Here is a 57,671-nt window from a genome sequence, read left to right as displayed (position 1 = left end):
GGCTGCCAAATACCCCTGACCGACCCCTGGGAGTTGATGATTGATGGATATTCGTAAAGTCAAAAAATTGATCGAGCTGCTGGAAGAATCCGGCATCGACGAATTGGAAATCCGTGAAGGCGAAGAGTCCGTAAGGATCAGCCGTCACAGCAAGACTCCAGCACAGCAGTATTACGCGCCAGCCCCGATGCCTGCGCCAGCCGCAGCACCGGTTGCCGCGCCCGCTGCAGCCGCAGCCCCGGAAGCGCCGTCGGCACCCAAGCTCAACGGCACCGTGGTCCGCTCGCCCATGGTCGGTACCTTCTACCGCACCCCGGCACCAACGTCCCCTGCGTTCGTCGAAGTGGGCCAGACCGTCAAGAAAGGCGACACGATCTGTATCGTCGAAGCCATGAAAATGATGAACCACATCGAAGCTGAAGTAAGCGGTGTGATCGAATCCATCCTGGTAGAAAACGGTCAGCCGGTTGAGTACGACCAGCCGCTGTTCACCATCGTTTGAACCGGGGAGAGCCTGCGATGTTGGAAAAAGTGCTGATCGCCAACCGCGGCGAAATTGCCTTGCGCATCTTGCGTGCCTGTAAAGAACTGGGCATCAAGACCGTCGCGGTACATTCAACGGCAGACCGTGAGCTGATGCACCTGGGCCTGGCAGACGAAACCGTCTGCATCGGACCTGCACCGGCCAACCTGTCTTATCTGAACATTCCGGCCATCATTTCGGCAGCGGAATTGACCGGCGCCACGGCTATTCACCCAGGCTATGGTTTCCTCGCGGAAAACGCCGATTTCGCGGAACAGGTCGAAAAATCCGGTTTTGCCTTCATCGGCCCGAAAGCAGACACCATTCGCCTGATGGGCGACAAGGTCTCTGCCAAGGACGCCATGAAGCGCGCCAACGTGCCGACCGTCCCAGGCTCGGACGGCCCGCTGCCGGAAGACGAAGAAACGGCACTGCGCATCGGCCGTGAAGTCGGCTACCCGGTGATCATCAAGGCCGCCGGTGGCGGTGGTGGTCGCGGCATGCGCGTGGTTCACAAGGAAGAAGACCTGATCGAAGCCGCCAAGCAGACCCGCGCCGAAGCGGCTGCCTGGTTCAGCAACCCGATGGTGTACCTGGAGAAATACCTGACCAACCCACGCCACGTGGAAGTCCAGGTCATTTCCGACGGTCAGGGTCAGGCGATACACCTGGGCGACCGTGACTGCTCACTGCAACGACGTCACCAGAAGGTGCTTGAAGAGGCGCCGGCACCGTTCATTGATGAAGACGCACGTACCGCCGTGTTCGCCGCCTGCGTCAAGGCGTGCGTTGACATCGGTTACCGCGGCGCTGGCACGTTCGAGTTTCTGTACGAGAACGGCGCGTTTTACTTCATCGAAATGAACACCCGTGTTCAGGTGGAGCATCCGGTGTCGGAAATGGTCACCGGTATCGATATCGTCAAGGAGATGCTCAGCATCGCCGCTGGCAACAAGCTGTCGTTTACCCAGGATGACGTGGTCATTCATGGTCACGCGCTGGAATGCCGGATCAACGCCGAAGACCCGAAAACGTTCATGCCGAGCCCAGGCAAGGTCAAGCATTTCCATGCACCGGGCGGCAACGGCGTTCGCGTCGATTCGCACCTGTACAGCGGTTATTCGGTTCCGCCGAACTACGACTCGCTGATCGGCAAGCTGATCACCTGGGGCAAGGATCGCGACGAAGCCATGGCACGCATGCGTAATGCCCTGGACGAAATCGTGGTCGACGGGATCAAGACCAACATCCCGCTGCACCGTGATCTGACCCGCGATGATGAGTTCTGCAAAGGCGGTGTCAACATCCACTACCTGGAACACAAGCTGGCCGAAGAGAAACACTGATTCGACAGTTGATGCGCCAGATCAACAAAGCCGCTTTCGAGCGGCTTTGTTGTGTGTGAGGTTTGTCGATCATGTAGGAGCGCGCTTGCCCGCGAAGAGGCCGATACGGCAGATACATCTTTGGGGTCATGCATTTTTCGCGGGCAAGCGCGCTCCTACAGGGCATGCAACCGCTTTGTTGTTTTTGGGGAAACCCGTAAACTTGCCGGTCTATCGTGGCTTCACGCCACCTGTCATTTTTTCGATTCGAAGGTAATCCGCCATGCCTTGGCTGCAAGTCCGTCTCGCCATCAGCCCAGAACAAGCCGAAACCTACGAAGACGCCTTTCTTGAAGTCGGCGCCGTGTCCGTGACCTTCATGGACGCTGAAGATCAGCCGATCTTCGAGCCTGAACTCAACACCACCCCACTCTGGTCACACACCCACCTGCTCGCGCTGTTCGAAGCGGACACCAACGCCGATCAAGTCCTGGCTCACCTGAAGTTGCTGACCGGTGCCGAACTGCCCGAACACATGCACGAAGTCATCGAAGACCAGGACTGGGAACGCAGCTGGATGGACAACTTCCAGCCGATGCGTTTCGGTCAGCGCCTGTGGATTGTGCCGAGCTGGCACGCAGCGCCGGAGCCGGACGCGGTCAACCTGTTGCTCGATCCGGGCCTCGCCTTTGGCACCGGCACTCACCCCACCACCGCCCTGTGCCTGGAATGGCTCGACGGCCAGGACCTCACCGACTGCAATGTGCTGGATTTCGGTTGCGGCTCGGGCATTCTCGCCATCGCCGCCCTGTTACTGGGCGCCAGACAGGCGGTCGGGACCGACATTGACGTGCAGGCGCTTGAGGCCTCACGGGACAACGCCGGTCGCAACAACATCGCACCCGAGCGCTTTCCGCTGTACCTTCCGCAAGACCTGCCGCCCGAACAAGCTGACGTATTGGTGGCTAACATCCTCGCGGGGCCACTGGTCTCACTGGCGCCGCAGCTGGCGACATTGGTCAAACCCGGTGGCCGTCTGGCGCTGTCCGGTATCCTCGCCGAGCAAGGCGAAGAGGTTGCCGCTGCTTATGCCGAGCGTTTCGACCTCGACCCGATCGCCAATCGTGATGGCTGGGTGCGCATCAGCGGTCGCCGTCGCTGACCGCACGCACCGCCGTCAACCACCTTAAGGCGCTCGCTTGAACCCCCGGATACCCGCATGACCGACAGCTTCGTCACTCAGTGCCCACATTGCCAGACCAGTTTCCGCGTCAGTCACGCCCAATTGAGCGTGGCCCGTGGAGCGGTGCGTTGCGGCGCCTGCCTGCAGGTCTTCAACGCCGCCAAGCAACTGTTGGCGCAACGCGCGGCGGGTAGCCAGGTCGCCACGCCTGAAGTCATTGAGCAAGCGCCACTGCCAGAGACGGCACCGACACCGGTTGCCGAACCGCACCTGCCGGCTGTTAAACCCCAGGCACGGCAGCTGGATCTGGACAACCTCGATCTGGACGATCTTGACGTCGAACTGGCACGCCTCGAACAGCGGGAAATCCAGTTGCCGCCGTCCTTCGGCCGGACCGGCACTACCCACGATGTGGAGCGGGTCGAATCCATGAGCGCCCGTCGCGGCGACGCCGACACCGCGCATGAGAGCTGGAACGAGGCCCTGACCAACGACGACGTGGACCAGCTCCCCGAGCTCCACGCCCAGGTCATCGACGAGCGCGACCCTACCGCGCTGCATGAAAGCCCGTTCGAGCCTGACGACGAACAGCACGCTACCCATGACAACCGCACGGAACCCTCCTTTTCCCGACACACCGACGACTTCGACGACGAGTTGCACACCCGCCCTGCTTTTGCGGACCGCGATGTCGACACTCGCCAGGCGCTGAACGATCGTGATGAAGCCGAATCGCCGACCCCGCGGAAAAATCGCAACCGTAACGAACCGGCGCTGCGCGATGAAGCCCTCCTGGACCTGATGGACGATCCGCTGCAACTGGATTGGCAAAAGCCCAGGCCGCGCTGGGGATTACGCTTGTTGTGGATGCTGCTGGTCCTGATCGCCGCGGGCGCGCTGGCTGGGCAATATGTCTATTACCACTTCGACGAGCTGGCCCGACAGGACAAGTACCGCCCGGTGTTTCAGGCGCTGTGCCCGCAAGTCGGGTGCAAGGTGCCGGCGAAGGTCGACATCAAGCTGCTCAAGAGCAGCAACCTCGTGGTACGCAACCACCCCGAGTTCCAGGGTGCGCTGGTGGTGGACGCGATCATTTACAACCGCGCCTCGTTTGCTCAACCGTTCCCGTTGCTGGAGTTGAAGTTCTCGGACGCCAGCGGTCAAGTCATTGCCAACCGTCGGTTCAAGCCGGCTGAATACTTGAGCGGTGAACTGGCGGGCAAGGACGAAATGCCCCCGCAGACCCCTATTCACATCGCACTGGACGTTCTCAATCCGAACACCAAAGCGGTGAACTACGGGTTGAGCTTCCTCTCGCCCGAGTGAAGCGGCCGCCCGTCCGGGTAGCATTTTGCGCACTGCAATGCAGCACGCCGTTGTCGGAAAGTCGACGGCAGTTTCATGACGATGCATGCCGCTGTCGACCTGTTCGCGACCAGATATCAACTGTTCAGATTTTATCCAATTCAGCCTTTATCCAGTCATCGAGAGCGGGTATCATGCCCACCCTTTTTCATACTCTGGGTCCCGGCTGAATCAGCTCTTGAAGCATTTTTCAGACCAGACCTCGTGATTCGGCCCCACAACAGGCACACCCTATGTCGGCGGTACGCATCGGTCCATATACATTGCAAAACGGCTTGATCCTTGCCCCGATGGCAGGCGTCACCGACCAGCCCTTTCGCCAGCTTTGCCGCCAACTCGGCGCCGGCCTGGTGGTTTCGGAAATGGTCACCAGTGACATGAGCCTGTGGAACAGTCGTAAATCGCGACTGCGCATGATTCACGAAGGCGATCCCGAGCCGCGCTCGGTACAGATCGCTGGTGGCGACCCGCAGATGCTTGCGAATGCGGCACGGGCAAACGTCGAGCTTGGCGCACAGATCATCGATATCAATATGGGTTGCCCGGCAAAGAAGGTCTGCAACAAGGCCGCCGGCTCCGCGCTGTTGAAAGACGAACAACTGGTGACCGAAATCCTGCAGGCCGTGGTGGGCGCAGTCGATGTACCGGTCACCTTGAAGATCCGGACCGGTTGGGACCGGGCCAACAAGAATGGCCTGACCGTCGCCAGAATTGCAGAACAAGCCGGTATCGCGGCCCTGGCGGTTCATGGCCGCACACGAGCCGACCTGTACACCGGTGAAGCCGAGTACGACACCATTGCTGCCATCAAGCATTCCGTGTCGATTCCGGTGTTCGCCAATGGCGACATCGATTCACCCGAAAAAGCCCGGTACGTGCTTCAGGCCACCGGCGCCGATGGGCTGTTGATTGGTCGGGCCGCTCAAGGGCGACCATGGATTTTCCGTGAGATAGAACACTACCTGCGCACCGGGGAAAAACTTCCTGCGCTGCAACTCAGTGAAGTGGAACGCATTCTGCTAGAGCATCTGGCTGCGCTTCATACGTTCTATGGCGATGTGCTGGGCGTGCGGATTGCGCGCAAGCATGTCGGCTGGTATCTCGCAACCTTGCCGGGCGCCAGGGAGTTTCGCGCCCAGTTCAATCGTTTGGACGATACCCAGGCACAGTGCGCCAACGTTCGGGAGTTCTTCCTTGAGCGAGAAAAAAGCCCGGATGCAGGGCACGAACAAGAGGTGGCCGCATGACGATGATGACTGAGACTTTAGTGAGTGGAACGACACCCGTGAGCGACAACGTAAATTTGAAACAGCACCTCAACACGCCGAGCGAAGAGGGTCAAACCCTGCGCGGCAGCGTTGAGAAGGCGCTGCACAATTATTTCGCTCACCTTGAAGGTGCCGACGTCACTGACGTCTACAACCTGGTGCTCTCGGAAGTCGAAGCCCCCTTGCTCGAGTGCGTGATGAACTACGTCAAGGGCAACCAGACCAAGGCCTCCGAGCTGCTCGGATTGAACCGCGGCACCTTGCGCAAGAAACTCAAGCAGTACGATCTGCTGTAAGCATTCACTACAGAAAAACGACCTCACTCCACTGCGGTCGTTTTTTTTGCCGATTCTTTTGATGGAAGTAGAGATGACCGACCAGACCACCCGCCTGCCGATCCGCCGCGCCCTGATCAGCGTTTCCGACAAGACCGGGATCCTTGAATTCGCCCGTGAACTTGAAGCCCTCGGCGTCGAGATCCTCTCCACCGGCGGCACGTTCAAGCTGCTCAAGGACAACGGCGTCGCGGCGGTTGAAGTTGCGGACTACACAGGCTTCGCCGAAATGATGGACGGGCGGGTCAAGACGCTGCACCCGAAAATCCACGGCGGCATCCTCGGCCGTCGCGGCATCGACGATGCGATCATGAGCGAGCACGGCATCAAGCCGATCGACCTAGTTGCCGTCAATCTCTACCCTTTCGAAGCGACCGTTTCCAAGCCCGGCTGCGACCTGCCGACCGCGATTGAAAACATTGATATCGGCGGCCCGACCATGGTCCGTTCCGCTGCAAAAAACCACAAAGACGTGGCCATCGTGGTCAACGCCGGCGATTACAGCCAGGTGCTTGAAAGCCTGAAAGCCGGCGGCCTGACCTACGCCCAGCGCTTTGACCTCATGCTCAAGGCGTTCGAGCACACCGCCGCCTACGACGGCATGATCGCCAACTACCTGGGCAGCATTGACCAGACCGCCGAGACCCTCTCCACCTCCGGCCGCAGCGCGTTCCCGCGCACGTTCAACAGCCAGTTCGTCAAGGCCCAGGAAATGCGCTACGGCGAGAACCCGCACCAGAGCGCGGCGTTCTACGTTGAAGCCCACCCGGCCGAGGTCGGCATTGCCACCGCCAGGCAGCTGCAAGGCAAGGAACTGTCGTTCAACAATGTGGCCGACACCGATGCTGCGCTCGAATGCGTGAAGAGCTTCGTCAAGCCGGCCTGCGTGATCGTCAAGCACGCCAACCCGTGCGGCGTGGCCGTTGCGCTGGATGCTGAAGGCGGCATTCGTCAGGCCTATGAACTGGCGTACGCCACGGACAGCGAATCGGCATTTGGCGGCATCATCGCCTTCAACCGCGAGCTGGATGCTGAAACCGCGAAAGCCATCGTCGAGCGTCAGTTCGTCGAAGTCATCATCGCGCCGAGCGTCAGCGCCGAAGCCCAGGCGGTAATCGCCACCAAAACCAACGTACGTCTGCTGACCACCGGCCAGTGGGCCGCCGAGCGTGGCGCCGCGTGGGACTACAAACGTGTCAACGGTGGCCTGCTGGTGCAGAGCCGTGACATCGGCATGATCTCCGCCGACGACCTGAAGATCGTGACCCAGCGCGCACCGAGCGAGCAGGAAGTCCACGACCTGATCTTCGCCTGGAAAGTGGCCAAATTCGTCAAATCCAACGCCATCGTCTACGCCCGCAATCGCCAGACCATCGGCGTCGGCGCAGGCCAGATGAGCCGCGTGAACTCGGCGCGCATCGCCGCGATCAAGGCAGAGTACGCAGGCTTGGCGGTACAGGGTGCCGTGATGGCATCGGACGCCTTCTTCCCGTTCCGTGATGGCATCGACAACGCGGCGAAAGTCGGCATCACCGCCGTGATCCAGCCGGGTGGCTCGATGCGCGATGCAGAAGTGATCGCTGCCGCCGACGAAGCCGGGATTGCCATGGTCTTCACCGGGATGCGCCATTTCCGGCATTGAGTACACGGTCCCCTGTAGGAGCGAGCTTGTTCGCGAGACGACATTCCTGTGTGCGCACGGCCAGCGCTTCGCCAACAAGTTGGCTCCTACAGAACAGGGTCGCTAACCAACCCTACACAGAATTAGCGTCATCGAGGTTTTTGAAATGAATGTTTTGATCATCGGCAGCGGCGGCCGCGAACACGCGCTGGCCTGGAAGGTTGCGCAGGACCCACGCGTGCAGAAGGTGTTCGTTGCGCCGGGTAACGCAGGTTCGGCCACGGAAGCGAAGTGCGAGAACGTCGACATTGACGTGCTGGCACTGGAGCAACTGGCTGATTTCGCCGAGAAGAACGTCTCGCTGACCATCGTCGGCCCGGAAGTGCCGCTGGTCGCGGGGGTGGTTGATCTGTTCCGCGCCCGTGGCCTGGACTGCTTTGGTCCTACTGCCGCGGCTGCGCAACTGGAAGGTTCGAAAGCCTTCACCAAGGATTTCCTCGCGCGTCACAAGATCCCGACCGCCGATTACCAGAACTTCACCGAGATCGAGCCGGCATTGGCGTACCTGCGCGAAAAAGGCGCACCGATCGTGATCAAGGCCGACGGCCTGGCAGCGGGCAAAGGCGTGATCGTCGCCATGACCCTGACCGAAGCCGAAGACGCCGTGCGTGACATGCTCGCCGGCAATGCCTTCGGTGATGCCGGGTCTCGCGTGGTCATCGAAGAATTCCTCGATGGCGAAGAAGCCAGCTTCATCGTCATGGTCGACGGCAAGAACGTACTGCCGATGGCCACCAGCCAGGATCACAAGCGCGTCGGCGACGGCGACAGCGGCCCGAACACCGGCGGCATGGGTGCTTATTCCCCGGCGCCGGTGGTGACCGCCGAAGTGCATCAGCGGGTCATGGACCTGGTCATATGGCCGACCGTCCGAGGCATGGCCGATGAAGGCAACATTTACACCGGCTTCCTCTATGCTGGTCTCATGATCGACAAGGCCGGCCATCCGAAGGTGATCGAGTTCAACTGCCGCTTCGGCGACCCGGAAACCCAACCGGTGATGCTGCGCCTGCAATCGAGCCTCGTGTTGCTGGTGGAAGCGGCGCTGGCGCAGGCACTGGATAAAATCGAAGCGCAGTGGGATCCGCGTCCAAGCTTGGGCATTGTCCTGGCAGCAGGCGGATACCCCGGCGACTACGCCAAAGGCGCGGTCATCGGCGGCCTGGACGCAGCGGCTGCCTTGCCGGGCAAAGTGTTTCACGCGGGTACCGCGCTCAAGGACGGTCAGGTCGTGACCTCTGGCGGTCGGGTGTTGTGCGCTACCGCATTAGGCGACAGCGTGGGCGATGCGCAAAAACAGGCGTACGCATTGGCTGCGAAGATTGACTGGACGGATTGTTTCTATCGTACCGACATTGGCTACCGCGCCATTGCCCGTGAAAACGGTGGAAGTCTGGAGTAAATCCTGCTCTGGCAGGCACTCAGCGGACAGTGCCTGCCAGGTCCTCCAGTGCCGCCATGAGTTAAATAGCTTCATTCACGAAGGGATTTCGCCGTGCACTGGCTCAGGATTGCCACAGGATTGATCGTCACATTGCTGACCTTGCTCTGCACGCCCCTGGCGTCGGCGCAGGTCAGCGCCGGCTGGTCGACGTTGATCGATGACCAGGCCAATCTGCAACTGAGCGATGTGCGCGCCCCCCATTACGAAACCCAATTCAGCCCGATCCAGCTCGATCAGATTCGCGCCGTCAATCGCGGGTCGGCGTTGTGGCTGCATTATCAACTGCCCCCCAGTGATCACGAGCAATTGCTGCGCATTTTCGCGCCGGACCTGGCGACCGTTGACATGTACGTGCTCGACGGCCAGCAGCTGATTGGTCACTCACGCACCGGAAACGAAGTGCCCAGAACGGCCCAACCCTTGCCGTCCGTTGATTTCCTGCTGCCGATACCGCAAAACGACCGCCCGGTCGACATCTTCCTGCGCCTGAAATCCGAGCGGGAATTGCGCCCCAACATCACCCTGCAACCGGCGATTGTTGCGGCCGCCGACGAGCGTCGACCGCTGCTGCTCGGCTTGTTCTTCGGCTTGCTGGCCATGTTGATCCTGCAGAACATCACCCGCTTTGTTCAGAACCGCTCACCCAGCAGCCTGTGGCTCGCGGCCTGCGAAGGCTTCCTTGGCTTGAGCGCCATGTTGCTGCTCAACCTCCAGGCGCCGTGGATCACACATTGGCACTTGGCGCAGACCCCGAGCGCCCATATCGCACTGTTGGCCGCAGCCGCAACCGGGCTGCTGTTCGCCCACGGTTTCTTCGTGCAACGCGGCGTCAAAACGCTTAACCGGCTGTTGATGACCGCACTGCTGATCGTAGGGTTCGGCGGGCTGCTGGTTCTGTTTGTCGACACCCTGCCGCTCAACGTGCTGACCTTCATGCTGGTGGCCGGCACGACGCTGACCATCACGCTGGTGTCTATTTATCACCTGCAGAAAGGCTATCGCCCGGCGCGGCCCTTTGTCATCGCGATGATTGCCTTCAACCTCGGCTGCCTGGTGGTGCTCCCCGCCTTGCTCTGGCTGACGACCATCCCGGCGCAAGCCTTGATCATCGGATTGCTCGCCATATTCTGCGTAAGCGGCCTGTTGATGAGCATCGCCATCAGCGAACGCCACCGCAGCATTACCGAGGACAATTTCAGCGTCAGCCGTGAGCTGGCGGCGAGCACGGCGGAGATCAACGCCAAGGCCGAATTCCTGGCAAAAATCAGCCACGAGATACGCACCCCCATGAACGGCGTGCTGGGCATGACCGAGCTGCTGCTGGGCACACCGCTGTCGGTCAAGCAACGCGACTATGTGCAAACCATCCACAGCGCCGGCAATGAACTGCTCACGCTGATCAACGAAATCCTGGACATCTCCAAGCTCGAATCCGGGCAGATCGAGCTGGACGATGTGCAGTTCGACCTCAACGCGATGATCGAAGACTGCCTGAGTATTTTCCGCGCCAAGGCCGAGCAACAGAACGTCGAGCTGATCAGCTTCATCCAGCCGCAAGTGCCCCGAGTGATCAGCGGCGATCCCACGCGCCTGCGTCAAACACTGCTGAGCCTGCTGGAAAACGCGCTGAAAAAGACCGACGAAGGCGAGATCCTGTTGGTGGTGGCGCTGGATTCCCGAGGCGGCAAACCGCGGCTGCGCATCGCCGTGCAGGACAGCGGCTCACCGCTGACGCCCAAAGAGCGCGACGCATTGCTGCAAGCAGAGCTGCACAGCAAGAACTTCCTGGCGGCGAGCAAAGTAGGTGGCCACCTTGGTCTGGTGATCGCCCGGCAGCTGATCCTGCTGATGAACGGCGAGTTCGGCATTCAAAGCGGCAGCAGTCAGGGCAGCACCTTGTGGTTGAGCCTGCCGTTGGACCCCGACCGCCTTGAACAACCGGTGGTGGATCTGGACGGCCCGCTCAAGGGCGCGCGGGTTTTGGTGGTCGATGATAACGACACCTGCCGCAAGGTCCTGGTCCAGCAGTGCAGCGCCTGGGGCCTGAATGTCAGCGCCGTGCCATCGGGCAAGGAAGCGCTGGCGTTGCTGCGCACCAAGGCCCACTTGCGCGATTATTTCGACATCGTGCTGCTCGACCAGAACATGCCCGGCATGACCGGCATGCAACTGGCGGCCAAGATCAAGGAAGACCCGAGCCTGAACAACGACATCCTGCTGATCATGTTGACCGGCATCAGCAACGCGCCAAGCAAGATCATCGCGCGCAATGCCGGGATCAAGCGCATCCTCGCCAAGCCGGTGGCCGGTTATACCCTCAAGACGACCCTCGCCGACGAACTCAATCAACGCAACAAAGGGCAGACGCCTTACCTTCCGACCACCCTCCCGAATGCCGAAATCAATGTGCCCAGTGATTTCCGCATTCTGGTGGCCGAGGACAACAGCATTTCCACCAAAGTGATTCGCGGGATGCTGGGCAAGCTCAATCTGCAGCCGGACACCGCCAGTAATGGCGAGGAAGCGCTGCGGGCGATGAAGGCGCAACGCTATGACCTGGTGCTGATGGATTGTGAAATGCCAATCCTCGATGGCTTCTCCGCGACCCAGCAGCTACGCGCCTGGGAGGTAGGGAATCAGCGGATTCGCACGCCCGTAGTGGCACTGACGGCGCACATCCTCACCGAGCACAAGGACCGCGCCCGGCAATCCGGCATGGACGGGCACATGTCCAAACCGGTCGAGCTGTCGCAGTTGCGCGAACTGGTGGCGCATTGGGTGGCGCAGCGCGCCATCAGTCAGGCGAACACCGACGCGGCTGAGCGGGATCGCTACCAAAAGATTTGACCGGTTGGCACCCCTATCCGCGTTTAGATCAAAAAGGAGTGAATCGCCTGGCGGCTGCTCTCGCCTATTTGACTGGCGTCCTTCTCGCGGTACTTCGCGTAAGTGTCCCGATCAAATCGATAGGCCCCCCCGGTAATCCGCAGGACCATCTCTCGGCGGGAATGGCTCCAGAAATCAAAATCACGTGTCTCCACCTCGCCGGCGATATGAACCCCACACACCAGCAGCGTGACGGTTTTGCCTGAACTCGCGAAGCAAGGCACCACCTGAAACCCGGCGGTGACGCTTTGCTGGCTGTCGCTTTCGAAAAACTGGTTTCCCAGGCGTTGAAACTCCGAAGCCTTCAGCGACGCCACGGCCTGTTGAGCGAGCAATAAAGACCCGGCCGCGTTGATGACGCCGAAGCTGATGTCTTCCAGTTCCGCTGCACTGTTGATCACGGCAGGCTGATGAATGATTGAACTGGATTTCATGCAACCGCGTTGCTCGAGGGCTTTGCCGTAGCGGTAGGCCCAATAGGCGAAATGTTCATCGCGGCTGACGTGCCCCGCCACCCGTTCAGCCCGTAACAGGCACGTGAAAATATCGTCCCGATCCTGCCGGCTGATCTCTGTCGATAACGACACCAGGCTGTTGCCGACAATCGCCCCGGTTGCGCTCATGGGTTCACCCCTTCTGGCTCGCCCTGCCCGAAAAGATGAGCGACCAGTGAACTGCGGCGGTCCTGAAGCTTTTCGTCGATAGTCCTGCGGTACAGCGAATAGACCATGTCCTGCAGCCGTAGCGCACGGAACGTCAGCTCGATATTGCCCAGCACGTCACTGGCGTCCATCGGGTCGAACAGAAATCCCGACGTAAGCGGCTGACGTCGCGTGAAGCTCAGGGAGACCAGATACAACGTCGCCGTCGGGGCGAGGAATCCCAATTGCAGGACAACCGGGGTCGCGTCGGGCGCGAGCGGCGACGGTGGTGAACGCACCACAGCAGGCTCGGTCACCATCGACTGAGCAACGGCCGATACCTGGCAGGCGAACAGGTCGAAACCGTGCTGGTCAGCATCGGCCGTGTAACACTCATGCGCCACAGTCCGGGCTTCGGCGAAGGCCGCTGCGGGCATGAAAAGTGGCAGCACCTGCGCCATCCACCCCCATACGGTCTCGGGAGTGCCACGTGGCGCAGGCTGATTGAAAGTTTCTACGGATTGCATCACCCAACCGAAGTGGGTCATGGCGTTGAGCTGGACCTCTTTCCACTGTTTTGTTGCGCTGAAACGGTCATGTTTTTTAGTGGCTGCCAGCTGGGTATACAACGTGGAGTCCAAGACATCTTTTTTCAATTGAGCTGCAACGCCTTGCGCGAAGAACAACATGCAGCCTGCATTAACAATGACATTACTCATTGGGCTCACTCTATTTCCGATCGATAAAAAAATGGAGGCGACAGGCGCCTCCATTCACTATCAGATATCAAACTCTTCAATCGCGGACTGGCCTTTAGTGCCCAACTTCCTCAGAACCAACTCACGGTTACGGGCATAAATACGTGTATTCAGAATCAGCTGATCTTCGCCGCGAAAGGTGGTGACCTCAGCGCTGTTATATTCCCAGAACAACACGTTGGTGACGTTGGATCTGGCGGTAAAGTTGACGGCGCCCAAGGCCACGATGACCGAGCCGTTGGCCGCTTCGGTGCAGGCGCCGATGCGGAAGCTCGCCCCGTTATGGGATCGGGTCTGACGGTCGAACAGGCGCAATGGCTTCTCCTTGGCTTTCAGCGCCTTGACCGCATCGCCTGCCACTTTGAGCATCGCCACCGAGGCGGGCCCCGGCATCGCGGCGCTGGCAATCACCGACCCGAGGATTTCCAGACCTGCCTGATCCATGGAAAAACGGGTGTTGGCGGCCTTGTACCTGCTGAAGCTCCAACTGCTGGAGAACCAGCCAACAATGGCCAGGACCTCGTTGAACTTGCCGTACCACAGCTGGCTTTGAGTTTCAGGGTTGAACGCCTTGTTTGCCACGAGCGAGGCAAGCAGGAAAGAATCCATGATGTCTTCCCGGTTCTGCGTGGTCACCGAATCGGTGAACGCCAGGAGACTGCCGCCTACTACCGCAGCTTTAGGCACAGGGGGGATGTCCGAAGGATCCAGCAGGACTTTGTTCATGGGAGCACTAGGGGCGCTCAAGAAATGGCTGCAGTCGGCCAGTTCGCAGTCAGCGATGTATTGATGGCGGGCATGTTCATTCAGGGTTGTCATGTTCACTTGAATTAATCCTTTAAAGTTTTGGCGTCCATCGTGGACAGAAACGAGGTTAGCGAACTTTCTGAAAAGTGGTAACAGTGGCGCAACCTTACAACTGGCAACATCCCGGCAACCGCACACTTTTTTAAGTTAAATCCGATTACATATTTATCGACGCGCACACTTCACGCCCCGTAAACACACGGGGCACGAACAGGGGAAAAGTGTTTCAGAGAAACGAACTACACACGCAGTCGTTGGACCAATCAGATTTCTTCGGCCAGCAGCGGGGAAAACCCTGAAGCATCGGCAGGATTCCCTGCCGAGCCCAGGCATTTTCCTACTGCCAATGGAAAGACTTCCACACGCGGGTCCTAGCTCGCAGGCTTTTCGCCGTACCAGCGTGGCGTGTAGACCCAGCGCCCGCCGTCAGCCCGGTCGAAGACGGCTGTCATCGAGGAGCCGATCAGCACCATGGTGCGCATGTCCACGTGTTCCGGGGCCAGCTCAGCCAGGGTGGTGATGCGCAGGGTCTGGCCCGGACGTCCGATGTCCCGCCCCAGCGTCACCACCGTTTCCGGGCCCCGATGCTGGCGGACGATCTCCAGCGCACGGCCCAGTTGCCAGGGACGCGACCGGGAAATGGGGTTGTAGAACGCCAACGCCAGGTCGGCCTGACAGGCCAGGTCCAGGCGCTTTTCGATGATGTCCCAGGGTTTGAGGTTGTCCGACAGCGACATCACGCAGAAGTCATGCCCCAAGGGTGCACCAGCCTGGGCCGCCGTCGCCAGCGAGGCCGAGACCCCGGGCAGGATTTCCAGGTCCACGGCGTGCCAGGCGGCATTGTCCGACTCGTGCAGCGCTTCCAGCACCGCCGACGCCATGGCGAACACGCCGGGGTCGCCCGACGACACCACCACCACCGAGCGACCTTGCGCTGCCAGCTCGAACGCATGCCGCGCGCGCTGCATTTCTTCACGGTTGTCAGTGCAATGCAGCACCTGATCCGCGCGAAACGGCCCGGCCATGCGCACATAGGTCTCATAGCCCAGCACGTCGGTGGCCCGCGCCAGCTCGTTTTTAACCGCTGGAATCATGAAATCGGTTGCGCCGGGGCCAAGGCCAATCACGGCAAGCCGCCCTCGCCCGCGCCCGATCTGCTGGACATCCAGCGGCGCTGGAGCCACGGCAACGGCGAAACCGCCAGCCGCAGTGATCGCTGCCGACGGCAACACGCTGTGCACCAGAGTGCCGAGGTTCGACGACAGCGCCGTGAACCGTAACGGTACGCCCAACTCAGCCGCCGCAGCGTGCAGCGCCGGGCTGGCCATCTCGGCCTCGCTGGCCAACAGGCACGCGAGCGATTGCACGGCGATGCGCGCCTCGTGCAACGCAGAACGCACAGCCTTGGCCAACTCGGGCACAGCGGCGCTGACCGCCACCAACACATTGCGCGGGTAGATCTGCAATTCATGGGGGGACGGCGCGCGTTCAGCGTAATCCACATGGATCGCCAGCTGCGCGTCATCGTCTTCGGGCAGTTGCGCCTGATCGAGCCAGGGCGCGGCGCCTTCTATACGCACGCTTTCGCCGGACAAAAGATCGGAGACAAAGCGCTTGCCCAGCTCCAGATCGCCCAGCGCATAGCCCGCGGGCGGATTGAGCAGGCAGGTGCCGAAACGTAACTCGCCGCTGGTGGTGATCGCTGAAACGACGTCCAGGGCGGCGGCAATCTCGCGGGCCATGACGTTGACCCCGCCCAGCCCGCCGAGCAAGGGCACCACCGCGCTGCCATCTTCAGCCACCGCGAGCACGGGCGGCTCGGCGCCCTTTTCCAGCAGCAGTGGCGCCAGGGTGCGAATGACAATGCCCGCCGCACACAAGGCAATGATCGGCGTGTCCTGCTGATAAAGCTGACGCAACAACGCACCGAATTCGCTGTAGCGGCGGTCGACCCCGTCGACGCGACCGGCCAGTCCATGAATCAACGCGTCGGGGTACAGCAACTGGATACGCCGAGCCGTCGCCAGCGCGCCCTTGCCCAGAATGACGATGGCCGGGGCCTTCAAGGTGGAAGCGCTCATCAGCCCTGCCACCTTTCGCCCGGCACAATGATCAGCGAGAAGTAAGGTGACGACATCGGATCAACCTCGGCCAGCGGCACGATCTTCTGATTGGCCATGGTGGCCCGCTCGACATACAGCGCCCGCTCGGCCAGACCGGTTTCCATCAGCACCTGACGCACTTTCGGCAGGTTACGCCCCAGCTTCATGATCACGGCCGCATCGGCGTCGATCAGCTTGCGTTTCAATTCTTCCGCCGACAGCACGCCCGACAGCACCGACAGGCTCTGATTGCGATACACCAGCGGCGCGCCCAGCACCGAAGCGCCGCCCAGCATCGAGCACACGCCCGGTATGACCTGAGCTTCGTAACGTTCGGCCAGACGATCGTGCAGGTACATGTAGGACCCATAGAACATCGGGTCGCCTTCACAGATCACCGCCACATCCCGTCCAACGTCCAGGTGTGCGGCCAGGTCTGCGCTGCAGGTGTCATAGAAGTCGCTGATCACTCGCTCGTAGGACATCGGCGCGGGCAGCGCCTCGGTGGTCACCGGGTAGATCAGCGGCATCAGCGTCTGCGCGTCCTGCAAATACCCTTCGATGATGCCGAAGGCATTGCCCTTCTTGCCCTTGGCCACGAAGTACGCCACCACCGGGGATTCGCGCAGCAAACGCAGGGCTTTGACGGTGATCAGTTCCGGATCACCGGGGCCAACGCCCAGACCGATCAAACGACCGCGAGGCTGCATCATTCGACCTCCGTGGCCAAGGCGTTGACCGCAGCCGCTGCCATGGCGCTGCCGCCACGACGGCCTTGCATGATCACGTACGGCACGCCCCGACTGTCAGCGGCGAGCATGTCCTTGGACTCGGCGGCACCCACGAAGCCCACCGGAAAACCCAGGATCAGCGCAGGCTTCGGCGCGCCGGCATCGAGCATTTCCAGCAGGTAAAACAGCGCGGTCGGCGCGTTGCCAATCACCACAACGCTGCCTTCCAGATGGGGGCGCCACAGCTCCAGAGCGGCGGCGGACCGGGTGTTGCCCAGTTCGCGCGCCAAGTCCGGGACAGTGCTGTCGCGCAACGTGCAGATCACCTGATTGTTGGCGGGCAACCGCGTGCGGGTCACGCCTTCGGAGACCATTCGCGCATCGCACAGAATCGGCGCACCGGCGGCCAGAGCATCGCGCCCGGCCTTGCCCGCGCCCGGCGAGAACCGCAGGCCCTCGATGGCATCGACCATGCCGCAGGCATGAATCACCCGCACCGCGAGCTTTTCCAGGTCGGCCGGGATCGTGTCGAGTCTGGCTTCGGCACGAATGATCGCGAAGGAGTTGCGATAAATCTCCTGGCCGTCGCGGATGTAATCAATCATCGGTGTTGCTCCGTGAGTTGGCGTTCAACCGCGCGCCAACTGCTTCAATAGTGAGGTCACGCCCACGCAACTCGCCGAAACCCGGCTCATCTGCGTGGCGAAAATAAAGGTCGTAGCGGCCGTCGGACACGGCGAGCAAGGTCACCGGGGCGACGTGGGCTGCCGCGCAGGAACGGCCGCAGCCGGACAAGTGAACCGAGTGGCCTGACTGCAGCAGGGCCGCCAGTGTCAGGGCGTCTGCCTTGGTGTCCGCCAGGCCTTTCACGCAGGCGGCAGAGCCGGTGCAGGCGATCATTTGTGCCAGCGGTTGATCGGCGTTGACGATCAAACCGGCCTCCTGCAGGCCGGCAAGCGCCTGTTCGGCATCAGCGAGCGCGACATTGCGCAGCATCAGGCTTTGCCATGGCGTCATCGTCAGCGTGCCATCGCCGTGTTGCTGCGCCACATGCGCGGCGTGGGACAGCATCGACGGTGTCAGTCGCCCTAAAGGCACTGCCGCGCCCACCGAAACCCACCCCTTTTCGGCCTGTGGATAAAGACCGAGGTGGCCATCGGCCTCAATCGGCTGCCGGTGCCAGGTGGTTATTTTTTGATCGCCCAACAGTGAGTCTTTAACGCGCTGGGGCAGACCTTGAAGAAACGCGGCGGTGGTCATGTCCGCCAGCAGGTGACGCATGCGGGTCTGCTCGGGACGCGCCACCGCCAGGAACCGCTCAAGCGCCGCGATCACCAGTTCATGTGCACGGTCCAGCGGCACCGCGCCCATCGGAGAATCATGGGCCGGGCACCCTGCCAGGCCGAACGCCAGCAGCGTCTGGCCCTCGACCTGCATCGCCGACAGCCACAGATCATGGGGATGTTCGAGCATCACCAGGCCTTCGCCGCCGTCCAGCGACAGCGCGAACTTGGGCGACAAGTCATGAAACCCCGGATGGTTTTCCAGCGAATCGAGGATTTGCCGGGCCAGCGGGCGGGCGTCCACCAGCTGCTGCGGATCGACGCCTGCAGTGGGGCTGAGCATCAGGTTGCGCACGTCGTCACTGGCCGGGTTGCTCGGACCCAAACCGGCATCGAGCAACGTGGCGATCAAGCCCACGTGGTCGGCGCCGATGCCACGAATCTGCAGGTTGCCCCGATTGGTCGCTTCGATCACGCCGCTGGCATAGCGTTCAGCCGCCTGCGCCACCGCCCTGGCCTGCGCTACGCTGATCACGCCGCCGGCCAGCTTGATCCGACAGATCCCGCCATCCAGCGCCGGGACGATACGCAGCAACCCCGGACAGGCCGAGGGGCGTAAGGGCGCGGACAGCGGGCGAGCGGGAAGCGGCTCGGACAATGGATCACCTGATGACGGTTGGGGGGACATGGGACGAAACACTTGTGCCATGGGCGCGGTATTATGCCTGCTTTGTCCGCAGGCATGAAAAGCCGGTCTGTCGGAAGTTCGATTGAGGAAAATGCATGTCGCCGTGGCTGACAGTCGTAGGAATCGGTGAAGACGGCTACAAGGGGCTGGGAAAGAACGCACGTCACGCGCTGTTGAAAGCGCAGCAGGTGTTCGGCAGCTCACGTCAGCTGGGGTTGTTGCCGCCGTGCATTCAGGCGGTGCGGCGCCAGTGGCCGAGTCCTTTTTCGTTGAGCCCGGTGCTTGAGCAGCGCGGCTCATTGATCTGCGTGCTGGCCAGCGGCGACCCGATGCTGTTCGGCGTGGGCGTGAGCCTGGCACGCCAGGTGCCGTTCGATGAAATGCTCGTGCATCCGGCGCCCTCCTCGTTTTCACTGGCGGCGGCGCGCCTGGGCTGGGCGTTGCAGGACGTGGTTACGCTGTCGGTGGTCGCCCGTCCGTTGGCGGCATTGAACGCGCATGTTCACCACGGCCTACGGCTGTTGGTGTTGAGCAACGACGGCAGCAGCCCGGCCGCGATTGCCGGCTTGCTGCGCGAGCGCGGGTTTGGACCGAGCACCCTGACCGTGCTGGAGCATTTGGGCGGCGACGCCGAGCGGCGTGTCGAAGGGATTGCCAGCGAGTGGCGCAACCCCGAGATCGCGGCCCTGAATCTGGTGGCCATCGACTGCCGCGCCGACCCCACTGTGCTGCGGCTTTCGACCCTGGCCGGCCTGCCGGATGAAGCCTTCGAGCATGACGGCCAACTGACCAAACGTGACGTGCGCGCCATGACCCTGGCCCGACTGGCGCCCAAGCCTGGCGAATTGCTGTGGGATGTCGGCGCCGGTTGCGGCTCTATCGGCATCGAGTGGATGCGCGCGCACCCGACCTGTCGGGCGCTGGCCATCGAGGCCGATGAGGGCCGCCAGCAACTGATCGAATTCAACCGTGATGCCTTGGGTGTACCGGGTCTGCAACTGGTGCGCGGCGTTGCGCCCCAGGCACTGGCGGATCTGGAGCAACCGGACGCCATCTTCATCGGCGGCGGCGTGACCCGGCCCGGCGTGCTGGACACCTGCTGGCAGCAGCTGCGCTCGGGCGGGCGTCTGATCGCCAACGCGGTGACCCTGCAAAGCGAGGCCGCGCTGGTCAACTGGCGCGAACAACACGGCGGGGAGCTGACCCGCATTCATCTGGCCCACGCCAAACCGCTGGGCGAGTTCGACACCTGGCGTCAGGCGTTACCGATCACGCTGCTGGAAACGGTCAAGCCCTGATGCGCGAAGAAACCGCCGAGCAACCCGCGCCGCTGCGCAGTGGCTTGACCACCGGCAGTTGCGTCACGGCAACAAGCCTGGCGGCGGCGCGGTTGTTGCTCGGCGGCGAGGTCAACGACGCCGTGCAGATCGTCCTGCCCAAGGGCAAGCAGGTGCAGATGCGCCTGGAGTTCTGCCGTGTGTTCGAAGAGGGCGCCGAAGCCGGGACAATCAAGGACGCGGGCGATGACCCCGATGTCACCCACGGCGCACTGGTGTTTACCCGCATCAGGCTGATGGCCGAAACCGGCGTGAAATTCCTGGCAGGTCCGGGCGTAGGCACAGTTACCCGTCCGGGCCTGGTATTGGGCGTCGGCGAACCTGCCATCAACCCCGTGCCGCGAAAGATGATCATCGAGCACCTCGCCGGGCTGGCGGAAGAGTTCGGTTATCACGGCGGTTTCGAAGTGACCGCCTGCGTTGAGAACGGCGGCGAGCTGGCGCTCAAGACCATGAACCCCCGGTTGGGCATTCTCGGCGGGCTGTCGATTCTGGGCACCAGCGGCATCGTCCGGCCGTTTTCCTGTGCCGCGTACATCGCCTCGATACATCAGGGCATCGACGTCGCCAAAACCAACGGTTATCTGCACATCGCCGCCTGCACCGGCAACGCCAGCGAAGACACCATGCGCGCGGTGTACGGCATTCCGGATATCGCATTGATCGAGATGGGCGACTTCGTCGGGGCGGTGCTCAAGCACCTGCGCAAAGTCCCGGTGGACAAGCTCAGCCTGTGCGGCGGCTTCGGCAAGATCAGCAAACTGGCGGCCGGCCACATGGACCTGCACAGCCGGCATTCGAGCATCAATCTGCCGCAACTGGCGCGGTGGGCGGCCGAGGTGGGGGCCGATGGCGCGCTGCAAGACGCCATTCGCGGGGCCAACACCAGTCAGCAGGCGTTGGCCATGGCGGCGGAACGAGGGATCGCCCTGGGTGACGCGGTATGCCAGCACGCCCTGGCATTCGCCCGCAGTGTGGTGCCGGCGCAGGTTCAGGTGGAGGTGTTCGCCATCGACCGCCAGGGCGGGATTGTTGGCCGCGCCGGAGTGGTGGCATGAAGCGAATACTGCTACTAGGCGGCGTGACCGAAGCGCTAACGATGGCCCGGCAACTGGGGCCGGAGCACATCTACAGCCTGGCTGGCGTCGGTCGTGTGCCAACCGATCTGGCGTGCCAGGTGCGGGTCGGCGGTTATGGCGGCGCCGAGGGGCTGGCGCAGTTCATCCGCGACGAAGGCATCGATTTGCTGGTGGAAGCGACTCACCCTTATGCCGCGCAGATGAGCCAGAACGCGGCAACCGCCGCACAGCTGACGGGCGTGCCGTGCTGGGCCTTGCGCCGCGCGGTCTGGCAGGCGGGTCCGGGGGATGACTGGCGCGAGGTCGCGGATTGGGACGACTTGATCGCGGCCCTCGCGCCGTTCAAGCGGCCGTTGTTTACCCTGGGCCGCGAGCCGTTGCAGCATTTGCACGAGATTCCGGCGCATCAGTTCTGGACGTTACGGGCGCTGGACGATTACCCCGGCAACGCGCGTTGCCAAGTGATCGGCGCACGGGGGCCCTTTCGGCTGCAGGATGAGCGTGACCTGTTTTCCCGCAACCACATCGATGTGCTGATCAGCAAAAACAGCGGCAGCGGCGCGACCGAACCCAAGCTGGACGTAGCGCGCGAGCGCGGGGTGCCGGTGTTGGTGCTGAAGCGGCCGGATTTGCCGGCGGTGGATCGGGCGTTTTATTCGGTTCAGGAGCTGATGGACGCGCTGCAACAGGCCTGACCCAGCCCTGTTTGATCGCTCCCACGCGGAGCGAGGAAGCGATCAAATCGGGGGCGACGCCAACAGGTGATCCACGAATAACCCCGCCGCCATGGATAACCCTGCACGGTTACGCACGCAAAGCGCCAACTCGCGGCTGGCCCATTCCTCATCCAGCGCGACCACCCGCGCGCCGTCCATCTTGTAAATCCCGACGCTGCCTTCCGGCATGATGCCGATGCCTACACCGGCCTGAACCATCAGGCACAGGGCGTCGTAGCTTGAGACTTCCATGCGGATTTTCAGTGAGCGACCGAGGTCGTTGGCGGCTTTGATCAGCTGAAAGTTCAGGTGGGTGCCGCTTCTGAGCGCGACAAAGGCGTGGTCCAGGGTGTCCGCGAAGGTAATCTGCTGGCGGTCAGCCAATGGGTGCCCATTGGGTACGACCAGTACCAGCCGGTCCGTACGAAACGGGAACACCTCAATGTCGGCGCCATGGGGCAGCCGTGTGAAAATGCCGACGTCCGCGCGGTTTTCAGCCACCGCTTTAGTGATGCCCAGGCTTTGTTCTTCTTCGAGCACGACGTTGATCAGCGGATAGTGATCCATGAACGACTTGATCAACGCGGGCATGAACTGGGTGACGGCGGAGATGTTCGCCAGCACATGAACGGAGCCGCGACGACCGTGGGAATAGTCGCGCATCTGCACCACGATTTCGTTCAGGTTATTCAGCGCGCTGCGGGCCATGAACAACAGCGACAGGCCTGCATCGGTAGCGCTGATGCCCTTGTTGGTGCGGGTCAGCAGTTTGGCGTCCAGAAGTTCTTCGAGTTCACTGAGCCGCTTGCTGACCGCCGCCGCCGCGATGTGCTCGCGCTTGGCCGCGGCTGCAATGGTGCCTTCTTCGATGACGCTGACGAACAGGCGCAGTGAAACAGGATCGAGCTTCATGGGGGTACCGGGCGTACTGGCCTGATTGGGCCGCCATGATACCTGTTGTTTGCTGGATCGGATTTTGGGTCTGCCGCTCAAATACTCATCTTGTAAGCGCTGACGAGCCTATGCGAGGTTGCGATGCGTATACCTACACACCGCAATCGCGGCTTCACTCGGGCTCGTCAGCGCCTGCAAAAGCAGTCAACCCCGCGTGCGATCAATCGAGAAACCGGCCCAGGTCTGGCTCACCGGCATCAGCTCCAGGCTGTTGATGTTGACGTGGGCCGGGGTGTTCATGATCCAGAAAATGGTCTCGGCGATGTCTTGCGGCTGGATCGGCTCGGCGCCGGCGTAGGTCGCGTCGTATTTGGACTTGTCGCCGGCAAAACGCACCAGCGAAAACTCGCTCTCGCACAGGCCTGGCTCAAGGTTAGTCACGCGAACGCCAGTGCCCACCAGGTCGTTGCGCAGGTTCAGCGAGAACTGACCGACAAACGCTTTAGTGCCGCCGTACACATTGCCGCCCGGGTACGGGTAGTTGCCGGCCACCGAACCGAGGTTGACGATGCTGGCGCCGCGGCCATGGGCAATCAATCGGGACAGCAACAGACGCGTGGTGTAGACCAGGCCTTTGACGTTGGTGTCGATCATGGTGTCCCAGTCGTCCAGATCGCATTTCGGTGCAGGGTCGATGCCCAGCGCCAGGCCCGCGTTGTTGATCAGGCCACGCAGGGTGGCGAACTCTTCCGGCAGGCTGTCGATCGCGGTCTCCATGGCGGCACGGTCGCGCACGTCCAGCACCATCGTGTGCACCTTCGTCTGCTTGGACAATTCAGCGCTAAGGGCACTCAGGCGGTCTTCACGACGGCCCGTCAACACCAGTGACCAGCCCGCCTCGGCAAAACGACGCGCGCAGGCTTCGCCAAATCCGGACGTGGCGCCGGTAATGAACACGGTAGAAGTCATCTCGTTGTCTCCTGAATAAAGGCTGGGCGGTGTGCGATACGCGTTCGATCAATGCATGGCGCAGTCATCGGACCGCAATCGCGTGTAGGAAAGTTCCGGAGAATGCCCGCGCAACGGGTTCAGGGGCAAGCGATCGACGAAAACCCGCTGCCAGGTGCTCGCAGCTGTATAAAAAACGCACAATCATGGCCAAGCCTTATGCCCTCAGGGCCGCAGGCACTTTTGCCCACGTTATCCACAGTCAGACCCACAATCTCTGGGGGCAACTCGATCAAGCCCAAGCCACGCCATACGGGCGTTACAAAGCGATCACGCGGCCGTCTTTGCTTGACCTGGTGTGTCAGATCTGTACTTGAATCCTGCGCAGTTTGGCCGGTTGGACAGTTTACGGTGCGCCACCCTAGAGATTGCGCTCGCTACAGCGGTCTTTCCAACGGTTGCACACAGAGTTATCCACAGGATCCGACCCCACTGGACCTGTATAAAAAACCAGATCGCGACACGTTGACAAACACCCTGAAAATACCGCCGGAAACCGCTGATCATAATTTGACCACACCGCTGCAAGCCCCGCCGCGCAAGGCCTTCAGCCAAGTACACCCAACTTATTCACAGCCGGTTCCACAGTAAAACTGAACAAGTCAAAACCGTGACAAAACAACCATTTGCAGCGGCTTTATGTCGCGCTTTAGCACCACTTCAAAAATGTTTTCCACAATTCCAAGACAAGACGCCCCGAGTGAAAAATCACCCGGGGCGCCGGTGTTGCAATCAAGGGTTGCGACGATCAATGACCGCCCAGGTAAGCGTTCCTCACTTCATCGTTGGTCAGCAGCTCCTGGCCGGTGCCTGTCAGACGAATCTCGCCGTTGACCATCACGTAGGCACGGTCTGACAGCTTGAGGGCGTGGTTGGCGTTCTGTTCGACGAGGAAGATCGTCATGCCGCTTTTGGCCAATTCGCGCAGGGTCGCGAAGATCTGCTTCACGATGATCGGCGCAAGCCCCAGGCTCGGCTCGTCCAGCAGCAACAGCTTGGGGCGACTCATCAGGGCGCGGGCAATGGCCAGCATCTGCTGCTCACCGCCGGACATGGTCATCGCCCGCTGATTGCGTCGCTCCTTGAGCCGCGGGAACAGGTCGAACATGCGCTGCATGTCTTCGCTGGCGAATTTGTCGCCAATCGGAATGGTGCCCATCAGCAGGTTTTCTTCCACTGACATGTCGGGGAAGACCCGCCGCCCTTCCGGCGACTGCGCAATACCATTGGACGCGATGTAGTGCGACGACTTCTGAGTAATGTCGACGCCCTGGTAGATGATCTGCCCGCTGGCGGCGCGGGGCTGGCCGAAGATCGACATCAGCAGCGTCGATTTACCCGCACCGTTGGAGCCGATCAAGCTGACGGTTTCGCCCTCATCGATGTGCAGCGACACTTTCTTGAGGGCCTGGATCGGCCCGTAGTACACGTCGATCTCTTTCAGTTCGAGGATCGGCTTACTCATACCAATTCCTCTTCATCAGCGCCCAGGTACGCGGCGATCACTTTCGGGTCATTGCGGATCTGTTCCGGCCCGCCCATGGCGATCACGTTGCCGTGATCGAGCACCACGATGTCGTCGGAAATCCCCATGACCATGCCCATGTCGTGCTCGATCAGCACGATGGTCATGTCGTGTTCGTCGCGCAGCAAACGGATCATGCCGCTCAGCGCTTCGGTTTCCTGCGGGTTGAGGCCGGCAGCCGGTTCGTCCAGGCAGATCACCTGTGGCCGGGTGCACATGGCGCGCGCGATTTCCAGGCGGCGTTGCTGACCGTAGGACAATTCCCCGGCCAGACGGTTGGCGCAGTCCACCAGATCAACCACCTCCAGCCAGTAGAACGCCGTGCTCATGGCATCTTCTTCGGCCTTGCGATAGCCCTTGGTGTTGAGGATGCCGGCCAGCATATTGCGGTTGACCCACATGTGCTGGGCCACGAGCAGGTTCTCGATGACCGACATTTCCTTGAACAGGCGAATGTTCTGGAACGTGCGCGCCAGCCCCGCCCTATTCACCAGGTGCGTACCGCCGAACATCTTGTAGTAGACCCGACTGGCGAAGCTGCGCGGGGACACGAAGTCCGTCACCTGAAACGGCTCGCCCAACAGTTTGATCACGTTGGTGGTGGTGCCACGGGTGTGCAGATTGATGCGCCCGCCGGTGGCTTTGTAAAAACCGGTCAGGCAGTTAAAGACCGTGGTCTTGCCGGCGCCATTGGGCCCGATCAAGGCGAAGATCGAGTTGCGACGGACTTTCAGGCTGACGTCACTCAGGGCCTTGATGCCTCCGAAGTGCATCGCCAGTTTCTCTACGGACAGAACGATCTCTTCGCTCATTGCGCGCCCTCCGCTTTAACCAGCACGCCTTTGCGCGGACGCACGCCGGTGCGGCTGATGCGGATCAGGCCACGTGGGCGCCAGATCATCATCAGGACCATCAGGATGCCGAACAGCAGCACGCGGTATTCGGCGAAGCTGCGCAGCAGCTCAGGGGCGACGGTCAACACGAACGCGGCGATCACCACGCCGACCGTCGAGCCCATGCCGCCCAGCACGACGATGGCGAGGATCAACGCCGATTCAAAAAAGGTGAACGACGTTGGGTTGATGAAGCCCTGATAACTGGCGAAGAACACCCCGGCCAGACCGGCAGTCGACGCGCCGATAGTGAACGCAGAAAGCTTGACCAGCACATGGTTCAGGCCCATGGAACGGCAGGCGATTTCATCTTCGCGCAGGGCTTCCCAGGCGCGGCCGACCGGCATGCGGGTCAGGCGGTGCTTGATGTACAGCACGGCCAGCACCACCAAAAACAGCACGGCGTAGATGAAGATGAACTTGAGGTCCGGGTTGTAGGTGAAGCCGAAGTATTCATGGATCGGGATGCCGCCGTCTTTGGCGCGACGGCCGAACTCCAGACCGAAAATCGTCGGCGCAGGCACCGCGACGCCATTGGGGCCACCGGTGAAATCCAGCCAGTTGTTGAGCACCAGACGGATGATCTCCCCGAAGCCCAGGGTCACGATGGCCAGATAGTCGCCGTGCATGCGCAGGACCGGAAAGCCGAGGATGCAGCCGGCCAGCGCAGCGGCAATCGCCGCCAAGGGCAACGCCGACCAGAAACCCAGCCCCAGATACTGATAGCCCAGCGCCAGACCGTAGGCGCCGATGGCGTAGAACGCCACGTAACCCAGGTCGAGCAGCCCGGCCAGACCGACCACGATGTTCAGGCCCAGGCCCAGCAACACGTAGATCAGCCCGAGGATCACCACGGTCAGCACGTACTTGTCGGCAAACACCGGGAACACGATGGCGATGACGATCATGATCGGGATGATGTAGCGCAGGCGCGACTTGTAGTCAGGCGCCAGCACATGCACGCCGGAGCCTGAGCTTTCAAAGCTCTGCGCAATGGCCACGCCTTTGGGCGTCTGCATGAACAGGCTCAGAACCAGACGCCCGACCATCACTACGCCGACGAGCACGGCCACGCGAGTGGGTTGCAGGTTAAAGCCGTAGCCGTCCAGGACGACGCCGACGATAGGGCCGAACACGATCAGCGCCAGCAGCCCGGCGATGACGGCGTCGATGAGGCTTTGTTTGATGTCGATGGGTTTGATAGGTGCGGACATACTTATACCTTCGCCACGAGTGGGCGACCCAGCAGGCCTTGAGGACGGAAAATCAGGATCACCACCAGCAGGCCGAAACTGAACACGTCTTTGTAGTCGGAATTGACCAGCCCGGAAAATTGCGACTCGGCCACGCCCAGAATCAGGCCGCCCAGCATGGCGCCTGGCAACGAACCGATCCCGCCCAGCACCGCAGCGGTGAAGGCCTTGATGCCAATCACGAAGCCTGCGAAGAAGTCGAACGTGCCGTAGTTCATGGTGATCAGCACGCCGGCCAATGCCGCCATGGCCGCGCCGATGATGAACACATAGGAAATCACCCGGTCGGTGTTGATGCCCAGGATCGACGCCATCTTGCGGTCCTGCTGCGTGGCGCGGCACATCCGGCCCAGCTTGGTGTACTTGATGATGTAGGTCAGCACGCCCATGCCGACAAACGCGGCGATCAGGATGAATATCTTGGTGTAGGTGATCTGCACGAACCCGGAGCCGACGTCAAAGCGCAACGCGCCTTCGAGCATCGTGGGCACGCCTTGCTGGCGTGGGCCCTGGGCGATCTGCGCGTAGTTCTGCAGGATCAGGGAAATACCGATGGCACTGATCAGGGGTGCCAGACGGGTCGAGTTGCGCAGCGGTTTGTAGGCCACGCGCTCGATGACGAAGCCATACACACCGGTCACCACGATGGTGAAGATCAGTGTGCCGAGAATCAGGAAGGGGAAGGACTCAACACCGAAGAACGACAAGACCGCCAGGCCGATTGCCGCCAGGTAAGCGGAGATCATGTACACGTCGCCGTGGGCGAAGTTGATCATGCCGATGATGCCGTAAACCATCGTGTAACCGATGGCGATCAGGCCGTAGACCGAACCGAGGGTCAGACCGTTGACCATTTGTTGCAGGAAAATACCATCCATCACGCACGCTCACGAACTTGAAAGGCCACGGTGGAACCGGCCCGCGCGCGCCCTCGTGAGGCGTGGCGGAACGGACGCATATGGCTACAGAAGAAATCAGGGGGCCGCCGAGGTGGCAAGCCCCATTAACCGGACCGCTGGCGGCGCGAGTCCAACCTCGCGCTACCTGCCGTCCGACTAAGCGCTCAACTTACTTCTGCTTTTCGAGCTGGTGGTATTTACCGTCCTTGTCCCACTGGTAAACCACGTAATCCGAGACTTTCAGGTCGCCCTTGCTGTCCCAGGACTTCTCACCCATGACGGTCTTGACCGGGTGGGCTTTGAGGAACTTGGCAGCGTCTTCGCCTTTGTTCGACTTGGCGCCGTTGAAGCCGGCGGCCAGGGCCTGAACCGAAGCGTAGGCGTACAAGGTGTAGCCTTCAGGCTCGTAGCCGGACTTGCGGAACTGATCGACCACCGCCTTGCTGTCGGGCAGCATGCGTGCGTCGGCACCGAAGGTCATGTACACGCCATCGACGAATTGCGCGCCGCCAGCAGTGGTGACCAATTCATCGGTAACAACGCCGTCATCGGACATGAATTTCACGTCTTTCAGGCCTTGCTCACGCAGTTGGCGAACCAATGGACCGGCTTCCGGGTGCAGGCCGCCGAAGTACACGACGTCAGCGCCAACGGAGCGAATCTTGGTGACCAGGGCGCTGAAGTCTTTCTCGCCACGTGTCAGGCCTTCTTCCAGCACCGGCTTCACGCCACGCTTGGTGAGCTGCTTTGAAGTCGCGTCAGCCAGGCCCTTGCCGTAGGTGTCCTTGTCGTTGATGACGGCGATTTTCTTGCCTTTCAAGACATCGACGATGTAATCGCCAGCCACGACGCCTTGCTGGTCATCACGGCCGCACATGCGGAACATGGCGCTCAAGCCACGCTCGGTCACGGTAGGGTTGGTGGAGCCCGGCGTGATCGCGATGATGCCGGCTTCGTCATAGACTTCAGACGCTGGAATGGTGGACGAGGAGCAGAAGTGGCCGACAACGCCAGCGACTTTGTCCGAGGCCGCTTTGTTGGAAACGGCAACCGCTTGCTTGGGTTCACACGCATCGTCATAGGCGGTCAGGGCGATTTTCTCACCGTTTACACCGCCCGCAGCGTTGATGGCATCGGCAGCGGCCTGAGCGCCTTTCATGTATTGCTCGCCGAACGAGGCGTTAGCGCCAGTCATTGGACCGGCAACGCCGATTTTCACATCAGCTTGTGCAAAAGAAGCTGCACCTAGCGCGGTAGCCACTGCAAGTGCGAGAAAGCCTTTCTTGTAAAACGTCTGCGACATGAGTTGGTGCTCCTGGATTTTTTAGTTAGCACTGCGACCACACAGTTGCGGTGAGCAAGTGGCGTGCCATCAGTTTTTTATTCTGGGAAAAGTCATGTGCAAGCGGCTACGCGACGGGTTTCAGGCCTTTCAACCGGGCGTGCAACCGTCTAAACCGCACAAGGTGCAACCTGCCCTGCGAAAAAAGCGCAACCCGCTCGAATATGGCGCGCAACCGCCCTACCGCTCATCGTATAACCGCGTTGTTACAGCATGCGTCACCGATCTGCACACCACCGGTGCGGTGACGCTACGGCACGCACCATTTGAGGTTAGTGGATGCGCGAAAAAGCGCCGTGCGATGAAGGCCTTTTCTGTCTAAATCACGATGCGAAGGCACTGGCCCGCGTGATAGAGCGAAAAGCCGGCCTCATAGAGAGAGCTGCGCAGGCCAATGGCTGACAACGGCTGCATGGCAGCGAAGGGAACGGGCAGCGATTGGGCATCGCCGGTGCACAGGTAATCGGCGAACGCTTTGCCCACCACTGTGCCCGTGGTGTTGCCGCGGCCGTTAAAGCCCGTCACGGCGACCAATCCCGGTGCAGGCTCGAACAGGCGCAGCAGGTGATCGGGGGTGAAGGCGATGCAGCCGGTCCAGGTGCACGCCCACTCAACCGGCTTCAGGTACGGGAAATAATGCTGCTGAACGCGATCGGCCCAGGCCTTGAGAAACCAGACCGGTTTTTGATTGCCGTTGCCCAGGCTGCCCAGTAGCAAGCGGCCTTCGGCGTCACGTCGAATGCTGCTCAGCACCTGGCGCGTGTCCCATGAACCCTGCCCGCCCGGCAGGATCTGCTGCGCGGCGTCTTCGGTCAGCGGAGCCGAGGCCACCTGATAGTAATAACCGGGAAAGAAATGACGCCGCAGTTCGGTCCATTCGCCCTCGGTGTAGGCGTTGGAGGCAATCACCACTTGCCCGGCCAGCACCGCACCGTGCTCGGTGAGCACGCACCAGCGATCGCCTTGCCGCTCAAGCTTCTTCACGGGTGAGTGATCGAATCGCTGACCGCCCAGCGTGCCGACCGCTGCAGCCAGGCCGCTGGTGTAGGCCATCGGGTTGATGGTGCCCGCGCGATGGTCGAGTAAGGCCGAGGTGATTTCCGAGGTGCCGGTGGCTTGCTGGCAGGCTTTGCCGGTCAACAGCTCCACCGGCGCGCCGCGGCGCTTCCATTGTTCTTCGCGGCTGCGCAAATCCGCCTGGCCCCGGGCGTTGTGGGCCATGTGCAGCGTGCCTTTGCGTTGCGCCTGGCAGTCGATGCCATATTTTTCAATCAGACTGAACACCAGCGACGGCGCATCGCCAAGCATCTTGTTGAGCCGGCTGCCGACCGGCTTGCCGAACCCCGCTTCGATCTCGTCAGGGGGAATCCACATCCCGGCGTTGACCAGCCCGACGTTGCGCCCCGAGCCGCCCTGGCCGGTGCGATGGGCCTCGACCACGACGACGCTCTTGCCCTGTTCGAGCAGGTGAATGGCCGCCGACAACCCGGTGATGCCTGCGCCAATCACGCACACATCCGCCGTCACTTCCCCCCTCAACGCTGGCGCCTCAGGCCTCTGCGGCGTCAGCGTTTCCCACAGACATTCTTCGCGTAGCGGCATCGCAAGACCTCGGAAAGAGACACACCCAGCACTTTCTGCACCATTGATCGTTCCCACGCTCCGCGTGGTAACGCAACTCTGGACGCTCCGCGTCCGATCGTTTGAAGCAGAGCGTCACGAACGGCATTCCCACGCGGAGCGTGGGAACGATCATGCAGCCTCTGATAAGGCTCCTCGCGAGCAAGCTCCCTCCCACATGACTAACCTTACCGCCTATCAATCAAACGTAATCCCCTGCGCCAGCGGCAACTCGCGCGAATAGTTCACGGTCGCGGTCTGGCGGCGCATGTAGCCTTTCCAGGCGTCGGAACCGGACTCACGCCCGCCACCGGTTTCTTTTTCGCCGCCAAACGCGCCGCCAATTTCGGCACCGCTCGGGCCGATGTTGACGTTGGCGATCCCGCAATCACTGCCCAGCGCCGACACGAACTGCTCGGCCTCGCGCACGTCGGTGGTGAAGATGCACGACGACAACCCCTGGGGCACGTCATTGTTGAGGCGCACCGCTTCCGCAAAATCGTCATAACCGACCACGTACAGAATCGGCGCGAAGGTTTCGGTTCGCACCACCTCGCTCTGCTCCGGCATTTCCACGATGGCCGGCGAGACGTAATACGCGTTGGGGAACTGCTCTTGCAGCTGGCGTTTGCCGCCGAACACCGTGCCGCCCTCGCTCAAGGCCTGCTCCAACGCGTCCTGCATGTTCTCGTAGCTGGCTTTGTCGATCAGCGGACCGATCAGGTTGCCTTCCAGCGGATGACCGATGCGCACCTTGGAATAAGCGGTTTTCAGGCGCTCGACGAACTCGGCCTTCACCGAGTTGTGGGCAATCAGGCGGCGCAAGGTGGTGCAGCGCTGGCCGGCCGTACCGACGGCGCTGAACAGTACGCCGCGCACAGCCAGGTCCAGATCGGCGCTGGGCGCGAGGATCATGGCGTTGTTGCCGCCCAGTTCCAGAATGCTGCGGGCAAAACGTGCGGCGACTTTCGGCGCCACTTCGCGGCCCATGCGCGTGCTGCCGGTGGCGCTGATCAACGCCACACGCGGATCATCGACCAACGCTTCGCCCGCGTCGCGCCCACCGATAACCACTTGTGCCAGGTACTCCGGCGCATCGGCGAAGCCCTTGGCCACACGATCAAACAGCGCCTGGCACGCCAGCCCGGTGAGCGGCGTCTTTTCCGACGGTTTCCAGATCACCGAATTGCCGCAGACCAGCGCCAGCGCGGTGTTCCACGACCAGACGGCCACCGGGAAGTTGAACGCGCTGATCACGCCGACCACACCCAGTGGGTGCCAGGTTTCGCGCATGTGGTGGCCGGGGCGCTCGGAAGCGATGGTCAGGCCATACATCTGCCGGGAGAGGCCCACCGCGAAGTCGCAGATGTCGATCATCTCCTGCACTTCACCCTGCCCCTCCTGGGTAATCTTGCCGGCTTCCCACGACACCAGCTCGCCCAGGTCAGCCTTGTGCGTGCGCAACGCTTCGCCGAACAAGCGAATCAGCTCGCCGCGACGCGGGGCCGGCACCTTGCGCCAGGCCTCGAACGCGTGGTCGGCGCGGGTGATGCGCTGCTCGACCTCGGCGGCCCCCTCCCAGTGCACCGCCCCCACTTTGCTGCCGTCGACGGGCGTATGCACAGGCTTGTCGCCCTTCTGGTAGAGCGCGGGGTCGACACCGAGGCGGGTGAGCAGGTCGGTAAGCATGATTTCTCCTGATTCTTTAGCTGAGCAGCGTTCGCTGAAGAGCGAATGCGGAATGCTGAAATACGGTGATTTCGTCAGCCTGTAGTAATAGCTGGCCTCAGGCGCTGCAACAAACGACCATTAGGCGAAACATCATTCCGTTTTTTCATGCTGACCTGGACTGGCCTGAACATGCTGAACCGACGCCACCTGCCTTCGATCACCGCCCTGCAATGTTTCGAGGCGGTGACCCGGCACCTGAGTTTCACCCGCGCCGCCGAAGAGCTGAATCTGACCCAAAGCGCGGTCAGCAAGCAAGTGGCGCAGCTGGAAGAACTGGTCCAGCACCTGTTGTTTCGTCGGGTGCGTCGGCGCCTGCAACTGACGCCGGCCGGTGCGTTGTACCTGGGCGAAGTGCGCAAGATCCTGAGCCAGGTCGAGATGTCGACGCACTTTCTGCGCTCCTACGGCGGTGAGACGGAAGTCCTGCGGGTGTCGACGCCATCGACCTTCGGCGCGCGCTGGCTGGTCCCGCGACTCAAGGGTTGGCGGTTGCGTCATCCGCACATTCATCTGGACCTGATCAACGAACAGGAAACCGATGACCTGGCCCAGGGCCGCTGTGACCTGAGCTTCTATTTCGGCCAGGGCGCAAGACCTGGGGCAGAGAGCGTGAAGCTGTTCAGCGAAGAACTGATTCCGGTGTGTTCGCCTGGCAGCCTACCGCAGACGCCGTTTACAGAACCGACGCAGTTGAGTGATCTGGTACTGCTGCAGAGCGCGTCGCGTCCGCAAGCCTGGCACGACTGGTTCGAAAGCCAGGGTTACCAGACCGAGCACAGCTACCACGGCCCGCGCTTCGAGACCTTTTATATGTGCATTCGCGCCGCGCAGGTGGGGTGCGGCGTTGCGCTGCTGCCACGGTTTCTGGTGGAAGAAGAATTGGCCGACGGCAAGCTGGTCATCCCGTGGCCGCACGCGCTGCCCAGCCGAGACGCGTATTACCTGGCCTACCCCGAGCACGCGGCGGACGTGCCGAAGATTCGGGATTTTGTGGCGTGGATGCGTGAGCAACTTGACCCGCCAACGCCTGATGAACACGCACTGTAGGAGCGCGCTTGCCCGCGATTGCGGTGCATCAGCCTCCTCTTACGTGTCTGGCACACCGCAATCGCGGGCAAGCGCGCTCCTAAAGGGTGGTCGCATCGAAATCCAAACAAATCTGAGGCCATGTGATTCGGCGGCAAGTGTGAAGTTGAATCAAAAACTTCGCGGGCAAGCCTCGCTCCAACAGGGCGGAGAAAATCTGCCCCAACCCGCCCTGCGCTGGCATTATGTCGGGCATCGTCAAAAACAATCCGGACGTACCGCTGCCGCGCTGACGCAGGCCGTACGCGACACCGACTTGAATTCCATTGGCCGCGTCTGGCGGCCGCTGCTGGCTGGAGCGACACAATGAGTGACAGCGCCTTCTCCGAACGCATCGCGCAGAACCTGCTCGATACCGACCTCTACAAGCTGACCATGATGCAGGCCGTGCTGCACAACTACCCCAACGTAGAGGTGGAATGGGAGTTTCGCTGCCGCAACGGCGAAGACCTTCGGCCGTACCTGACGGACATCCGCCAGCAGATCGAGCAACTGTGCGAGCTGTCGCTGAGCGGAGAGGAAATGGGTTTCCTCGAACGTATCAGCTTCATGAAACCCGACTTCCTGCGCTTTCTCGGCCTGTTCCGCTTCAATATGCGCTACGTGCAGACCAGCATTGAAGACGATCAACTGTGCATTCGCCTGTGTGGCCCGTGGTTGCACGTGATCATGTTTGAAGTGCCGCTGCTGGCCATCGTCAGCGAGGTGCGCAACCGCCACTGTCACCCGAACACACCGCTGAGTGATGCGCGGGACCAGCTGTATCGCAAGTTCGACTGGCTGACGGCGACCGCCACGGCCGATGAATTGGCCGAGCTTAAGGTGGCGGATTTCGGCACGCGCCGGCGGTTTTCCTTTGCCGTGCAGGAAGAAGTGGTGTCGGTGCTCAAAGCCGACTTCCCGGGCCAGTTCGTCGGCACCAGCAACGTGCACCTGGCGCGCAAATTCAACCTCAAGCCGCTTGGGACCATGGCCCATGAGTGGATCATGGCCCATCAGCAACTCGGCCCGCGACTGATCGACAGCCAGATCGCCGCCCTCGATTGCTGGGTCCGCGAATACCGGGGGCTGCTGGGCATCGCCCTGACCGACTGCATCACCACCGACGCTTTCTTGAACGATTTCGATCTGTTCTTCGCCAAACTGTTCGACGGTTTGCGCCATGATTCGGGCGATCCGGTGCAGTGGGCCGAAAAATGCATCGTGCACTATCAGCGCCTCGGGATTGATCCGATGAGCAAGACGCTGGTGTTCTCCGACGGGCTCACGCTGCCCAAGGCCCTCGAAATATTCAGGGCCCTGCGCGGTCGGATCAACGTCAGTTTCGGCATCGGTACCAACCTGACCGCTGACGTGCCCGGCGTCACGCCCATGAACATCGTCCTCAAAATGACCGCCTGCGCAGGTCAACCCGTGGCGAAGATCTCCGATGAGCCAGGCAAGACGCAATGCAAAGACCCCAATTTCGTGTCCTACCTGCGTCATGTATTCAAGGTGCCAGCCTGACTCGAGCACCCCGCATCCGCTCTTGATATGCCTACTTTTCTTCTTCTGCATAAGGAGTAAATCATGCAAGCCGTACAGCTCGAGATCGCAAGAGAGCTCAAGGTCCAAGCACCCTTCGCCCACCCGGGCGAGCTTGAGGCCGAGGTCACCCGTCGTATTGAATTCATCAAGGAGCGCCTGCAAGCCTCGCGCTTGAAGGTGCTGGTGCTGGGCATCAGCGGCGGCGTTGATTCGCTGACCGCCGGGCTGCTGGCCCAACGCGCGGTGAAGGAACTGCGCCAAAGCACCGGCGACAGTGGCTACCAGTTCATTGCCGTGCGCCTGCCGTATCACATCCAGCACGATGAACATGAGGCCACCGCGTCGGTCGACTTCATTAGCCCGGATGAACGCCATACCGTCGACATCGCGCCGTCGGTCAAGGCGCTGGTCGAGCAGGTGAAGGCGTTTGAAGGGCAGTCCGATTCGGCCGTGGACTTCGTCAAAGGCAACATCAAAGCGCGCACGCGGATGGTGGCGCAGTACACCATCGCCGGTGTACGCGGCGGCTTGGTGATCGGGACCGATCATGCGGCCGAAGCGGTGATGGGTTTCTTCACCAAGTTCGGTGACGGCGCCTGCGACCTGGCGCCGCTGAGTGGCCTGGTGAAAAACCAGGTCCGCGCCATCGCCCGCAGTTTCGGTGCGCCAGAGAATCTGGTGGAGAAAATTCCAACGGCCGACCTGGAAGACCTGATTCCCGGCAAACCGGACGAGGCGTCACACGGCGTGACCTACGCCGAGATCGATGCGTTTCTGCATGGCGAGCCGGTGCGGCAGGAGGCCTTCGACATCATCGTCAACACGTACCGCAAGACCCAGCACAAGCGGGACCTGCCGTACGCGCCTTGATGGTTGCGCATTAACTGTAGGAGCGGACTTGTCCGCGAAGACGGTATTTCAGGTGCTGCATCTGTGTCGGATGCACCCGCCTCTTCGCGGACAAGTCCGCTCCTACAGGTTTAAGGTGTTAAACCCGCACGTTACTTCAGCGTCACAGCGCCTTTCATCATTGCGATGTGGCCGGGGAAAGAGCAGAAGAACGTGTAATCCTGCCCTGCTTCGAGCTTGGACACGTCGAAGGTCACGGAATCCTTCTCGCCCGCGCCAATGATTTTGGTGTAGGCGATAACCCGCGCGTCGCCCTCTTTCAGATACTGCTTGTCGATCCCTGCGCTCAGGCCGTCGGTCGCAATCGGCTGGGCATCTGCGGTCTTGCTCAGCACCCAGTTATGGCCCATGACGTTTTTCGGCAAGCTGCCCGAATGTCCCAGGTTGACCGTGAAGGTCTTGCAGGTTTTGTCGATTTCGATGGCTTTGGTGTTGAACATCATCTGGTCGGTCGAGTCGACGTCGACCGAGCACTCTGCCGCCAGTACGTGGCTGCTGGCCAATGTGAGCAGGGAAACTACTACCAGTTTGCGAATCATCCTGAATCTCCAATTAGGGTGGTTTGAGTTTTTGTATACAAAGAGTGCCTCAATCCGGAACAATTTCCAACGCCTGAATGCAGCGCATCTGGGACCGTCTATCGGGCTCATCGAGACAATCAAGCAGCCCGGAACGGCCGCCCGTACTACCCTTCCCGCATCATCACTTGTGAGTAATGGCCATGGAACTCGGTAGTCTTTTTCGCAGTTTGCTTGCAGCGTACGCCAGTGGCGCCAGCGGAAGTTACGCCAGCGAGCCTCAGTCGTATAGCGAATACAGGCCTCTGGCGCGCGGTGTCTGACACGCTTCAGTGCACCTAGCGTGTGTCGTTCGCCAGCGTTTAAGTGTGCCGTGCGCCTTTCTCAGGCAGAATGAGCACACTTCACCACTGCCCAGAGGATTGCCCATGGCCAAACCCAACTATTCCTTCGCGAAACGTCAGAGAGATTTGGCCAAAGAGCAGAAGAAAGAAGAGAAGCTGCAGCGTAAACAGCAGGCAGCGCAGGACGAAGCGGCTGTTGATGGTGAGACTGCCGAAGGCGAGACTGCTGTAGAGCAGGTCGAAACCACGCAAGACGACAAAGAAACACCGCCTACCTGATTCCGCTCATGGGTCGAATGCAAGATCGGCCGCATCGCACTGTAGGAGCGCGCTTGCCCGCGATGACGTCAGCACAGCCACTCTCCATGGCGACTGACACACCGTATTCGCGGGCAAGCGCGCTCCTACAGGGATCACGCGCTACCCCGCCATCGGCATCACCGTCACCTGCACTTCCGGATCATGATTCCCCCCGCCCAGAATCACCCCCCGCAGCGGCGACACGTCCGAAAAATCCCGTCCCCACGCCAGACTGATGTGCTCCAGCGCCGGCTGAACATTATTGGTCGGATCAAAATCGACCCAGCCCAATACCGGACAAAACACCGACACCCACGCATGGGACGCGTCAGCGCCGATCAGCCTCGGCTGGCCAGGCGGTGGCTGCGTCAACAGGTAGCCGCTGATGTAGCGCGCCGCCAAACCACGGGAGCGTAGGCACGCGAGCATCAGATGCGCAAAGTCCTGACACACGCCCCGTCGGGTCTCGAGCACTTCCACCAGCGGCGTCGCCACATGAGTGGCTTCATCGTCGAAGGTGAATTCGCGGAAGATCTTTTCCATCAGCGCCTGGGCGCACAGCAGCAGCGGCCGCCCCGGCGGAAAGCACGGGGCCGAGAAATCGATGAACGACTGCTTGAGGTGTACGTAGGGCGACTCGAAGCGGTAACGACAGGCTTCCAGAATGCCCGCCGACACACGGGCGGCGCTGTACGTCAGCGCGCGCTGGGTGTCGTTCCAGCCGGCTGATTGATCGAAGTCCAGAACCGGGCGCTCCAGCACCTCTACCCTCAGCCGTGCATTGACCTGCAACTCATCGTGCGGACGCTCGAACGCCAGCCGGGTCAGCGGGTTGCCGAACACATCCAGCTCGTCGCGACGACTGGTGGGCGTCGGATTGATTAACAGCTGCCGCTCGGTACACACCTGCCACGGGTTCTCCCGTGGCCACAAATGCGCCAACTGCTGCGCCAGCGACACCGGGCTGTCGTAGTGGTAGTGGGTGTCGTGAAGGATCTGGTAATGAGCGCTCATCAGACAGACACCGTGCGCTGGCTGACGTCGTCGACGTGGGCAAAGTGGCGCAACGCCAGACGGTCGGACACCATCGAGCTGGTCTCTCCGATTTTTTGCAGCAGGTCCGCCAGGCCATCGAGGACCGCTTTCACACTGTTTTGGCCAAACAGCGGGTTTTCCAGCGTTCCGAGATCGAACGCGGACAGCCGCCGGATCAGCGTGGAAAGGCTGGCGTCCCGTGGCGCGCCGAAATCTTCATTCAAACGATTCAACGAGCGCGAGACCAGCTTGAGCTGGAACAAGACCGCGTGGGGGTTTTGCTCATCCAGCAGCAACAGGTCGAGCACTGGAATCAATTGTGGCAGGGCCAGGTAGCGTGAGCGATAGGTGATGCTGCTGTTGCCCAGCTCCAGCAGCCAGTCCAGTCCGGCCTGATCGTCCACCGCGTCGCTGCGCAGGAACGCCGCGAGGCTCGTGCTGAGAAACTGCAGGCGCTCGATGCGGCGACCAATCATCAGAAAGCGCCAGCCTTCATCGCGGGTCATGTCATCCAGCGCGAAGCCCGACAGCGCCGCCAACGACATGACCAGCCGGTTGAGAAAATCCAGCAGCTCGCCGAAATCCGGCTCTTCGGTCTCAAGCGCCAGGGCTTCGCGTTGCAACTCCACCAGGGCCTGCCAGTTTTCCCGGGACAGCTTGCCCCGCACCTGCGACGCCGCCCACTGCAAGCGCTGCAGATTGGCGCGCAGGCTCGACGGCCAGTCATCGCCGAGCAGGGCCTGCAACAGTCGCTCGCTCAGCGCTTCGCCCTCTTCGTCATCGGGTAACAGGCGCAGGCGTTCGCCCAGCTGTACCGCTGCCTGAAGCGCCAGCGGGTCGTCGCCGTCCACATAACGCGACAGCATGATGCGCAGCAGACGCGCGGCATCGTCACAGCGTTCGCAGTATCGGCCGAACCAGAACAGGTTCTCCACCACACGGGACGGCAGGTACGGGTCGCGGCGAATCAGATCGTGTACGCCCAGCGCGCGTTGTCCCTTCCAGGGTTCGCTGCCCTGGGTCCGCTCGCCCAGAATCCAGGTGTCTTTGCTGGCACCGCCGCGCTGCATGGAAACCACGTCGGCATCGGCCTCGGCGGCCACGCGGGTGAGGCCGCCCGGCAGCACGCGATAACCCTCGGCGCCCGCTACTGCGTAGACCCGCATGCCGATGGCGCGCGGTTGCAGTTGGCCGTCGTCAGACTGCCAGATAGGCGCCTGGGACAGTTGCGCCAGCTCTTGCGCCACATAGGCGTAGGGCCGGGCCTGCATGCGCAGGGCCAGCGCCTGACGCTGCGCCTCGCTGAGGTCGCGGCCAAACACCGGCGCGAAGCTCTGGGACGGAAACGCCGGTTTGATCAGCAGCTCGGGCAGTTTTTCCAGCGCCTGGGCCAGCACCGGCGGCTCGCCGCACCACCAGGTCGCCACGGACGGCAGGATCAGTGCTTCGCCAAACAGAAATTCGTTGATCTTCGGCAGAAAGCCGAGCAGGCCGGGGGATTCAAGCACGCCGCTGCCCAGGGCATTGGCCACCAACACGCGGCCCTGACGCACGGCTTCCAGCAAGCCCGGCACGCCGAGTGCCGAGTCAGTGCGCAGCTCCAGCGGGTCGCAGAAGTCATCATCGAGCCGACGCATGATTGCGTGGACACGACGCAGGCCGCTCAAGGTCTTCAGATACACCGTGGCGTCTCGAACGGTCAGGTCCCCGCCCTCAACGAGCGGATAGCCCAACTGCCCGGCCAGGTATAAATGCTCGAAATAGCTCTCGTTGAAACGCCCCGGCGTAAGCAACACCACCAGCGGCGCTTCGTTGCTGCTGGGCGCCTGACGAATCAGGGTCTCCTGCAGCGAGCGGAAGAAGCCCGACAAATGCTGCACTTCCAGATCGCGGTACAGCTCGGGAAACGCCCGGGACACAATCAAGCGGTTTTCCAGCGCATAGCCGGCCCCCGACGGCGCCTGCGTGCGGTCAGCGGTGACCCACCAGCGACCGTCCGGCGTGCGGGCCAGATCCACGGCATACATGTGCAGGAAAATGCCTTCGGGCGGCCTCACGCCCTGGCACGGCCACAGAAAATTGTTGTGCCCGAACACCAGCTCCGCCGGCAGCAGACCTTCGGCGATCAGCGTCTGCGGGCCATAAAGATCAGCCAGGACGGCGTTGAGCAGGCGCGCGCGCTGGGCGATGCCCGCCGACAAGTGCTGCCATTCCTGCGCGGGAATGAGATGGGGCAATAAATCCAGTTCCCACGGGCGATCTGCGCCCTTGGGGTCGGCGTAGACGTTGTAGGTGACGCCGTTTTCCTGGATCTGCCGCGTGAGCAGCGCCTGACGCTGGATCAATTGTGCGGGCGTGCTGCGTTGCAGGTGCTCGTACAGCCGCTCCCAATGCGGGCGAACTGCGCCGCTAGCGTCGAGCATCTCGTGGTAAGTACCCGCTGAAAGCGGATAACGGTCAAGCAGGTCAGGCATGGAAGGCTCGGCACACAACTCATTAGACTTCAGATTAGCGCAGGCAAATGACAGACCGATTTGAAGCGCTTCCTTGCGGCATCCATAGGATCACGCCGTCTGAAGCAGAACAGCTTCAGACGGCAGCCTGCGCCGTATTTCAATGCAGACGCATGTCCAGCGTCATGGGCAACTCATCGTTGATGACCAGCGGCTCAATCGCCAGCTTGCCGGGGGTGTGCCCGACGCGGAAGAACCGCGACAGGCGCCGGCTTTCGGCTTCGTTAGCGTTCACGGGCAGGGTTTCGTAGTTGCGGCCACCCGGATGCGCGACATGATACTCGCAGCCACCCAGCGAGCGATGCATCCAGGTATCGACGATGTCGAAAACCAGCGGCGCGTGCACCGGAATGGTCGGTTGCAGGCAATTGGCCGGCTGCCAGGCGCGATAGCGCACGCCCGCCACGAACTCCCCGACGCGACCGGTGGGCTGAAGGGGCACGGGAATGCCGTTGCAGGTCAGCTGATAGCGTTGCGGCGGCAGACCGTTGACCTTCAACTGCAGGCGTTCCAGCGATGAATCCACGTAACGCACGGCCCCGCCGGCAGCGCCCTCCTCGCCCAGAACGTGCCACGGCTCAAGGGCCTGGCGCAGTTCCAGCTCGATGCCACTGACGGCGTAATCACCGACTTTCGGGAAGCGGAACTCCAGATGCGCCGCAAACCACTCGGCACGCACCGGGTAACCGGCGCTGTTGAGGTCGAGGATAACGTCGGCAAAGTCCTGGTCGATAAAGTGCGGAAGCATAAAGCGGTCGTGCAGCTCGGTGCCCCAGCGTGCCAGCTTGGCCGGCGCGTAGGGTTCACGCCAGAACTTGGCCACCAGCGCCCGCAGCAATAACTGCTGGGCCAGACTCATGCGCGCATGAGGCGGCATCTCGAACGCACGCAGCTCCAGCAGGCCAAGGCGACCCGTCGCGCCATCAGGCGAATACAGTTTGTCGATGCAGAACTCGGCGCGGTGGGTGTTGCCGGTCACGTCGATCAGCAGGTTGCGCAGCAGTCGGTCAACCAGCCATGGCGCACACTCTTCACCCGGTTTGGGCATCTGCGAGAAGGCGATTTCCAGCTCGTACAGCGAGTCGTTGCGCGCCTCATCCACCCGTGGCGCCTGCGAGGTCGGCCCGATGAACAGGCCGGAAAACAGGTACGACAGCGAAGGATGGTTATGCCAGTAACTGAGCAGGCTGCGCAGCAGATCGGGCCTGCGCAGGAAGGGCGAGTCGCCCGGTGTCGCGCCGCCCAGCACGAAATGGTTGCCGCCGCCGGTGCCGGTGTGGCGTCCGTCGATCATGAATTTTTCAGTGGTCAGCCGCGTCAGCCGGGCCTCTTCGTACAGAAACTCAGTGCGCTCGACCAACTCGTCCCAGGTCGCGGACGGCTGCACGTTGACTTCGATCACGCCAGGATCGGGCGTGATGCGGAAATTGGAGATGCGCGGATCATGGGGCGGCTCGTAACCTTCCAGCAACACAGGGCAGCGTAACTCTTCCGCGGTAGATTCGATGGCAGCCACCAGCTCCAGATACGCTTCAAGCCCCTCCAGCGGCGGCATGAACAGATACAGCCGCCCGTCGCGCACTTCCGCGCCAAGGGCTGTGCGGGTCAGCCAATCGGCAGATTCGTCCGTGGCCGGCATCCGTTCGGCATTGACGTCAGACTGCTCGGTCAACGCGCCGACCTGCGCGTTAAGCGCATCGCGATTGGGTAGATCGGGGAAATCCTGGTTGTGGTCGGTCGGGTGGATGTAGGGATATTCCGCCGCCTTGACCCACGGCTGCGAGGCCAGCGGCAAACGGTAGCCCAGCGGCGAATCACCTGGCACCAGACGGCAGTGCTCGTCGCGCAGGTACCAGCGACCGCTTTGCCAATGCTCATCAGCGGCATCGCGCGCCAGCGGCATGACGTAACCGATGACCTTATCCAGCCCCTGGGAAAACACTTTGCGCAGACGCTTACGCTCCAGCTCGTCTTCCAGACGCGAGTCCTGCGCACTGACGTTTGTCGGCAGCGCGCCTTCGCGCCACAGGTAATAGAAATTGTCTTCGAAGGCCGGGAACACGTAACGCGAAGGCAGCTTCAGCCGCTCGGCGACACTGCGCAAAAAGCGCCCCGCCATCTCGCTGTCGGTGCCGTAGTCCACTTGCTCGTCAGCGATCAGTGCAGTGTTGCGCCAGACCGGCTGCCCATCGCGGCGGAAGAAACAGTTCAATGACCAACGCGGCAACTGCTCTCCCGGGTACCACTTGCCCTGTCCGAAATGCACCAGCCCCTGCGGCGCGTAATGCTTGCGCATGCGCTGGAACAGTTCCGCGGACAGAATGCGTTTTTTCGGGCCCAGCGCGGCGGTGTTCCATTCATCGCCATCACGGTCATCGATGGACACGAACGTCGGCTCGCCGCCCATGGTCAGGCGCACGTCATCGCGGACCAGATCGCTGTCGATCTGTCGGCCGAGCGCCTGAATCTCCAGCCACTGATCTTCGGTGTACGGCTTGGTCACGCGCGGCGCTTCCCAGATTCGCTCCACCGACATCTCGTGGCCGAATTGAGTTTCGCACGGCTCGACCAGACCGCTGATCGGTGCGGCAGACGACGGATCAGGGCTGCAGGCCAGCGGGATATGCCCTTCGCCGGCGAACAGGCCCGAGGTCGCGTCCAGACCGACCCAGCCAGCGCCCGGCAAATACACTTCGCACCAGGCGTGCAGGTCGGTGAAGTCGACATCGGTGCCGGATGGACCATCGAGGGCCTGGACGTCAGCCTTGAGCTGCACCAGATAACCCGACACAAAACGCGCGGCCATCCCCAGGTGCCGTAGCAATTGCACCAGCAGCCAGGCCGAATCACGGCAAGAGCCGGAAGCGTTTTCCAGCGTGAACTCGGGCGTCTGAATGCCCGGCTCCATGCGGATCAGGTAACCGATGTCCGCCGCGAGGCGCTGGTTGAGGCCCACCAGAAAGTCGATGGCGGGGATAGGCGTGCGGTCAATGCTGTTGAGGTACGCCTGAAACTTCGGCGTCAGCGGCAGCTTCTCCAGATACGGAGCCAGCTCGCGCTGCTCTTCACTGGCGTAGGTGAACGGAATCTTGTCGGCGTACGGCTCGAGGAAAAAGTCGAACGGGTTGAAGACCGCCATCTCGGCGACCAGGTCCACCTCGACCCGGAACTCGGTGGTCTTCTCCGGGAAAACCAACCGCGCCAGGTAATTACCCTGCGGGTCCTGCTGCCAATTGATGAAATGGTTTTCAGGCAGGACTTTCAGCGAATACGACAGCACACGCGTGCGGCTGTGCGCCGCCGGGCGCAAGCGTACGATTTGCGGACCCAGTTCCACCGCGCGTTCATAGCGGTAATGCGTGACGTGGTGCAAGGCAATATGAATCGACACGGCGTGCCTCCTGCGAGCCTGGACGGTAGCGGAGCCGCGCAAGACTTATGCCATCCGGGCAAAGGCATGCGGCTCCGGCGTAGATGCTGTCCGCTCAGCTAAGCACAGCACCAAAAACGCGCCAGCGAAGACTGACGGTGCAAGGGTCGCACGGAAAGGGGGCGGGTGGGGTTATTTGCGCTTGAGTAGCTGCATCAGCTGACGTCGGGCGCGCAAGGATGCGCGTTTCTTTTCAAGTAAGCACTGAGCGTTGAGGGCGTCTTTGATTGCCACCCGCTGCTGCCGCTCCCTGACCAGTATTTTTCGCATGTCGCGATGACGGTTTGTGTTCAGTAGGTACAGACCAAGTAGAGGGCAGAGCACCCCCACCATATAAGTCAGTCTGTCAGGTCGGTACTCGATGGTTGCTAAATTGAAGAACAAACATGAAACCAAAATAACAACAATTCCCCACAACCAGCGAGGTCGCCCTTTGACGATCATGAAGTTGAAAAAAGCTAGAAGAACAGAAAACACCAGCCCAATCCAAGCGGCGTATTGAAAACTTTTATCCAACGGAATATCGCGAAAAAAAGTGATCAGGCCCAGGCCTACGGATATCGCAAACGAGGCAATTGCAGAAAAAATAACACCCATGAAAACGGTGAAGAAGCGGAGTCGAAATTGGTAATAAGCGATCATGTCCATCGAAACTCAGCCCTCTTGATAAAAGCCAATCGCGATCGTTTTCAAGTTTCCTGAGTTCGAACTGCTGTAAACAGCTAATCCTGCACCAATTACGTCAGCGATTTGAGTGAGGACCGCTTGTCTGACTTGCCTCTGTGAATAGCGTTTTGGTAATTCACCTGTTACTTGCCTGAGTTTCAAGATCTTTGGTGTGAGCCGAGGATCGCGAAGTGCCAGGAGTTCGGCAGTTAGCTTGGCTCTTTCTTGGCGAGTAAGTCCCCTCAATACCTCTGTTGTAGTTTTCCCAGTCGAGGTTCGGATTGCGCTCACGTATTTCACGGTTACCAAAGCGGTTGATGCAGCCCCCAGTAAAGTCAACCCGTCCAGGATCGCGATAACCCCCTCATACCACTGGTTGCCTTCCAGCGAGTCCTTAACATGAGGGGCAGCACGCTCTAATACGACCCGCGCGCCGGCATTTAGGCACTGGATGCCACTAGCAACAGCAGCCGACATGGCGACACTTGCAATGACTGAAGTAGCACCCGCAGTAAAAGGAGTTGCGATGCCTGCGCCAAGCACGACGTTCCAGGCGATAAACGCCCCGACACACGATAACCCCGCATTCACCACCTCCATGGCCATTTGGGACTCTCGAGGATTGGTCTCCAACTCCCGCACAAACTCATGCGCCGCCATGTGCCTTGGCGCCTCCCGCAGGATTACTCGCTTGACGACAAAGCTACAGATTGGCTGGAAATCTCTGAGTGTCACGACATTGAAATCACGGTCGATGAACACGACTCCAGCGCCAACGATGGCGGGATCCGAATCAATAACTCGAAACAATCGTCTCAAATCAAGCGCGCCTTCTATGCGTTGCCGAGCGTTAGTGCGCGCCGTAGAAAATCCATCTCTGAGCAGTACCGAGTTCATTCCTTTTCCTCGCGGAATCATGAGGCCGGGAGAATAAGCAGTCGGCACCCCTCGATCTGTAGGAAGAGGTTTGATATTACGTAGGACTGCTCCCGTTCGGCCCGTAGTGTCTTGCGAGCAACCGCCTGGTGATAAAAGGTGTCGCACGACAATTCGTCGGGATCTCAAGGGAATGGCTGATGGCAATCGATATGTTTTTGAAACTGGGCGACATCAAGGGCGAATCAAAGGACAGTGTTCATAAAGAGGAAATTGACATTCACACGCTTCATTGGGGCATGACGCAATCAGGTTCGATGCATCAGGGGGGCGGCGGGGGCACGGGTAAGGTAAGTATCAACAACCTCAGCCTGACCAAGTCGCTGGACAAGTCTTCGCCCAACTTGATGATGGCCTGTTCGAGCGGTAAACATTACCCGGAAGCCACGCTCACGCTGCGAAAGGCCGGGGGAGGCAGTCCAGTGGAATACATGATCATCACGTTAAAGGAAGTGATGGTCGCGTCCTACGGTACGGACGCTGGCACCAGCGATGAAATCCCCAAAGAAAGCATCGCACTCAACTTCGGCACTGTTCTGGTGAGTTATCAACCGCAAACCGCCGAGGGCGGCAAAGACGGTGGGCCGATCAAGTACGGTTGGAATATTCGCGAAAACATCAAAATCTAAAACGCAAAACGCCAACCCGAAAGTTGGCGTTTGTTTTTGCAACAAGCTGATTGTTAGCGCGGGAAGACAGGCTTGCGCGGAGGCTTGCCGTTGGGTTTACCGCCCTTGGCTGCGTCCATACGTTCCTTGGCCGCTTGCTTGTTGCGGGCCATGGCGGCCGCTTTGGCCTCTTCGCGCTTGTCCCATGGCTTGCTGCCGTCGCTGGCGCGTGGAGGCAAGCCGGTGTGCTGGGTTTGAATCAACGTGGTCTTGCCCACCTTGTGGCTGCCGGACGGCGTCGAGTTCTTGCGACGCGCGCTTTGGTAGCTGTCGGTTTCCGGCTGATGCGACGGGATCAATTGATTCTTGCCCGAGCCGATCAGGTCCGAACGCCCCATGCGTACCAGGGCTTCACGCAGCATCGGCCAGCCTTTCGGATCGTGATACCGCAGGAAGGCCTTGTGCAGACGGCGCTGCTCCTCGCTCTTGACGATGGTGACCGAGTCGCTCTTGTACGTGACCTTGCGCAGAGGGTTCTTGCCCGAGTGGTACATCGCCGTGGCAGTGGCCATCGGCGACGGGTAGAACGCCTGCACCTGGTCAGCACGGAAGCCATTGCCCTTGAGCCACAGGGCAAGGTTCATCATGTCTTCGTCGGTGGTGCCTGGGTGAGCCGCGATGAAGTAAGGAATCAGGTACTGCTCTTTGCCCGCTTCCTTGGTGTACTTCTCGAACATGCGCTTGAACTTGTCATAGCTGCCAATGCCCGGCTTCATCATCTGGTTGAGCGGACCTTCCTCGGTGTGTTCCGGGGCGATCTTCAGGTAACCACCTACGTGGTGCGTCACCAGCTCTTTCACGTACTCCGGCGACTCGACGGCCAGGTCATAGCGCAGGCCGGACGCGATCAGAATCTTCTTCACACCCGGCAAGGCGCGAGCGCTGCGGTACAGTTGAATCAGCGATGAGTGATCGGTGTTCAGGTTCGGGCAGATACCGGGGAACACGCACGATGGCTTGCGGCACGCGGACTCGATCTCCGGACTCTTGCACGCGATGCGATACATGTTCGCCGTCGGGCCGCCGAGGTCGGAAATGACGCCGGTAAAGCCAGGCACCTTGTCTCGGATCTCTTCGATCTCGCGGATGATCGACTCTTCGGAGCGGTTCTGAATGATCCGGCCTTCGTGTTCGGTGATCGAGCAGAAGGTACATCCGCCAAAGCAGCCACGCATGATGTTCACGGAGAAACGGATCATGTCGTAGGCAGGGATTTTTTCCTTGCCGTACGCAGGATGCGGCACACGTGCGTATGGCATGCCGAACACGTAGTCCATTTCTTCGGTGGTCATGGGTATCGGCGGCGGATTGAACCAGACGTCGACTTCGCCGTGCTTCTGGACCAAAGCACGCGCGTTGCCCGGGTTGGTCTCCAGGTGCAATACGCGGTTGGCGTGGGCGTACAGGACCGAGTCGTTACGCACCTTCTCCATGGACGGCAAACGAATGACCGTCTTGTCACGGGTCATGCGCGGGCTCGCCAGGATCTGCACGACCTTTGCTTCGTTCGGGTCTTCGAGCGGGCCTTTGTCCTGCTCGATGGCGCAGGCTTCGGTGTCTTGCGTGTTGACATACGGGTTGATGATCTTGTCGACCTTGCCCGGACGGTCAATGCGCGTGGAGTCGACTTCGTACCAGCCTGCCGGGGTGTCGCGGCGAATGAACGCGGTGCCGCGGACATCGGTGATGTCTTCGATCTTGTGACCGTAGGACAAGCGCTGGGCCACTTCGACAATGGCGCGTTCGGCGTTGCCGTACAGCAGGATATCGGCGCACGCGTCGATCAGGATCGAGTTACGAACCTTGTCCTGCCAGTAGTCGTAGTGGGCGATGCGGCGCAGCGATGCTTCGATGCCACCCAGGACAATCGGCACGTGCTTGTAGGCTTCCTTGCAGCGCTGGCTGTAAACCAGGCTTGCGCGGTCAGGACGTTTGCCGGCCATGCCGCCCGGGGTGTAGGCGTCGTCGGACCGGATCTTCTTGTCCGCGGTGTAGCGGTTGATCATGGAGTCCATGTTGCCGGCCGCGACGCCGAAAAACAGGTTCGGCTCGCCGAGCTTCATGAAATCGTCTTTGGACTGCCAGTTAGGCTGGGCAATGATCCCGACGCGAAAGCCTTGCGACTCCAGCAGCCGGCCAATGATTGCCATACCAAACGAGGGGTGATCCACGTACGCATCGCCGGTGACGATGATGATGTCGCAGGAATCCCAGCCAAGCTGATCCATTTCATCCCGGCTCATCGGCAGGAACGGCGCTGGCCCGAAACATTCGGCCCAGTACTTCGGATAGTCAAATAACGGCTTGGCTGCTTGCATGTCGGAACCTACGTGTGTGCACGTTGGAAAAATCGCGGGCGCGGAATATAGCACAAATTTTGATCAAGTCCGACTACGGTGGTCGGTTGTTCAAGACATCCTGTAGGAGCGCGCTTGCCCGCGATGCTTGCAAATCTAACACCCACGGTGCCGGAAACACCGCTATCGCGGGCAAGCGCGCTCTTACAAAGTCCGTGCTATTGCCTTACTCGTCGTCGAAGTTGTAGCTACCCGGCGCCAGGTTCTCGAAGCGGGTGTACTTACCGATAAACGCCAGTCGCGCGGTACCGATAGGCCCGTTCCGCTGCTTGCCGATGATGATCTCGGCGATGCCCTTGTGCTCGGTTTCCGGGTGGTACACCTCGTCCCGGTAAACAAACATGATGACGTCAGCATCCTGCTCGATCGCTCCGGATTCCCGGAGGTCGGAGTTGATGGGCCGTTTGTTCGGACGTTGCTCAAGCGAGCGGTTGAGCTGTGACAAGGCGACAACCGGGCAGTTGAATTCCTTGGCCAGCGCTTTCAGGGAGCGGGAAATTTCGGAAATTTCATTGGTACGGTTATCACCGCCGGAGCCCGGGATCTGCATCAGCTGCAGGTAGTCGATCATGATCAACCCGATTTCACCGTGCTCTCGGACCAGACGCCGCGTACGCGCGCGCATTTCCGAGGGGCTGATGCCGGCGGTATCGTCGATGAACAGCTTGCGGTCATTGAGCAGATTGACCGCCGACGTCAACCGCGGCCAGTCGTCGTCTTCCAGCCGCCCCGCACGGACTTTGGTCTGATCGATGCGACCCAGCGAAGACAACATCCGCATGATCAGCGATTCGCCTGGCATTTCCAGCGAGTAAACCAGGACGGCCTTGTCACTGCGCAGGACTGCGTTTTCCACCAGGTTCATGGCAAACGTGGTTTTACCCATCGATGGACGGCCGGCGACGATGATCAAATCTGAAGGCTGCAAACCACTGGTCATGCCATCCAGGTCGGTGTAGCCGGTGGACAGGCCTGTGATCGCGTTATCGGTGTTGAACAACGTGTCGATGCGATCGATGGCTTTGGTCAGCAGGTCATTGACGCTGACTGGGCCGCCCGTTTTGGGTCGTGCCTCGGCGATCTGAAAGATCTGCCGCTCGGCCTCATCGAGAATCTCGGCGCCGGAACGACCTTCAGGATTGAACGCACTGTCAGCGATCTCAGCGCTGATGCCGATCAACTGCCGCAGCGTCGCCCGTTCGCGAACGATCTGCGCGTAGGCCTTGATATTGGCGACTGACGGGATGTTCCTCGCCAACTCACTGAGATAGCCAAGACCACCGACTTGGGAAGTCTGGCCTTCCTTGTCCAGTTGCTCAGCAAGCGTCACGACGTCGATCGGGCTGTTCTGGTCGGCCAGCTTGGCAATGGCGCGGAAAATCAGGCGGTGGTCATGCCGATAGAAATCGCCATCCGACACTTGATCGAGCACGCGTTCCCAAGCGTTGTTGTCCAGCATCAAACCACCGAGCACGGCCTGTTCGGCCTCGATGGAATGCGGCGGCACCTTCAGGGCAGCGGTTTGCAGATCATATTGCTCGGGGGCGGAGATATCGTTCATGGCCACACAGAATCAGGGATTTGAAATCAGGAGAAGCAGAAAAACAAAAGGCACGACCTGAAAACAGGATCGTGCCCGATGTTAACCGCCTGACGCACAAGTCGCCAGACGCTTGGACGCCCGCACAAGCGTGCGGGCTTCCAGCTGCTTAAGCAGCCACCACGACAACGCGGACGGTTGCTTCAACATCGCTGTGCAGGTGCACAGCCACGTCGAATTCGCCAACGTTACGGATGGTGCCGTTCGGCAGACGAACTTCGCTTTTCGCGACTTCAACGCCAGAGGCGGTCAGTGCGTCAGCGATATCGTGAGTACCGATCGAACCGAACAGCTTGCCTTCGTCACCAGCAGTGGCAGTGATAGTCACTTCCAGCTCAGCCAGTTGGGCAGCGCGAGTTTCGGCAGAAGCTTTCTTGTCAGCAGCGGCTTTTTCAAGCTCAGCGCGACGCTCTTCGAATGCGGCCAGGTTGGCAGCAGTCGCAGCGGTAGCTTTGCCGAAAGGCAGCAGGTAGTTACGACCGTAGCCAGCCTTAACGTTTACTTTATCGCCCAGGTTGCCCAGGTTGGCGATTTTTTCCAGCAGGATCAGTTCCATTTGGTAATAACCTCTTAACTTTAACCTTCACCGTTCGCAGAACCGTCATCGGCGTCTTTCGACGCCAGCCGGCCGCGAAAATCAATCAGGCTGTCGACAATGGCAAACACCACCAGCAACGGATAGATCAGCTGCATGAACAGCAACAGCGTGACGTACAACCCCACCAGCCAGAACCGGGTCAATCGCTTTGCAGCGACCATCCCGTGAACCAGGGCCAGGCCTGCGAATACCAGCGGTACGCTGCACAACGGTGTCAACATCGCCAGTTGCGGACCGAAGTTCGGCCCCACCAACATGCACACCAACAGCACCAGCATCGGTACCCGCGGGAGCTTAAGGCTGCGAAACTCGCGGCCAAAACCACCTGGGTTGTACAGCAACGCCTGCCAGTAACGCCCAAGAAGCAGGCACAACACGCTGACGATTTGCAACAAAGCCGCTATCAGGCCATTCAGGACCGGTGCAATCAGTGCCCCAAGACGCGCCCGCTCATCTACCGACATCTGTTGGTAGACCTCACCGAAGACGTGCGGCAGGAGTTTTTGCAACTCCAGCGCCATGGCTTCAATGGGTTCGCGGAATACCGCCCCCAGAACAACTGCGTACAACAATCCCACCGCTACGCTGACCAGCAGCACACGGACCCAGGACTCACTGGCGCGCAGAACCGCCGCCAAACCCAGCGAACCGAGCAACACCATAAGCGTGCGAGGTTCACCGAAATACCACCAGACCAAAGCCGGCAGCAGAGCCCAGGCGAGGACGCCAACGGCATCACTCAACCCGCGTCGCAGGAGTACAAGACACCCTGCGGCAGCACTCACCCAGAACAACAGCGGCAACGCCGCACATCCAACCATCACAAGGATGGCCTGCATGCGGCCGCGCATGATGAAGTCAGCCAACGCGCGCATGCGATCTATCCCTTACTGCTTTGTCGACTACCTGGTCTCAGCGGCCGTGGCTGTCGGTGTAGGCCAGCAGGGCCAGGAAGCGGGCGCGCTTGATAGCGGTAGCCAGCTGACGCTGATAACGTGCTTTGGTACCGGTAATACGGCTTGGAACGATCTTGCCGGTTTCAGATACATAAGCTTTCAGAGTGTTGAGATCTTTGTAATCGATCTCCTTCACGTTTTCAGCTGTGAAGCGGCAGAATTTACGACGACGGAAGAAACGTGCCATGTAATAGGCTCCTCAAAAGGTCCGTGGATTACTCGTCAGCGTTATCGCTGTTGTCACTGTTGTCGCCGTCATCGCCATCGGCGCTGTCGGAGTGCTCAGGACGGTCGCGACGCTCACGGCGCTCGCTACGGTTTTCTTCAGCCTTGAGCATTTCGGACTGGCCGGTAACGGCTTCGTCGCGACGGATGACAAGGTTACGGATAACGGCGTCGTTGTAACGGAAGTTGTCTTCCAGCTCGGACAGAGCCTTGCCGGTGCATTCAACGTTCAGCATCACGTAGTGAGCCTTGTGAACATTGTTGATTGCATAGGCCAGTTGACGACGGCCCCAATCTTCCAGACGGTGGATCTTGCCGCCGTCTTCTTCGATCAGCTTGGTATAACGCTCAACCATGCCGCCGACTTGCTCGCTCTGGTCCGGGTGAACCAGAAAGATGATTTCGTAATGACGCATGAATGCTCCTTACGGGTTGTAGCCTGCCGCCAGAAAGCGGTCAGACAAGGAGTGAATAACACTGGTTTGTCTTGCACAGGGACAGGCACGTGAGCGCCTGCCATCACAGCAAGGGGCGCAATTGTAGAGAAGGGGCAATGGGGGCGCAAGGCAATTGGTGAATATTTGAACAGATGGCTGTAAGGCTGAAGATGTAGGAGCGCGCTTGCCCGCGACAGGAGCAAAGCGATCAGCCTGGCAGACCGCGACCCTCTTCATCGCGGGCAAGCGCGCTCCGATAAGCCTACTTCTTGCTGGCAGCCTTCACGCTGCGCTGGCGTAACGCTTCAAACAGGCAGACGCCCGTTGCCACAGAGACGTTGAGACTGCTGACACTGCCGGCCATCGGCAGCCGCACCAGATAGTCACAGTGCTCACGGGTCAGGCGTCGCATCCCTTTGCCTTCAGCGCCCATGATCAGAATCGTTGGACCGGTCAGGTCTTGCTGATACAACTCAACCTCGGCCTCACCTGCCGTGCCGACCACCCAAAGACCACGCTGCTGGAGCTTTTCAAGGGTACGCGCCAGGTTGGTCACGGCCACCAGAGGAATCACTTCCGCCGCTCCGCACGCCACTTTACGCACCGTCGGCGTCAGGGTGGCGGACTTGTCCTTGGGCACCACAACCGCCAACGCGCCCGCCGCATCTGCAGTGCGCAGACACGCGCCCAGGTTGTGTGGATCGGTCACGCCATCGAGCACCAGAATCAGTGGCGCTCCCTCGGTGCGATCCAGCAACTCATCCAGCATGGCTTCGCCCCAGACTTGGCTCGGGCTGACCTCTGCAACGACGCCCTGATGAACGCCTTCGACCCAGACGTCCATTTCGCGACGCTCAGCCTGACCGACAGACACCTTGCTCTGCGTGGCCAATTCGACAATCACTTGAACCCGCGGATCACTGCGGCCTTCCGCCAGCCAGACCTGCTTGACCCGTTTCGGGTGGTGACGCAACAACGCTTCTACGGCATGCACGCCGTAGATTTTTTCCAGCTGACTCATGACTTGGCCTTAGGTTTACGCACCCCGCCGCCACTGGCAGCCGGGGCCGAGCCCGATTTTGACGGACCCTTTCGGTGTTTGCTCGGCTTGCCTGCTGCCGAGGAATCGGCGCCAGACTTACTCGACTTTCCCGACGGTGCCTTGCTACCGCCCTTCGATTCGGCCAGCAGCGCTTTTTTCAGCTCACGGCTTTTGCGAACTTCTGCGTTCTTGGCCGCCGCATCGCTTGGCCGATAAGCCTCGGCTGCTGCAGGCGCTTTGGCCTTGGCAGGCGCACTGCGACGCCCGTTTTTAACGGGCGCGGCAACTTTCTCTTTGTCAGCGGGCGCGGCAGTGGGCTCGGCGCTACGACGCTTGCGGCCAATTGGCGCACTCGTGGTTTTTTCCGACATTTCGAAGTCGATTTTGCGCTCGTCAAGATCCACCCGCATGACGCGAACTTCAACAGTGTCACCCAGACGGAAGCTGCGACCGGTTTTCTCGCCGGCCAAGCGGTGATGAACAGGATCGAAGTGGTAGTAGTCACCCGGCAACGCAGTGACGTGGACTAGGCCTTCGACAAAGATGTCGGTCAGCTCGACAAACAAGCCAAAACCGGTCACCGCAGTGATCACACCTGGGAACGACTCGCCCACGCGATCCTTCATGAATTCGCATTTGAGCCAATTGACCACGTCTCGAGTGGCTTCGTCGGCACGGCGCTCATTCATCGAGCACTGCTCACCCAACTGCTCCAGCGCGGCTTCGTCGTACGGATAGATACGCGCCTTGGGGATAACCGTCGCACCGGCACGGCGAACGTGCGGCGTGTCCTGCTTGGACCGGATGACACTACGGATCGCACGATGCGTCAGCAGGTCCGGGTAGCGACGGATTGGCGAGGTGAAGTGCGTATACGCCTCGTAATTCAGGCCGAAGTGGCCGTGATTGTCCGAGCTGTACACCGCCTGGCTCAGGGAGCGCAGCATCACGGTCTGGATCAGGTGGAAATCCGGACGGTCCTTGATGGTTTCCAGCAGCGCCTGATAGTCCTTCGGCGATGGGCCATCCTTGCCTTTGTGCAGCGACAAGCCCAGCTCACCGAGGAAGGCACGCAGTTTTTCCAGGCGCTCCGGTGGCGGGCCATCGTGGACACGGTACAGCGCAGGAATCTCATGCTTCTTGAGGAATTCTGCCGTCGCGACGTTTGCCGCCAGCATGCACTCTTCGATCAGCTTGTGAGCGTCGTTACGGGTCGTCGGGCGGATTTCGGCAATCTTGCGCTCGGTACCGAAGATGATTCGGGTTTCCTGCGTTTCGAAGTCAATGGCGCCGCGCGTGTGGCGCGCCGCGAGCAGCACTTTGTACAGCGCATAAAGCTGCTTGAGGTCCGGCACGACATCGCCGTACTCACCGCGAAGCTGCTTGGCCTCGGCCGACTTCGAATGCTCGAGAATCGTACTGACCTTGTTGTAGGTCAGGCGTGCGTGAGAATGGATCACCGCTTCGTAGAACACGTAGTCGGTCATCTCGCCGGTTTTGGAGATGGTCATCTCACACACCATGGCCAGGCGGTCCACGTGCGGGTTCAGCGAGCACAGTCCGTTGGACAATTGCTCGGGCAGCATCGGGATCACACGCTCGGGGAAATACACCGAGTTGCCGCGCACCTGGGATTCGGCGTCCAGCGCAGAACCCAGCTTCACGTAACTGGACACGTCGGCAATCGCGACGTAGAGCTTCCAGCCACCCGAAAACAGCCGCAGCTTGCCGGGTTTGGCTTCGCAGTACACGGCGTCGTCGAAGTCGCGGGCGTCTTCACCGTCGATGGTCACGAATGGCAGATGCCGCAGGTCGACGCGGAGCTCTTTGTCTTTATCTTCGACTTCGGGCTTGAGCTTGGCGGCTTCCTTGAGCACCGCTTCAGGCCAGACGTGAGGGATGTCATAGGTGCGCAGCGCGATATCGATTTCCATACCGGGCGCCATGTAGTTGCCCACGACCTCAACCACGTCACCTTGCGGCTGGAAGCGCGGCGTCGGCCAGTGGGTGATTTTCACCTCGACGAACTGACCGATCTTCGCGCTGCTGTGACGGCCAGGCGTGACGAGTACTTCCTGCTGGATCTTCGGGTTGTCCGGGATCACGAATCCAATGCCGCTTTCTTCGAAGTAACGGCCCACGATTGTTTCGTGTGCACGCGAGATCACTTCAACGATCACGCCTTCGCGGCGACCGCGGCGGTCCAGGCCCGAGACGCGTGCCAGCGCACGGTCGCCATCGAACACCAGACGCATCTGCGCGGGGCTCATGAACAAGTCATCGGAGCCGTCATCGGGGATCAGGAAACCGAAGCCGTCCCGGTGACCGGTGATGCGGCCCAGGATCAAGTCGAGCTTGTCCACTGGCGCATAGGTCCCGCGACGGGTGTAGATCAGCTGCGCATCGCGCTCCATGGCACGAAGGCGACGGCGCAAGGCCTCGAACTGATCTTCAGTTGTCAGCCCGAATTCTTCGACCAGCTGCTCGCGACTTGCCGGCGAACCGCGGTCGGCAAGGTGCTGCAGGATCAGCTCGCGGCTGGGAATAGGGTTTTCGTATTTTTCCGCTTCACGAGCGGCCTCGGGATCGAGGGACTGCCAATCGGCCATTAGAATGAGTTCACCTTATCTGTATGCATTTAGTTTGGCATATACCGGTTTGAAACGCGAAGACACCATTTGTTAGGCGTTTTCGCCATTTCAAAAATATTTTACAACGGGGCTTTACAGCCCCCAATCTCCTCCGTAAGATGCGCCCCACAACGACGGCAGCGCCACGTTGTAGTTGAATTAAAAGAATTATTTCTTTTAAAACAACGACTTGCCCAGATGGTGAAATTGGTAGACACGCCAGCTTCAGGTGCTGGTGACCGCAAGGTCGTGGAAGTTCGAGTCTTCTTCTGGGCACCAACTCAACAAAACCGAGCTTAGGCTCGGTTTTGTGCTTTCTGCCGTTTGAAAACACTCAAACGGATATGGCAGGCGCTAGCGTAGCCCAGTCTGAGGTTCCTCGCTTGATGTTGTGCCGCCCACAGCGGCGCGATTCTCCTCCTTTGGTTTTCAGGGCGCGCGCGGGTCAGCGTCAAAATTTGTGTTGCATTCCCGCTATTAATCTAATTAAATCAGCGCATTGCCCAGATGGTGAAATTGGTAGACACGCCAGCTTCAGGTGCTGGTGACCGCAAGGTCGTGGAAGTTCGAGTCTTCT

At 60.7% G+C, this 57,671-nt stretch carries 48 protein-coding genes and 1 tRNA gene; 19 read left to right on the top strand and 30 right to left on the bottom strand.

Annotation, left to right across the window (positions count from 1 at the left end):
- Positions 1-43 precede the first annotated feature (43 nt).
- From accB to ABQX22_RS11500, 9 genes are all read left to right on the top strand, one after another.
- Complete coding sequence (gene accB, locus ABQX22_RS11540) at positions 44-502, top strand: acetyl-CoA carboxylase biotin carboxyl carrier protein (RefSeq protein WP_349799540.1); 459 nt, start codon at positions 44-46, stop codon at positions 500-502.
- A 17-nt stretch (positions 503-519) separates the two neighbouring features.
- Positions 520-1,869 carry an acetyl-CoA carboxylase biotin carboxylase subunit gene (gene accC / locus ABQX22_RS11535; RefSeq protein ID WP_349799538.1) on the top strand — a complete coding sequence of 450 codons (1,350 nt, stop codon included), beginning with the start codon at positions 520-522 and terminating at the stop codon, positions 1,867-1,869.
- A 262-nt stretch (positions 1,870-2,131) separates the two neighbouring features.
- Entirely contained in the window at positions 2,132-3,010 is an 879-nt protein-coding gene (gene prmA, locus ABQX22_RS11530) for a 50S ribosomal protein L11 methyltransferase (RefSeq protein WP_349799536.1), read from the top strand.
- Positions 3,011-3,067: 57 nt separating this feature from the next.
- Entirely contained in the window at positions 3,068-4,357 is a 1,290-nt protein-coding gene (locus ABQX22_RS11525) for a DUF3426 domain-containing protein (protein ID WP_349799534.1), read from the top strand.
- A gap of 272 nt (positions 4,358-4,629) precedes the next feature.
- Positions 4,630-5,643, top strand: a complete 1,014-nt coding sequence (dusB, locus tag ABQX22_RS11520) for a tRNA dihydrouridine synthase DusB (protein ID WP_349799532.1) — start codon at positions 4,630-4,632, stop codon at positions 5,641-5,643.
- On the top strand, positions 5,640-5,960 hold the full coding sequence (fis, locus tag ABQX22_RS11515) for a DNA-binding transcriptional regulator Fis (RefSeq protein WP_296188140.1): 321 nt from the start codon (positions 5,640-5,642) through the stop codon (positions 5,958-5,960). The genes dusB and fis overlap by 4 nt, the downstream gene beginning before the upstream one ends.
- Positions 5,961-6,033: 73 nt before the next feature.
- Positions 6,034-7,641 carry a bifunctional phosphoribosylaminoimidazolecarboxamide formyltransferase/IMP cyclohydrolase gene (gene purH, locus ABQX22_RS11510; protein WP_349799530.1) on the top strand — a complete coding sequence of 536 codons (1,608 nt, stop codon included), beginning with the start codon at positions 6,034-6,036 and terminating at the stop codon, positions 7,639-7,641.
- Between the two features lie 145 nt (positions 7,642-7,786).
- Complete coding sequence (purD, locus tag ABQX22_RS11505; protein WP_349799528.1) at positions 7,787-9,082, top strand: phosphoribosylamine--glycine ligase; 1,296 nt, start codon at positions 7,787-7,789, stop codon at positions 9,080-9,082.
- Positions 9,083-9,175: 93 nt separating this feature from the next.
- On the top strand, positions 9,176-11,971 hold the full coding sequence (locus ABQX22_RS11500; RefSeq protein ID WP_349799526.1) for a hybrid sensor histidine kinase/response regulator: 2,796 nt from the start codon (positions 9,176-9,178) through the stop codon (positions 11,969-11,971).
- A gap of 23 nt (positions 11,972-11,994) precedes the next feature.
- Here ABQX22_RS11500 and ABQX22_RS11495 read toward each other — a convergent pair whose 3' ends face one another.
- The 7 genes from ABQX22_RS11495 to cobG form a co-directional block, all read right to left on the bottom strand.
- The gene (locus ABQX22_RS11495) at positions 11,995-12,633 is read right to left on the bottom strand and encodes a hypothetical protein (RefSeq protein WP_349799524.1); all 639 of its coding nucleotides are present in this window, start codon (positions 12,631-12,633) and stop codon (positions 11,995-11,997) included.
- Complete coding sequence (locus tag ABQX22_RS11490) at positions 12,630-13,370, bottom strand: hypothetical protein (RefSeq protein ID WP_349799522.1); 741 nt, start codon at positions 13,368-13,370, stop codon at positions 12,630-12,632. The genes ABQX22_RS11495 and ABQX22_RS11490 overlap by 4 nt, the downstream gene beginning before the upstream one ends.
- 60 nt (positions 13,371-13,430) lie before the next feature.
- Positions 13,431-14,234: a hypothetical protein gene (locus tag ABQX22_RS11485; protein WP_349799520.1), complete on the bottom strand. Its 804-nt coding sequence runs from the start codon at positions 14,232-14,234 to the stop codon at positions 13,431-13,433.
- Positions 14,235-14,587: 353 nt separating this feature from the next.
- Positions 14,588-16,297 (bottom strand): precorrin-3B C(17)-methyltransferase, encoded by a 1,710-nt coding sequence (gene cobJ / locus ABQX22_RS11480; RefSeq protein WP_349799518.1) that lies wholly within the window; start codon positions 16,295-16,297, stop codon positions 14,588-14,590.
- Positions 16,297-17,031, bottom strand: coding sequence for a precorrin-2 C(20)-methyltransferase (locus ABQX22_RS11475; protein ID WP_349799516.1), 735 nt, complete (start codon positions 17,029-17,031; stop codon positions 16,297-16,299). The genes cobJ and ABQX22_RS11475 overlap by 1 nt, the downstream gene beginning before the upstream one ends.
- Positions 17,028-17,654 (bottom strand): precorrin-8X methylmutase, encoded by a 627-nt coding sequence (locus ABQX22_RS11470; RefSeq protein ID WP_349799514.1) that lies wholly within the window; start codon positions 17,652-17,654, stop codon positions 17,028-17,030. The genes ABQX22_RS11475 and ABQX22_RS11470 overlap by 4 nt, the downstream gene beginning before the upstream one ends.
- Positions 17,647-18,990 carry a precorrin-3B synthase gene (gene cobG / locus ABQX22_RS11465; protein ID WP_349799513.1) on the bottom strand — a complete coding sequence of 448 codons (1,344 nt, stop codon included), beginning with the start codon at positions 18,988-18,990 and terminating at the stop codon, positions 17,647-17,649. The genes ABQX22_RS11470 and cobG overlap by 8 nt, the downstream gene beginning before the upstream one ends.
- Before the next feature lie 125 nt (positions 18,991-19,115).
- Between cobG and cbiE the strand changes: the two genes are divergently transcribed.
- Genes cbiE through ABQX22_RS11450 form a run of 3 tightly spaced genes read left to right on the top strand, consistent with a single transcriptional unit; the run spans position 19,116 to position 22,131 of the window.
- Complete coding sequence (gene cbiE, locus ABQX22_RS11460; RefSeq protein WP_349799511.1) at positions 19,116-20,318, top strand: precorrin-6y C5,15-methyltransferase (decarboxylating) subunit CbiE; 1,203 nt, start codon at positions 19,116-19,118, stop codon at positions 20,316-20,318.
- Positions 20,318-21,415: a cobalt-precorrin-5B (C(1))-methyltransferase gene (locus ABQX22_RS11455; protein WP_349799509.1), complete on the top strand. Its 1,098-nt coding sequence runs from the start codon at positions 20,318-20,320 to the stop codon at positions 21,413-21,415. Before cbiE ends, ABQX22_RS11455 begins: the two co-directional genes overlap by 1 nt.
- Positions 21,412-22,131 carry a cobalt-precorrin-6A reductase gene (locus ABQX22_RS11450; RefSeq protein ID WP_349799507.1) on the top strand — a complete coding sequence of 240 codons (720 nt, stop codon included), beginning with the start codon at positions 21,412-21,414 and terminating at the stop codon, positions 22,129-22,131. The genes ABQX22_RS11455 and ABQX22_RS11450 overlap by 4 nt, the downstream gene beginning before the upstream one ends.
- Before the next feature lie 42 nt (positions 22,132-22,173).
- On the opposite strand, the gene ABQX22_RS11445 is transcribed toward ABQX22_RS11450, so the two are convergent.
- From ABQX22_RS11445 to amaB, 9 genes are all read right to left on the bottom strand, one after another.
- Positions 22,174-23,064 carry a LysR family transcriptional regulator gene (locus ABQX22_RS11445; RefSeq protein ID WP_349799505.1) on the bottom strand — a complete coding sequence of 297 codons (891 nt, stop codon included), beginning with the start codon at positions 23,062-23,064 and terminating at the stop codon, positions 22,174-22,176.
- Between the two features lie 186 nt (positions 23,065-23,250).
- The gene (locus ABQX22_RS11440) at positions 23,251-24,015 is read right to left on the bottom strand and encodes an SDR family oxidoreductase (protein WP_349799503.1); all 765 of its coding nucleotides are present in this window, start codon (positions 24,013-24,015) and stop codon (positions 23,251-23,253) included.
- 787 nt (positions 24,016-24,802) lie between these two features.
- Positions 24,803-25,519 (bottom strand): ABC transporter ATP-binding protein, encoded by a 717-nt coding sequence (locus ABQX22_RS11435; protein WP_441005272.1) that lies wholly within the window; start codon positions 25,517-25,519, stop codon positions 24,803-24,805.
- Positions 25,516-26,391 carry an ABC transporter ATP-binding protein gene (locus ABQX22_RS11430; protein WP_349799501.1) on the bottom strand — a complete coding sequence of 292 codons (876 nt, stop codon included), beginning with the start codon at positions 26,389-26,391 and terminating at the stop codon, positions 25,516-25,518. Before ABQX22_RS11430 ends, ABQX22_RS11435 begins: the two co-directional genes overlap by 4 nt.
- On the bottom strand, positions 26,388-27,686 hold the full coding sequence (gene livM, locus ABQX22_RS11425) for a high-affinity branched-chain amino acid ABC transporter permease LivM (RefSeq protein WP_349799499.1): 1,299 nt from the start codon (positions 27,684-27,686) through the stop codon (positions 26,388-26,390). Before livM ends, ABQX22_RS11430 begins: the two co-directional genes overlap by 4 nt.
- Before the next feature lie 2 nt (positions 27,687-27,688).
- Positions 27,689-28,603: an ABC transporter permease subunit gene (locus ABQX22_RS11420; RefSeq protein ID WP_349799498.1), complete on the bottom strand. Its 915-nt coding sequence runs from the start codon at positions 28,601-28,603 to the stop codon at positions 27,689-27,691.
- A 190-nt stretch (positions 28,604-28,793) separates the two neighbouring features.
- Positions 28,794-29,927: an ABC transporter substrate-binding protein gene (locus ABQX22_RS11415; protein WP_349799496.1), complete on the bottom strand. Its 1,134-nt coding sequence runs from the start codon at positions 29,925-29,927 to the stop codon at positions 28,794-28,796.
- A 357-nt stretch (positions 29,928-30,284) separates the two neighbouring features.
- Positions 30,285-31,568 carry an L-pipecolate oxidase gene (gene amaA, locus ABQX22_RS11410; RefSeq protein ID WP_349799494.1) on the bottom strand — a complete coding sequence of 428 codons (1,284 nt, stop codon included), beginning with the start codon at positions 31,566-31,568 and terminating at the stop codon, positions 30,285-30,287.
- 216 nt (positions 31,569-31,784) lie between these two features.
- Positions 31,785-33,275, bottom strand: a complete 1,491-nt coding sequence (amaB, locus tag ABQX22_RS11405) for an L-piperidine-6-carboxylate dehydrogenase (RefSeq protein WP_349799492.1) — start codon at positions 33,273-33,275, stop codon at positions 31,785-31,787.
- A gap of 147 nt (positions 33,276-33,422) precedes the next feature.
- On the opposite strand from amaB, the gene ABQX22_RS11400 reads away from it, so the two are divergent.
- The 4 genes from ABQX22_RS11400 (at position 33,423) to nadE (ending at position 36,800) form a co-directional block, all read left to right on the top strand.
- On the top strand, positions 33,423-34,364 hold the full coding sequence (locus tag ABQX22_RS11400; protein ID WP_349799490.1) for a LysR family transcriptional regulator: 942 nt from the start codon (positions 33,423-33,425) through the stop codon (positions 34,362-34,364).
- Between the two features lie 139 nt (positions 34,365-34,503).
- Positions 34,504-34,713, top strand: coding sequence for a hypothetical protein (locus ABQX22_RS11395; RefSeq protein ID WP_349799489.1), 210 nt, complete (start codon positions 34,504-34,506; stop codon positions 34,711-34,713).
- Positions 34,710-35,909, top strand: coding sequence for a nicotinate phosphoribosyltransferase (gene pncB, locus ABQX22_RS11390; protein WP_349799487.1), 1,200 nt, complete (start codon positions 34,710-34,712; stop codon positions 35,907-35,909). The genes ABQX22_RS11395 and pncB overlap by 4 nt, the downstream gene beginning before the upstream one ends.
- Before the next feature lie 63 nt (positions 35,910-35,972).
- Positions 35,973-36,800: an ammonia-dependent NAD(+) synthetase gene (nadE, locus tag ABQX22_RS11385; protein WP_349799485.1), complete on the top strand. Its 828-nt coding sequence runs from the start codon at positions 35,973-35,975 to the stop codon at positions 36,798-36,800.
- 131 nt (positions 36,801-36,931) lie between these two features.
- Here the strand turns inward: nadE and azu are convergent, their stop codons facing one another.
- A complete protein-coding gene (gene azu, locus ABQX22_RS11380; protein ID WP_349799483.1) occupies positions 36,932-37,378 on the bottom strand; it encodes an azurin in 447 nt (148 codons plus the stop codon).
- Between the two features lie 407 nt (positions 37,379-37,785).
- Between azu and ABQX22_RS11375 the strand changes: the two genes are divergently transcribed.
- Positions 37,786-37,980 (top strand): hypothetical protein, encoded by a 195-nt coding sequence (locus ABQX22_RS11375; protein WP_349799481.1) that lies wholly within the window; start codon positions 37,786-37,788, stop codon positions 37,978-37,980.
- Between the two features lie 141 nt (positions 37,981-38,121).
- Here ABQX22_RS11375 and ABQX22_RS11370 read toward each other — a convergent pair whose 3' ends face one another.
- From ABQX22_RS11370 to ABQX22_RS11350, 5 genes are all read right to left on the bottom strand, one after another.
- Positions 38,122-39,015 (bottom strand): transglutaminase family protein, encoded by an 894-nt coding sequence (locus ABQX22_RS11370; protein WP_349799479.1) that lies wholly within the window; start codon positions 39,013-39,015, stop codon positions 38,122-38,124.
- Positions 39,015-41,510 (bottom strand): circularly permuted type 2 ATP-grasp protein, encoded by a 2,496-nt coding sequence (locus ABQX22_RS11365; protein WP_349799478.1) that lies wholly within the window; start codon positions 41,508-41,510, stop codon positions 39,015-39,017. Before ABQX22_RS11365 ends, ABQX22_RS11370 begins: the two co-directional genes overlap by 1 nt.
- Before the next feature lie 139 nt (positions 41,511-41,649).
- Positions 41,650-44,940 carry a transglutaminase family protein gene (locus ABQX22_RS11360; RefSeq protein WP_349799476.1) on the bottom strand — a complete coding sequence of 1,097 codons (3,291 nt, stop codon included), beginning with the start codon at positions 44,938-44,940 and terminating at the stop codon, positions 41,650-41,652.
- A 171-nt stretch (positions 44,941-45,111) separates the two neighbouring features.
- Positions 45,112-45,627 carry a hypothetical protein gene (locus ABQX22_RS11355; RefSeq protein WP_349799474.1) on the bottom strand — a complete coding sequence of 172 codons (516 nt, stop codon included), beginning with the start codon at positions 45,625-45,627 and terminating at the stop codon, positions 45,112-45,114.
- A 6-nt stretch (positions 45,628-45,633) separates the two neighbouring features.
- Positions 45,634-46,542: a hypothetical protein gene (locus tag ABQX22_RS11350; RefSeq protein WP_349799472.1), complete on the bottom strand. Its 909-nt coding sequence runs from the start codon at positions 46,540-46,542 to the stop codon at positions 45,634-45,636.
- Positions 46,543-46,721: 179 nt separating this feature from the next.
- On the opposite strand from ABQX22_RS11350, the gene ABQX22_RS11345 reads away from it, so the two are divergent.
- On the top strand, positions 46,722-47,210 hold the full coding sequence (locus ABQX22_RS11345; protein ID WP_349799470.1) for an Hcp family type VI secretion system effector: 489 nt from the start codon (positions 46,722-46,724) through the stop codon (positions 47,208-47,210).
- A gap of 53 nt (positions 47,211-47,263) precedes the next feature.
- Here ABQX22_RS11345 and ABQX22_RS11340 read toward each other — a convergent pair whose 3' ends face one another.
- The 8 genes from ABQX22_RS11340 to rnr all read right to left on the bottom strand — a co-directional run bounded on the left by ABQX22_RS11340 (position 47,264) and on the right by rnr (position 57,073).
- Positions 47,264-49,567, bottom strand: a complete 2,304-nt coding sequence (locus ABQX22_RS11340; protein ID WP_349799468.1) for a YgiQ family radical SAM protein — start codon at positions 49,565-49,567, stop codon at positions 47,264-47,266.
- A gap of 205 nt (positions 49,568-49,772) precedes the next feature.
- The gene (gene dnaB / locus ABQX22_RS11335; protein ID WP_268799322.1) at positions 49,773-51,167 is read right to left on the bottom strand and encodes a replicative DNA helicase; all 1,395 of its coding nucleotides are present in this window, start codon (positions 51,165-51,167) and stop codon (positions 49,773-49,775) included.
- A 148-nt stretch (positions 51,168-51,315) separates the two neighbouring features.
- Positions 51,316-51,762: a 50S ribosomal protein L9 gene (gene rplI, locus ABQX22_RS11330; RefSeq protein WP_331188868.1), complete on the bottom strand. Its 447-nt coding sequence runs from the start codon at positions 51,760-51,762 to the stop codon at positions 51,316-51,318.
- Between the two features lie 20 nt (positions 51,763-51,782).
- Positions 51,783-52,679, bottom strand: coding sequence for a hypothetical protein (locus ABQX22_RS11325; protein WP_349799465.1), 897 nt, complete (start codon positions 52,677-52,679; stop codon positions 51,783-51,785).
- 37 nt (positions 52,680-52,716) lie between these two features.
- Complete coding sequence (rpsR, locus tag ABQX22_RS11320; RefSeq protein WP_037015707.1) at positions 52,717-52,947, bottom strand: 30S ribosomal protein S18; 231 nt, start codon at positions 52,945-52,947, stop codon at positions 52,717-52,719.
- Between the two features lie 28 nt (positions 52,948-52,975).
- Positions 52,976-53,401, bottom strand: coding sequence for a 30S ribosomal protein S6 (gene rpsF, locus ABQX22_RS11315; protein ID WP_349799463.1), 426 nt, complete (start codon positions 53,399-53,401; stop codon positions 52,976-52,978).
- Positions 53,402-53,684: 283 nt separating this feature from the next.
- The gene (rlmB, locus tag ABQX22_RS11310) at positions 53,685-54,443 is read right to left on the bottom strand and encodes a 23S rRNA (guanosine(2251)-2'-O)-methyltransferase RlmB (protein ID WP_349799461.1); all 759 of its coding nucleotides are present in this window, start codon (positions 54,441-54,443) and stop codon (positions 53,685-53,687) included.
- Complete coding sequence (gene rnr / locus ABQX22_RS11305) at positions 54,440-57,073, bottom strand: ribonuclease R (protein WP_349799459.1); 2,634 nt, start codon at positions 57,071-57,073, stop codon at positions 54,440-54,442. Before rnr ends, rlmB begins: the two co-directional genes overlap by 4 nt.
- 213 nt (positions 57,074-57,286) lie before the next feature.
- Here rnr and ABQX22_RS11300 point away from each other — a divergent pair.
- A tRNA-Leu gene (locus ABQX22_RS11300) sits at positions 57,287-57,373 on the top strand.
- Positions 57,374-57,671: the final 298 nt, after the last annotated feature.

Source organism: Xanthomonas sp. WHRI 1810A, from assembly GCF_040202885.1.
Classification (GTDB): domain Bacteria; phylum Pseudomonadota; class Gammaproteobacteria; order Pseudomonadales; family Pseudomonadaceae; genus Aquipseudomonas.
Note: the sequence above shows the minus strand (reverse complement) of the source record. Positions and strands in the feature narration are given on the sequence as shown.

What these genes read in the sequence shown, in the direction of transcription:
- accB (WP_349799540.1), top strand. Translation starts at nt 44, where the DNA reads ATGGATATTCGTAAAGTCAAAAAATTGATCGAGCTGCTGGAAGAATCC.
- accC (WP_349799538.1), top strand. Translation starts at nt 520, where the DNA reads ATGTTGGAAAAAGTGCTGATCGCCAACCGCGGCGAAATTGCCTTGCGC.
- prmA (WP_349799536.1), top strand. Translation starts at nt 2,132, where the DNA reads ATGCCTTGGCTGCAAGTCCGTCTCGCCATCAGCCCAGAACAAGCCGAA.
- ABQX22_RS11525 (WP_349799534.1), top strand. Translation starts at nt 3,068, where the DNA reads ATGACCGACAGCTTCGTCACTCAGTGCCCACATTGCCAGACCAGTTTC.
- dusB (WP_349799532.1), top strand. Translation starts at nt 4,630, where the DNA reads ATGTCGGCGGTACGCATCGGTCCATATACATTGCAAAACGGCTTGATC.
- fis (WP_296188140.1), top strand. Translation starts at nt 5,640, where the DNA reads ATGACGATGATGACTGAGACTTTAGTGAGTGGAACGACACCCGTGAGC.
- purH (WP_349799530.1), top strand. Translation starts at nt 6,034, where the DNA reads ATGACCGACCAGACCACCCGCCTGCCGATCCGCCGCGCCCTGATCAGC.
- purD (WP_349799528.1), top strand. Translation starts at nt 7,787, where the DNA reads ATGAATGTTTTGATCATCGGCAGCGGCGGCCGCGAACACGCGCTGGCC.
- ABQX22_RS11495 (WP_349799524.1), bottom strand. Translation starts at nt 12,633, where the DNA reads ATGAGCGCAACCGGGGCGATTGTCGGCAACAGCCTGGTGTCGTTATCG.
- ABQX22_RS11490 (WP_349799522.1), bottom strand. Translation starts at nt 13,370, where the DNA reads ATGAGTAATGTCATTGTTAATGCAGGCTGCATGTTGTTCTTCGCGCAA.
- cobJ (WP_349799518.1), bottom strand. Translation starts at nt 16,297, where the DNA reads ATGAGCGCTTCCACCTTGAAGGCCCCGGCCATCGTCATTCTGGGCAAG.
- ABQX22_RS11475 (WP_349799516.1), bottom strand. Translation starts at nt 17,031, where the DNA reads ATGATGCAGCCTCGCGGTCGTTTGATCGGTCTGGGCGTTGGCCCCGGT.
- ABQX22_RS11470 (WP_349799514.1), bottom strand. Translation starts at nt 17,654, where the DNA reads ATGATTGATTACATCCGCGACGGCCAGGAGATTTATCGCAACTCCTTC.
- cbiE (WP_349799511.1), top strand. Translation starts at nt 19,116, where the DNA reads ATGTCGCCGTGGCTGACAGTCGTAGGAATCGGTGAAGACGGCTACAAG.
- ABQX22_RS11455 (WP_349799509.1), top strand. Translation starts at nt 20,318, where the DNA reads ATGCGCGAAGAAACCGCCGAGCAACCCGCGCCGCTGCGCAGTGGCTTG.
- ABQX22_RS11450 (WP_349799507.1), top strand. Translation starts at nt 21,412, where the DNA reads ATGAAGCGAATACTGCTACTAGGCGGCGTGACCGAAGCGCTAACGATG.
- ABQX22_RS11445 (WP_349799505.1), bottom strand. Translation starts at nt 23,064, where the DNA reads ATGAAGCTCGATCCTGTTTCACTGCGCCTGTTCGTCAGCGTCATCGAA.
- ABQX22_RS11440 (WP_349799503.1), bottom strand. Translation starts at nt 24,015, where the DNA reads ATGACTTCTACCGTGTTCATTACCGGCGCCACGTCCGGATTTGGCGAA.
- ABQX22_RS11435 (WP_441005272.1), bottom strand. Translation starts at nt 25,519, where the DNA reads ATGAGTAAGCCGATCCTCGAACTGAAAGAGATCGACGTGTACTACGGG.
- ABQX22_RS11430 (WP_349799501.1), bottom strand. Translation starts at nt 26,391, where the DNA reads ATGAGCGAAGAGATCGTTCTGTCCGTAGAGAAACTGGCGATGCACTTC.
- livM (WP_349799499.1), bottom strand. Translation starts at nt 27,686, where the DNA reads ATGTCCGCACCTATCAAACCCATCGACATCAAACAAAGCCTCATCGAC.
- ABQX22_RS11420 (WP_349799498.1), bottom strand. Translation starts at nt 28,603, where the DNA reads ATGGATGGTATTTTCCTGCAACAAATGGTCAACGGTCTGACCCTCGGT.
- ABQX22_RS11415 (WP_349799496.1), bottom strand. Translation starts at nt 29,927, where the DNA reads ATGTCGCAGACGTTTTACAAGAAAGGCTTTCTCGCACTTGCAGTGGCT.
- amaA (WP_349799494.1), bottom strand. Translation starts at nt 31,568, where the DNA reads ATGCCGCTACGCGAAGAATGTCTGTGGGAAACGCTGACGCCGCAGAGG.
- amaB (WP_349799492.1), bottom strand. Translation starts at nt 33,275, where the DNA reads ATGCTTACCGACCTGCTCACCCGCCTCGGTGTCGACCCCGCGCTCTAC.
- ABQX22_RS11400 (WP_349799490.1), top strand. Translation starts at nt 33,423, where the DNA reads ATGCTGACCTGGACTGGCCTGAACATGCTGAACCGACGCCACCTGCCT.
- pncB (WP_349799487.1), top strand. Translation starts at nt 34,710, where the DNA reads ATGAGTGACAGCGCCTTCTCCGAACGCATCGCGCAGAACCTGCTCGAT.
- nadE (WP_349799485.1), top strand. Translation starts at nt 35,973, where the DNA reads ATGCAAGCCGTACAGCTCGAGATCGCAAGAGAGCTCAAGGTCCAAGCA.
- azu (WP_349799483.1), bottom strand. Translation starts at nt 37,378, where the DNA reads ATGATTCGCAAACTGGTAGTAGTTTCCCTGCTCACATTGGCCAGCAGC.
- ABQX22_RS11375 (WP_349799481.1), top strand. Translation starts at nt 37,786, where the DNA reads ATGGCCAAACCCAACTATTCCTTCGCGAAACGTCAGAGAGATTTGGCC.
- ABQX22_RS11370 (WP_349799479.1), bottom strand. Translation starts at nt 39,015, where the DNA reads ATGAGCGCTCATTACCAGATCCTTCACGACACCCACTACCACTACGAC.
- ABQX22_RS11365 (WP_349799478.1), bottom strand. Translation starts at nt 41,510, where the DNA reads ATGCCTGACCTGCTTGACCGTTATCCGCTTTCAGCGGGTACTTACCAC.
- ABQX22_RS11355 (WP_349799474.1), bottom strand. Translation starts at nt 45,627, where the DNA reads ATGGACATGATCGCTTATTACCAATTTCGACTCCGCTTCTTCACCGTT.
- ABQX22_RS11350 (WP_349799472.1), bottom strand. Translation starts at nt 46,542, where the DNA reads ATGAACTCGGTACTGCTCAGAGATGGATTTTCTACGGCGCGCACTAAC.
- ABQX22_RS11345 (WP_349799470.1), top strand. Translation starts at nt 46,722, where the DNA reads ATGGCAATCGATATGTTTTTGAAACTGGGCGACATCAAGGGCGAATCA.
- ABQX22_RS11340 (WP_349799468.1), bottom strand. Translation starts at nt 49,567, where the DNA reads ATGCAAGCAGCCAAGCCGTTATTTGACTATCCGAAGTACTGGGCCGAA.
- dnaB (WP_268799322.1), bottom strand. Translation starts at nt 51,167, where the DNA reads ATGAACGATATCTCCGCCCCCGAGCAATATGATCTGCAAACCGCTGCC.
- rplI (WP_331188868.1), bottom strand. Translation starts at nt 51,762, where the DNA reads ATGGAACTGATCCTGCTGGAAAAAATCGCCAACCTGGGCAACCTGGGC.
- ABQX22_RS11325 (WP_349799465.1), bottom strand. Translation starts at nt 52,679, where the DNA reads ATGCGCGCGTTGGCTGACTTCATCATGCGCGGCCGCATGCAGGCCATC.
- rpsR (WP_037015707.1), bottom strand. Translation starts at nt 52,947, where the DNA reads ATGGCACGTTTCTTCCGTCGTCGTAAATTCTGCCGCTTCACAGCTGAA.
- rpsF (WP_349799463.1), bottom strand. Translation starts at nt 53,401, where the DNA reads ATGCGTCATTACGAAATCATCTTTCTGGTTCACCCGGACCAGAGCGAG.
- rlmB (WP_349799461.1), bottom strand. Translation starts at nt 54,443, where the DNA reads ATGAGTCAGCTGGAAAAAATCTACGGCGTGCATGCCGTAGAAGCGTTG.
- rnr (WP_349799459.1), bottom strand. Translation starts at nt 57,073, where the DNA reads ATGGCCGATTGGCAGTCCCTCGATCCCGAGGCCGCTCGTGAAGCGGAA.